This is a genomic window from Streptomyces sp. NPDC013187, assembly GCF_042899705.1.
Classification (GTDB): Bacteria; Actinomycetota; Actinomycetes; order Streptomycetales; family Streptomycetaceae; genus Streptomyces; species Streptomyces hawaiiensis_A.
The window spans coordinates 167,235-222,795 of sequence record NZ_JBIBAF010000005.1; the positions used below are offsets into that span (position 1 = coordinate 167,235).

A 55,561-nucleotide genomic window follows, 5' to 3' on the forward strand; every position below is an offset into this window, starting at 1 on the left:
CACCTTCGCGGCACGGGCCCCGCCACCGGCGTCGGCGGTACCACGGGTATCGGCACCCACCTTCGCGGCACGGGCCCCGCCACCGGCGTCGGCGGTACCACGGGTATCGGCACCCACCTTCGCGGCACGGGCCCCGCCACCGGCGTCGGCGGTGGCCCGCCCCTCCGCCACGGCCCCCGCGGCACGCGCGTCGGCGTCATCCGTCGTTGCGCCGGAACGTGCCGGCCCGGGTGGCGGCACGGCCGGAGTCCTACGGGGGCCCAGGCGCCCGGCGCCGGCTTCGGCCGGGGCGCCCCGGCCGGGATGCGTCGAGCCTCGGGCGGCATCCATGCCCGAGTCGGCCGCCGTGGCCGACGCACGGCCTTCCGCGAGAGCTCCGCGTACCCGCGCCGCACCCGCCGCCGCGTCACCGGGCGGGCCGGAGGGCGCGACGGCCTCAGCGCGGCCAGTGCCCTCGGCCGCCGCGTCCAGCTCCGCTGCCGAGTCGGCCTGCGACCACCGCTCGCCCCTGGCCCCCGCGTCCATCGCCTCGTTCGCCAGCCGGTCGGCGTGCTTGTTCTCGGCCCTCGGCATCCACTCGTACGTGACCCGCCCGGGCGGGAAGACCCGGGCCGCCTGCGCGGCCAGGGGCTTCATGTCGGGGTGCTTGATCTTCCAGCGGCCCGACATCTGCTCGATGACGAGCTTGGAGTCCATGCGGACGTGGACCGTCGCGTCCGGGTCCAGCGCGTGGGCGGCGCGCAGGCCGGCGAGGAGGCCGCGGTACTCGGCGACGTTGTTCGTGGCGACGCCGATGTACTCGGCGGTCTCCCGCAGGGTCTCCCCGCTCGCCGCGTCGCTGACCACGGCCCCGTAGCCGGCCGGTCCCGGGTTGCCCCGCGACCCGCCGTCGGCCTCGACGATGAACTCCCGCACCGGAAGGGCTCCCTGAAGGCCTAGAGGCCGGACTCGGACGTGCGCACCAGGATGCGGCGGCAGTTCTCGCAGCGGACGACCGTGTCGGGCGCCGCCTTGCGGATCTCGGCCAGCTCGGTGATGGCGAGCTCCTGCCGGCAGCCCTGGCAGCTGCGCGCGTACAGCTTCGCCGCGCCGATGCCGCCCTGCTGCCCGCGCAGCTTGTCGTAGAGCTTGAGCAGATCGGCCGGGATGGACCCGGCGATGACCTCGCGCTCCTTGGTGACCGTGGCGACCTCGCCGTCGATCTCCTCGAAGGCCGCGTCGCGGCGCGCGGTCGCGTCGTCGATCTTCGACTGGACGGAGGAGACGCGCTCGGTCAGCTCGGCGACCCGCTCCTGCGCGGACTCCCGGCGCTCCATGACCTCCAGCACCACGTCCTCCAGATCGCCCTGCCGCTTGGCGAGGGAGGCGATCTCGCGCTGGAGGTTCTCCAGGTCCTTGGGGGAGGTGACGGCGCCCGAGTCGAGGCGCTGCTGGTCGCGGGTGGCGCGCTGGCGCACCTGGTCCACGTCCTGCTCGGCCTTGGTCTGCTCGCGGGCGGTGTCGCTCTCCTCGGTCTGCGCGGCCACGAGCAGGTCGCGCAGCTGGGTGTGGTCCTTGGTCAGCGACTCGATCTCGGCGTGCTCGGGGAGCGACTTGCGCTTGTGCGCGAGCTGCTGGAGGCGGACGTCGAGGTCCTGGACGTCGAGGAGACGGATCTGGTCGGCGGGCGCGGCGTTCAGTTCGGGGCTCCAAGGGGATCAGAAGGGGGCGAGGCCGCGTGCGCGGTCCAGGGGTCGGTGACCGTCTTCGAGACGTGGACGCGCAGGTCCCATCCGTGGCGGTCGGAGATCTCGTCGAGCTGACTCGCGGCCAGCTCGCACCAGGGCCACTCGGTGGCCCAGTGCGCCGCGTCGAGCAGCGCGAGGGGGCTGTGGGCGCGGGCCTCGGAGACGGGGTGGTGGCGCAGGTCCGCGGTGAGGAAGGCGTCGACACCGGCCGCGCGTACGTGGTCGAAGAGGCTGTCGCCGGAGCCGCCGCTGACGGCGACCGTGCGCACGAGCGCCTCGGGGTCGCCGGCGACGCGGATGCCCTGCGCGGTGGCGGGCAGCCGCTCGGCCGCTCGGGCGGCGAACTCGCGCACGGTCACCGGGTGGTCCAGCGCGCAGAGGCGGCCCAGGCCGCGGCGGCCCTCGGGGTCGGTGGGGTCGGGCACGAGCGGCCCGGTGATCCGCAGGTCCAGCGCGCCGGCGAGGGCGTCGGAGACGCCCGGGTCGGCGGTGTCGGCGTTGGTGTGGGCGACGTGCAGCGCGATGTCGTTCTTGATGAGGGTGTGCACGACACGGCCCTTGAAGTGCGTCGCCGCGACCGTCGTGGTGCCGCGCAGGTAGAGCGGGTGGTGGGTGACGAGCAGGCCGGCGCCCAGTTTCACCGCCTCGTCGACGATCTCCTGGACCGGGTCGACGGCGAACAGGACCCGTGTGATCTCCTGGTCCGGGTCGCCCGCGACGGTGCCGACCGCGTCCCAGGACTCGGCCCGCTCGGCGGGCCACAGGGTCTCCAGCGCGGCGATGACTTCAGACAGACGGGGCACGGGAGCAAGGCTACCCGCCTGATCTGTGGCGTTGCACCGCCGCCGCCCGCTCCCGGCACCCATCGCCCCGCTCAGCACAATCGCCCCCTTTTCCTCAGGCGAATCGTTCCTGGAACACCCTTATGTGTGAAGCCCGCTGCCGCGGAATTCCACGCTCCTGCTGGCGAACTACCTTCGTCACTGGAGGTGACCGATCGATGACGGTCTGTGCTGTCGAGCCTTCGGCGGGATTCGAGAACGGTGACGAGAACGGTGACGAGTACGGCGGCGGGGGTGTCAGCGGGGACGGGCCCGCGCCGGCCGGCTGCACGTTCACCGCGGACGGCGCCTATGGCGCGCGTCTCGCGTCGGCCGGCGGCTCCTGGTTCCCGGAGCGCTGGACCCTGGACGGTCCTGAGCCGTACGCGGTGCCCCTGCCGCGCAACCAGCCGGAGGAGCCCGGCACCGAGGTGCAGCCGATGGCCGACGGGCGGGTGCTCATCCACCGGGTGGTGGGCGGGCGGCACGCCTTCTCGCTGCTGTACCCGACCGGCCCGGGCACCGGAGAGCTGCCGCTGGGTGCGGTCGGCTGCCCGGACCGGTCCGCCCGGCTGCGGCTGCTGCCACCCGCCCCGGACGGCGAACGGGCCTACGCCCTCGCCGTCGGTCCGCGTACGACGTCGGTGTGGCTGGTGGCGGGCGGCGCCTTCGGGCCCGAGCGGCTGGCGGAGCTGCCCGGCCGCTGCTCGGGCGGGGTCTGGCTGGACCGGTCGGGACGGCTGCTGGCACTGGACCGGGAGACCGACGGTCGCACCAAGGCCGTCGTGGTGGACCTGGAGTGCGGCGGTGAGGTGTCGCCGCTGCTGCAGATCGCCGCCGACAGCGACGACCGGGTGCTGCTCGCCGACCACGACAGCGGGCTGCTGATCGTCCGCTCGGACGCGCCCTCGCCGGGGCAGGGCCGGCTGGGCTGGGGGGTCCTCGGCAGCACGCTCCCGGTGCGCTTCCCGAAGTGCCTGCGGGTGCCGGACTGCTCCGTCACACCGTTCGCCATCCAGCCGGGCCAGGTGCTGACGCCCGAGAGTTGCGCGGTGGCGTTGCGGGTGGACGGGCCGACGGGCAGCTGGGTCGGTGTCTGGCGTCCCGCCGAGCGACGGGTGCACCATCTCCGAGCGCCCGAGGGGTGGTTGACGGGTGCGGGCCTGTGGACGCCGGAGGGGGTGCTGCGGCTGCCGTACGCGACGCAGGCCGTGCCGTGCGGGGTGGCGCAGGTGAGCGCGCCGCCCGCCGCCGCGCCGGAGACCGGGGCCGCGCCGGGCCCGCGGCCGGAACAGGAGCCGCAACAGGAGCGGCCGTCGCGACCGCAGCCGGCGGCCCCGCCGCCGGGACACCCAGGACGGCTCACAGCACCGGGCGAGCCTCGCCCGCCGGCCCCGTCCGCCCGGCCTCCGGCGCCCTCGGCAGCACGTCCTGTGCCGCTTCGGGAAGCGCCGTTGGGACGCCTTGTAACGAACTAGTGCCGGTTGGCGTGGCCGCCTGGATCCGAGGTCAGGGGTGCCGGTTAGACTCACCCGGCTGTAAAAAAGATCATGTTACGGGGTGAATTCCATCCGATGAGCGACGCCAGCACGAACCAGCCGAGCCATGCCGACGTCCGGCAGCCCTCCTCCGGCCCCGGCCGGCACCGTGGTGAAGTCTCCGCCCAGGACGGCGAGACGGCTCCGCGCGGACGTCACCGCAAGCCGGTGGCGGAGACCGAGCAGGCCGTGACCGCGGCCTGACGGCACGCCGGTCACCAGACGGAGAGCGGCCCTTCCCGCCACAAGCGGGGAGGGCCGCTCCGCGTCTGTCGCCGTGTGTCACCGTCTGTGACCCGCTTTCACCCGCGTTTCAGACCCAGGACCTCCGCCGCGGCGAACGTCTCCCCCGCCGGCCGGTCGGCGTAGTACGGGCCGAGGACGGCCTCCAGTTCGTCGTAGGTGAAGGTGTCCTGCTTGCTGTCGAATCTGGCGGCGACCCGCGGCCGTTCGACGACGGCGACCATCCCGCCGTGCACCACGAGGAGCTGCCCGTTGACGTGGGCGGCGGCGGGTGAGGCCAGATAGCCGACGAGCGGGGCGACGTGCTCGGGGGCGAGCGGGTCGAGGCCGTTGCCGGAGGGCTGCTCGACGCCCGCGAAGACGTCCTCGGTCATCCGGGTGCGGGCACGGGGGCAGATGGCGTTGGCCGTGACGCCGTACCGGGCGAGGGCGAGGGCGGTGGAGGTGGTGAGGCCGACGATCCCACCCTTGGCGGCCGCGTAGTTGGGCTGGCCGGCGGAACCGGCGAGGAACGCCTCCGAGGAGGTGTTCACGATCCGCCCGAACACCGGCTCCCCGGCCCGCTTGGACCGCTCCCGCCAGTGCGCGGCGGCGAACCGGGTGGTGTTGAAGTGACCCTTGAGGTGCACACGGACGACGGAGTCCCACTCCTCCTCGGCCATCGAGAAGACCATGCGGTCGCGCAGGATGCCCGCGTTGTTGACGAGGATGTCGAGCTTGCCGTACGCGGTGACGGCCGACTCGACGAGCGCGCGGGCCTGCGCGAAGTCGGAGACGTCGCCGGTGTGCGCGAGGGCGCTTCCGCCCGCCGCGCGGATCTCGGCGGCGACCTCTTCGGCGGGCCCGGCGGACGCCTCGCCCGAACCGTCGCGGCCGGGCTGCCCGTAGTCGTTGACGACCACGGCGGCACCGAGCCGGGCGAGCTCCAGCGCCTCGGCCCGGCCGAGCCCGCGACCCGCGCCCGTAACGACGGCGGACAGCCCTTGAAGTGGCAGTGACATCGGTGGAGTCCTCAGATCTCTATGCACGTACGCAGGGCGGTCCCGGTGCGCATCTGGTCCAGCGCCTCGTTGATGTCGGCGAGCGGCACCCGGTGGGTGATCAGGCCCGCCAGGTCGATGCGGCCCGCGCGCCACAGGGCGATGGTGCGTTCGTAGGAGGTCAGCACGTCACCGCCGCCGTACATGGACGGCAGGATCCGCTTCTCGTCGAAGAACAGCTCGAACATGTTGAGCTGGAGGAAGTCGTCCATGGCGCCCGCGCCGACGATGACGAGGGTGCCGCCGCGCCGGGTGTTCTCGTAGGCGGTGCGGGCGGTGGCGGACCTGCCGACGACCTCGAAGACGTAGTCGAAGCCCTCGCCGCCGGTCACCTGCTGTTTGGCGTCGGGCAGTTCCTCCGGGGAGACGGCGCGCGACGCGCCGAACTTCAGTGCCGACTCGCGGCGTGAGGCCACCGGGTCGACGGCGACGATCTCGGCGGCGCCCTTCAGCCGGGCCCCCTGGATCGCGGAGATGCCGACGCCCCCGCAGCCGATGACGGCGACCGACGAACCGGCCTCCACATCGGCCGTGTTGAGCGCGGCGCCGAGGCCGGTGGTCACCCCGCAGCCGATGAGGGCGGCGATGTCGAAGGGCACGTCGTCGGGTATCGGCACCGCGCAGCCGGCGTCGACGACGACCTCCTCGGTGAAGGTTCCGGTCCCGGCGAAGCCGAAGACGTCCCCGCCGGGGCGCTTGAAGTTGGGGGTGCCGGCGTTCATGAACCCGGCCAGGCACAGCTGGGTCTGTCCGCGTTTGCAGGCGGGGCAGGCGCCGCAGGCGGGCAGCCAGCACACCACGACCCGGTCGCCGGTCTTCAGCCGGCCGACGCCCTCGCCGACTTCGAGGATCTCTCCCGCCCCTTCGTGGCCGGGTACGAAGGGCCCGGGCTGCGGGAGCACCCCGCTCATCGCGGACAGGTCCGAGTGGCACAGCCCCGTGGCGCGCACCCGGATCCTGACCTTGCCGGGCCCGAAGCCCACCGCCTCGACGTCGTCGAGGACCTCCAGCTTGTCCTGGCCGATCTCGTGCAGTACGGCTGCGCGCATGGTGCGGGCTCCCCTCGTACGGCGTGGTGGTTCAGGTGTGTTCGACGACGGTGTCGGCGAGGACGGGAGCGTCCTCACGCTCGACGGCACCGACGGTGACCCGGGTGGAGCCGGGCATGTGCCACATGCGGATCCGCAGGGTCTCCCCCGGGTACACGACCCCGGCGAAACGGGTGGCGTAGGACCGCACCCGGGTCACGTCCCCGCCGAGCAGGGTGTCGACGACCGCCTTGAGCGTGATGCCGTAGGTGCACAGGCCGTGCAGGATGGGCCGCTCGAATCCGGCGACCTTGGCGAACTCCGGGTCGGCGTGCAGCGGGTTGAAGTCGCCGGAGAGGCGGTAGAGCAGGGCCTGGTCGTCGCGGGTCGGCCGTTCCAGGGTCCGGTCGGGTTCCCCGGCGGGGGGTTCGAGGCGGGCGGAGGGGCCGCGGTCGCCGCCCCAGCCGCCCTCGCCGCGAATGAAGATCTGGGCGTCGTTGGTCCACAACGGACCATCGGTGCCGGCGACTTGGGTGCGCAGCACGAGGACGGCCGCGGTGCCCTTGTCGTACACGGCGGCGATCCGGTTGGTCGCGGTGGCGGTGCCCGTCGCCGGGATGGGCCGGTGGATGGCGAGGCTCTGGCCGCCGTGCAGGACGCGGGCCAGGTCGACGTCGATGCCGGGCATGGACAGCCCGCCGGTGACGCCGGGCTTTCCGCCGCCGGCGACGGTGGCGAAGCTCGGCAGGACGTGCAGCCGGGTCTCCAGGGTGTAGCGCAGTTCGTCGGGGTCGGTGGCGGGGCTGCCCGCGCCGATGCCCAGGTGGTAGAGCTGCACGTCCTTGGCGTCCCAGGAGAGTTCACCGGTCCGGGGTGCGGCGGCGAGCGCCTTGGCTGCGTCGATGGGCATGGGGCTCCTGATCGCCGGAGGAAGGACCTCGGTACGGCCGTCCGCACCGTCGGCCGCACCGAGGCCGTCTGGGACCGGACCGGGACGCGAACTGAAACGCGTTCCAGTGCCGCGCCCTCTGTATAGCTGAGGCCCCATCAGTTGTGAAGGCTCCTGACGTCGTGTCAGATCGGCGTGGTGATGACATTTGTCCTGCCGCGGTCCGTACAAGCGCACCTGCCGCGCGGCGCGGCGGGTCCGTAACGTCGTCGCCGTGACACGCGGGCCCGGCGGTCGTGCCGTTCGCCGGCGCGGTCGGGACGAAGGAGGGGGAGATGTCCTGGAGGGACAAGGTCAGGTGCCGGTTCGAGGCGATGCGGTCGGATGTCCGCGAGGCCCGGGAGCACCAGCGCTACTACCGGGCGAACAAGGACCGGCTCAAGGCCGAGTGGCGGGCGGCCCGGGAGGCGGGCGGGCCCGACGCGGCCGCCGCCGGCCCGCCGCCCACCGGCTTCACCCTGCTGCCGTGGCTGCTGATGGGGATGGGCGCGTTCTCCAACCTCTTCCAGGGCCGCGCCGCGGATCCGTGGATCGGTGGCCTGGGCCTGCTGACCTTCAACAGCCTGTACATCTACGTGGCGTTCCGCTCGTTCGACAAGCGGAAGCGCGAAGCCCCGTCCACCCGGGTCGCACTCGCCCTGCTGGCGGCCGTGACCTGCGCGCTCGCCGCCGGTTACGGCGGCAACTGGCTGCCGTTCTTCCCCCTGCTCGGCCTGGCGACTGGCGCGGCCCTGCGGCTGAGGCACCTGCGGCCCGCCGGTACGGTCCTGGCGGTGCTGGCGGGTGCGGTGGCCTGGTTCCACGACGGCTGGGGCGGCCTCGACATCGCGTACGCCACCTGGATCTCCACGATGGTGACGGCCGCGATCATGCGACTCTCCGAGGCGGTGCGCGAACTGCGCGCCGCCCGTGAGGAGCTGGCCCGCCGGGCGGTCGAGAAGGAACGGCTGCGCTTCTCCCGCGACCTGCACGACCTGCTCGGGCACACGATGTCGGTGATCGTCGTGAAGTCGGAGGCGGCCCGGCGGCTGGCCGGCCGGGACCTGGACGCGGCACTGGCCCAGATCACGGACATCGAGGCCGTGGGCCGGCAGGCCCTGACGGAGATCCGCGAGGCCGTGAGCGGCTACCGGCGGGGCAGCCTGGCCGCGGAGCTCGACCGGGCGCACTCGGCCCTGACGGCGGCGGGCGTCACGCTCGTGGTGAGCCGCTCCGGCCCGCCTCTCGGGCCGCAGACGGAGGCACTGCTGGGCTGGGTGGTCCGGGAGGCGGTCACCAACGTCGTCCGGCACAGCGGTGCGGGCCGCTGCGAGATCACCCTGGCGGGAAGTGGGGAGCGGGTGCGGCTGACGGTGTCGGACGACGGGGGCGGGGCCGCCGCCGGGGACACGGTGTCCTCCTGCGGCGCGGCACTCACGGACTCCGGCGGCAGGGCGGACTCCGACGGCACGGGGCTCACCGGTTCCGCCCGCACAGGGGGCGACTCCGCCCGCACAGGGGCCGGTTCCGCCCGCACAGGGGTCGGCTCCGCCGGAACAGGGCTGACCGGCCTGACGGAACGGCTCGCGGCGGCGGGTGGTTCGCTGACCGCGGGGCCGCGGACCAGGGGCGGCTTCGCGGTGGCGGCGGAGCTTCCGGCGGACGCCGCGGAGGAGCGGCCGGAAGGGCGGCCGGAGGGGCGGCCGGAGGGGCCGGGGGCGGCGGGCTTCCGCGGCGACCCGGACGTGTACGTTGGCCGGTGGTCCGCGCGGCCACACGTCGAGGCCGCCGGCAACGGGTAAGGACTCCAGGGGAACGGGAGCACATGGGACGCGTCGCCGTCATCACCGCGCCGAACATCGGGTACCGCAACACGGGCATGCTGACCGTGGACTTGGCGTTCGAGTCCCTGCGGCGGCGGATGGACACCGCGTTCGACGCCACCTGGTACACGCTGCACACGCCGGAGACCGTGCCGCTGCGCGAGGGTGCGCGCGGCACCGCCTTCCCGTTCCGCTTCCATCCGCTGGCCGAGCACCTCGGCGCACTCCGCGACCATGACGCCGTCGTCTTCTGGGGCGACTTCCTGCACACCCGGCACTACCTGGCGCAGGACGCGACGAACCGCCTGCTCGACTTCGGTTTCGCCACGGACCGGGACGACGCCCGGGCACAGCTGAACCGGGCCCTGCTCCTCGCCGACCAGCCGGACGAAATCCTCGCACGGACCCTCAGCTACGGCGGGACGATCCTGCACAACACGCAGTCCGACTACGAGGACAAGGAGTACGGCCCGCTGTTCTCCCGCCTGGTGACGCGCAGTCACCGGATGTGGGTGCGGGATCCGCTCTCGGCGGCGAAGATCGCGCATCTGCGCCGGGACCGTACGACCGACCACTTCGGTGCGGACGCGGCGCTGCTGTCCCGCCCCGGCGACCTCGGCCACCTCCCGACCTCGCAGTGGTCCCGTTCGGTGCCCGAGGGCGGTGCCATCGGCGTCTTCCTCGGTGCCCGTACGCCGATCCCCGACTGGCTGCCCGCCTTCTGCCAGGGCCTGTCCGACCGTCTGGGCGCCCCGCTGGAGTGGCTGCCCTGGTTCGACCGGGACGTCCCCGCCGCGGTGAGCCACATCGCGGCCCGACCGGGGAGCCCCACCGTCGGCGATCTGGTCGGGGTGCTGCCCCGCTACCGGCTGGTCATCACGGACACGTACCACCTGGCCGTCAACGCCTGGGGCGCCGGTACCCCTGCGGTGTGCGTCGGCGCGCCCGAGCCGACCCCCAAGACGCACGACGACTACCTGACGCTGAGCGATGTGAAGAAGCACGTCTTCCACATGGCGTACGACGCGACGGACTTCTACCTGACCACCCAGGAGGGGCACGGGCAGGACCTGGACCGGATCGCCGGCCTCCTGGAGGGCGGCGGCGCCGATACGGTCGCGGCGCGCATCCGCGACCACGCGGACCACTCCGCGGCGTCCTTCATGCGGACGCTGGCCTCACTGCTGGACACGGCCCGTCCCACCCCGGGCCCATGACCGCCCGGCCCATCCGCGTGCTGCTCGCGGAGGACCAGGGCATGATGCGCGGTGCGCTCGCGCTGCTGCTGGGGATGGAGGACGACATCGAGGTCGTCGCTCAGGTGGCGACAGGAGACGCGATCCTGGACGCGGCCCTCGCCCACCGTCCGGACGTCGCCCTCCTCGACATCGAACTCCCGGGCAGGAGCGGTCTGGACGCCGCAGCGGACCTGCGCGCCCGGGTCCCCGACTGCCGCGTGCTGATCCTCACGACCTTCGGCCGCCCCGGTTACCTGCGCCGCGCCATGGAGGCGGGAGCGGCCGGCTTCCTGGTCAAGGACGGCCCCGTGGAGGAACTCGCCGCCGCCGTCCGCCGGGTCCTGGCGGGCGAGACGGTCGTCGACCCCGCCCTGGCCACCGCCGCCCTCAGCGCGGGCCCCAACCCCCTCACGGCCCGCGAGAGCGACGCGCTCAAGGCCTCCGCGGACGGCGCGACGGTCGCCGACATCGCCGCCAGGCTCCACCTCTCGGAGTCCACCGTCCGCAACTACCTCTCCTCCGCGATCGGCAAGACGGCCACCCGCAACCGCATGGAAGCCCTCCGCGAGGCCCGCCGCCAGGGCTGGCTGTAGCCCCGAGCCGCTCACGGCGCCTGGGCCGCCCGACGTGGCAGCCACACCCACATCAGCACCACCCCCGCCGTCAGGACCCCGGCCCCCACCCGGAACGCGAGTGCATAGCCCTCGGTGAGGGCCTGAGGAGTCGTGCTGCCCGCCGACTCGGCCGCCGCCAGGGTGGACAGGACCGCCAGGCCCAGGGAACCGCCCATCGTGCGGGACGTGTTGACGAGGCCGGAGACCAGGCCCGCCTCCTCGGGGGCGGCGCCGGACGTGGCCAGGGAGGCGAGGGGGGTCGCCGCCAGGCCCGCGCCGAGCATCATCAGGACGCCGGGGACGAGGATCGCCGTGGCGTAGGAGCCGTCGGAGGTCATCGTGGACTGCCAGGCGAATCCGGCCACGGCGACGAGGGTTCCCAGCGCGGCGACGTTGCGCGGGCCGACCGGACGCATCAGGCGCGGTGCGAGCTTGGAGCCGAGGATGACGGCGAGGGAGCTCGGGACCAGGGCGAGGCCGGCCTCGATCGGGGTGTAGCCGAGGACGTTCTGCGCGTAGAGGGTCATGAAGAACCACATGCAGAACATCGCCGAACCGCATAGGAACATCGAGGTGTTGGCCGAGGAGACCGAGCGCACGCGCAGCAGGCCGAGCGGCATCAGCGGGCTCGCCGTGCGGGCCTCGACCGCCAGGAACGCCCCGAGCAGGGCAAGTCCGGTGAGCAGCGGCAGCAGGGTGGCCGGTGCCGTCCAGCCCGCCGCCTCCGTCTGGGAGATGCCGTAGGCCAGCGTGCCGAGACCGGCCGTGACGAGCAGCGCGCCCGGCAGGTCGAGCCGGCGGCCGTCCCCGGCGCGGCCCTCGGTGAGGAACCAGGCGGCGGCGCACAGCACCACGGCCCCGACGGGCACGTTGATCAGCAGCACCCAGCGCCAGGAGAACGTCTCCACCAGCAGCCCGCCGACCAGGCCGCCCGCCGCGCCGCCGCCGGCCCCGACGGCCGTCCAGGTCCCGATGGCCCGGGCCCTCGCGGCGCCCTCCGGCACCGACGCCGTGAGGATCGTCAGCGTAGAGGGCGCCAGCACCGCCGCGCCGAGCCCCTGCACGGCCCGCGCCGTCAGCAGCTGCCAGTCGTCCTGGGCGAGCCCGCCGGCCGCCGAGGCCAGGGTGAACAGGCCGAGCCCGATGAGGAACATCCGCTTGCGGCCGTAGAGGTCGCCGGCGCGTCCGCCGAGCAGCATGAATCCGGCGAAGGCGATGGCGTAGGCGTTCACCACCCACTGCAGGCCCTGCTCGCTGAGCCCCAGTCCGGTCCGCATCGACGGCAGCGCCACGTTGACGACGGACACGTCCAGCACGACGAGGAACTGCCCGGCGCACGTGAGCGCCACCACGAGCCACATCGGCGGCGCTCCGCGCGGACGCAGCCGGGACAGTCGGGGGAGCCGGGGTATGCGGGGGCGTCGGACGGTGGCGGCATCGGCGGATTCGAGCATGGGTGTCATGCTCTCAACCCGCTTGCACCCCTTGCATCGGGATTTCGCAGGGCCCGGTTCCCCGTCCCGGGACCTAGACCTGCGGACAAACCCCCGCGGAAGCCCCCGCAATCCCCCACCAGGACCAAGGAAAGGTCAAGTTTTCGTTAGGGTGCCAAAGCAACGGAATAGTTGCCTGGACATACAAGGTTCAGATTCCACGTAACCCGACGCTCCCCGGCCTGGAGGCCCTCCTCAATGACGCAGACGACGACAGACCGCCCCGCCGGCAGAGCGAGCGGGGCCGTGGTCCCGGTGCTCGCCTTCGCGGGCATCGTTGTCGCGGTGATGCAGACCCTGCTCGTCCCGGTGATCAAGGATCTGCCGCAACTGCTGGACACCGCCCCCAGCAACGCCACCTGGGTCCTCACCTCGACCCTCCTCTCGGGCGCGGTGGCCACCCCGATCATGGGCCGCCTCGGCGACCTCTTCGGCAAGCGCCGCATGCTGATCCTGAGCCTGGCCGTGATGGTCGTCGGCGCCCTGGTCAGCGCGCTCACCAGCGATCTGCTGCTCATGATCGCCGGCCGTACGCTGCAGGGCTTCGCGATGGGCGCCATCCCGCTCGGCATCGGCCTGATGCGCGACATGCTGCCCCGGGAGAAACTCGGCTCGGCGATGGCGCTGATGAGCTCCTCGATAGGCGTCGGCGGCGGCCTCGCCCTGCCCGCCGCCGCCCTGGTCGCCCAGCACAGCGACTGGCACGCCCTCTACTACGGCGCCGCCGGCCTCGGCCTGATCGCGATCGCCCTCACCCTCCTCGTCGTACCGGAGTCCCCGATGCGCGCCGAGGGCTCCTTCGACCTGCCGGGCGCGCTCGGCCTGTCCGCCGGGCTCGTGCTGTTCCTGCTGCCGATCACCAAGGGCAGCGACTGGGGCTGGACCTCCGGCACCACCCTCGGCCTGTTCGGCGCCTCGGCGGTCGTGCTCGTGCTGTGGGGCGTGATGGAGCTGCGCCTGAAGGCCCCGCTGGTCGACCTGCGCACCACGGCCCGCCCGGCGGTGCTCTTCACCAACCTCGCCTCGATCATGGTCGGCGTCTCGTTCTACGTCGTCTCCCTGGTCCTGCCGCAGCTGCTCCAGCTGCCGGAGTCCACCGGCTACGGCCTCGGCCAGTCGATGGTCGTCGCGGGTCTGCTCGTGGCGCCGCTCGGCCTGACGATGATGTTCACGGCGCCCGTCTACGCCCGGCTGTCCGCGAAGTACGGCCCCAAGTTCACCCTGATCCTCGGCCTGCTGATCATCGCGATCGGCTACGGCGCCGGCCTCGGCCTGATGAGCGCCGCCTGGCAGAGCCTGGTCATCTCGGTCCTGCTGGGCGCGGGCATCGGCCTCGCCTACTCCTCGCTGCCCGCGCTGATCGTGGGCGCCGTCCCGGCCTCGGAGACGGGTGCGGCCAACGGCCTCAACACCCTGATGCGCTCCATCGGCACGTCGGTGTCGAGCGCCGTGATCGGCATGGTGCTGGCCGACACCGCGAACAACGTCGGCGGCGTCGAGATCCCGACCATGCACGGCTTCCGGGTCTCCTTCCTGATCGCGACGGGCGCGGTGGCCGTGGGCCTGCTCCTGGCGCTGTTCCTGCCGGGCCGGCGTCCGTCGAACAAGCCGCAGCTGCGCGCGAGCAGCGAGGAGGACGCGGCGCTGGAGCGTGCCGAGCAGGTGCTGCGCGGCTTCCGCGGCCGGGTGCTGGGCGCCGACGGCTCCCCCGTCGCCCGCGCCAAGGTCACGCTGATCGACCGCCGCGGCCGTCAGGCCGGCGCGACGCTCTCCGCCGAGGACGGCAGCTACGCGCTCACCGTCCCCGACCGGGGCTCCTACGTCGTGGCCGCCCGCGCCACGGGCCACGGTCCGCTCGCCTCGTCCGCGACCCACGCGGGCGACGAGCGCCCGGTCGACCTGGACCTGTCGCTGCCGGGCGAGACGGTCTCCGCCTGACCCGCCCCCGCCCCGACTACTCACCGGTACCCCCTGTCGTCCCCTCGGCAGGGGGTACGGCACGATGGCGCCCTGACCGTCGTACGACCGAGAGGAACCCCATGCCCGCGGCGCCGAAGCCCGAGATCCTGGCCGCGTTCGAGGCGGCGAAGGGGTTCATGCCCGCCGGTGAGGGCCTGGCGCTGTACGCGGCGGCCGTGGAGGCCGGGCGGCTCGGGCTGCCGCTGCTGGAGGTCGGCACCTACTGCGGCCGGTCCACGATCCTGCTCGCCGACGCGGCCCGCGCGGCCGGGGTCAGCGCGCTCACGGTCGACCACCACCGCGGCAGCGAGGAGCAGCAGCCGGGCTGGGACTACCACGACCCCGAGACGGTCGACCCCGAGATCGGCCTGATGGACACGCTGCCCACGTTCCGCCGCACGCTCCACCGGGCGGGCCTGGAGGAGCACGTGGTGGCGCTGGTCGGGCGTTCCCCGCAGATCGCCGCGTTCTGGCGGACGCCGCTGGGGTTCGTCTTCATCGACGGCGGCCACACCGACGAGCACGCCGGCGCCGACTACGAGGGCTGGGCGCCGCACGTGGCGGAGGGCGGTCTGCTGCTCATCCACGACGTCTTCCCCGACCCTCAGGACGAGTTCACCGGCCAGGCCCCCTACCGCGTCTACCTCCGCGCCCTCGCCTCCGGCGCGTTCACCGAGGTCTCGGCGACGGACTCGCTGCGGGTGCTGCGGCGCACGGGCCCGGGCATCTGACGCACGGCGCTTCCTCCGGCGGCTGGGCGGGTGAACTGCGCCCTCCGCACCCCCGCCCGGTCGGCCCACCGGCGGCGTGGCGCGTCGGCGGGTGACCGTCGCTGCCCAAGGATCCGGGCGCGTGGCACACACCTTCGAAGAGCTCGTGGAGAAGCAGCGCGCGGCGGACGAGGCGTACGCCCGCGTGCGTCACCTCCAGGACGCGTACGGGCCGCCCACCCAGACCAAGTGGAGCGACCAGCAGACCACCACCTGGGAGACGGCCTGGCGTGCCTGGCGCGATCTCGCCCGGGACGTCCAGGCGGCGGTGACCGGGTACGCGAAGCAGGAGGGCACACCGCGTCAGGAGGTGGAAGCACGGGTGAAGGAGGCGGTACGGCACGGGGACGACGGCGGGAACGGGGCGTAGCACCACCCGGCGGGCCCTCCTCGGCCCGCCGCCCCCACCGCCGGCCGCTAGGGTGGCAGGCGTGTCGTACGTAGGCCCGGACTTCGAACCTCCCCAGCCCCGCCGCCCCCGCCGCGGCCCCCTGACCGTCGCGCTCGCCGCGCTGGTGCCGGGGGCGCTGCTCGGCTGGCTGGTGTACGAGACGGTGGGCGGCTCCGGGGACGACGGGGGTTCGGGGCGGGCGAGCGTGCGGTCCTCCTCGCCGGCCGCGTCGAGCGCGCCCTCCGACGACGCCAAGGAGCCGAGCGCCTCACCGGAGGCCACCGCCACGCCCTCGGCCTCCGCACCCGCCGCCTCCGGCCCGCTCAAGGGCAAGGTCGTCGTGATCGACCCGGGCCACAACCCGGGCAACTTCCAGCACGCGTCCGAGATCAACCGCAAGGTGGACATCGGGACGAACTCGAAGGAGTGCGACACCACGGGCACGTCCACCAACGACGGTTACACCGAGGCGAAGTTCACGCTGGACGTGGCGCACCGGATGCGCACGCTGCTGGAGAAGCAGGGCGCCACGGTGAAGCTGACGCAGGACGGCGACCGGCCGTTCGGGCCGTGCGTGGACGAGCGGGCCCGGATCGGCAACCAGGCGAAGGCCGACGCCGTCGTCTCGATCCACGCGGACGGCTCGGGCGCCGGCAACCGCGGCTTCCATGTGATCCTGCCCGGCGCGGTCCACGCGGGCGCCGCGGACACCCGGGCGATCGTCGGCCCGTCCCGCGATCTCGGCGAGCGCGTCGCGGGCCGCTTCGTGGCGGTCACCGGCAGCGCGCCCTCCAACTACGTCGGCGACGGCGGCGGTCTCGTCACGCGTAAGGACCTGGGCGGTCTCAATCTGTCAACGGTTCCCAAGGTGTTCATCGAGTGCGGCAACATGCGCGATAGCAAGGACGCGGCGTTGCTCACCAGCGGCGCGTGGCGACAGAAGGCGGCGCAAGGGATCTCCGAGGGAATCGTGAGTTTTCTGCGCGGGTAGTCCCGGACCGGCAGATCCCGGCGGACACCCTGACCTGGCGGACGATAGGGTCCTCCTTACGATGAGGGGCCACCCCCACGCTTCACACCGAGTCCGGACGGCGGCATGGTGACAGCGACGCCTCTACCGACGATGAGACGACCTACGAAGGACCTGAAGTGAATATCCGCTCCCTCACTCGGGGCGACGGCGTGGTGATCGGAGCAGCGGTATTGCTGTTGATCGCGTCGTTCCTCGACCTCTACTCGTTCGACAATGTCCCGGACAGCGTCGACCTCCCCAGCCTGTGGGGAAGCGGTCCGGTCGTGTTCGGCGTCGTACTGGCGGGGATCATCGGCGCCGCACTCGTCGTCGTCTCCCACGGCCTGCCGCAGGCCCCGAAGGTCGCGGGGATCGAGCTCGGCCAGTTCGGCGCCGCCTTCACGGTGTTCGCCGCGTGGAGCGCGCTCGGCAACATCTTCGACGTGACCGGCGGCTACGACAACATCGAGGGGACCAACAGCGACTTCCTCCCGAGCCCCGGCATCGGCATGATCCTCGCCCTCGTGGCGACGCTGCTGATGGCCGCCGCCGCCCTCGCCACCCCCCTCGTCCCGGCTCTCAAGGGTGCCCTGGTCCCGGCCCCCCGCCCGGCCGCCCCGCAGCCCTACGGCGCCCAGCCCCCCGGTGGTTACGGCTACCCGGGCGCACAGCAGCCCGGTGGCTACGGCCAGCCGCAGCCGGGTCAGCCGTACGGCGGCCAGCCCCAGCCCCAGCAGGCCCAGGCGCCGCAGCCGCCGGCCGGGGACTTCTCCCCGTTCTGGTTCGCGGTGCCGGTGCCGCGGCCGCTGTTCGCGGAGGACGGCTCGCCCACGCCGATCGCCGAACTCGCCCCGGGCACCTGGTACCTGGCCGTCGAGCAGCGCGGCGCGGCCCTGGTCGCCCAGACGCAGGACGGCCGCCGCGGTGTCCTGCAGGACACGTCGGGCATCCAGCGCGGCTGAGCCCGCAGCGCCTCTCGGCCCCTCGCCCTTCCGGGCGGGGGGCCGTTGTCGTACAGTCGGCGTCCCCGTCAGCTGACGTACCGTCAGGAGGCAGGCATGCGGCTCGGTCTCGCGCTCGGCTACTGGGGCCGCGGCCCCTCTTTTGACCACGTGCGCCTCGCTCAGGAGGCCGAGCGGCTCGGCTACGACTCGGTCTGGACGGCGGAGTCCTGGGGCTCGGACGCGTTCACCCCGCTCACCTGGATCGCGGCCCACACCTCCCGCATCCGCCTCGGCACGGCGGTCGCGCAGATGGCGGCCCGCTCGCCCACCACGACCGCGATGCACGCCCTCACCCTGGACCACCTGTCCGGCGGCCGGATGATGCTGGGCCTCGGTCTCTCCGGCCCGCAGGTCGTCGAGGGCTGGTACGGCCGCCCGTTCCCCGCCTCGCCGCTCACCGCCACCCGCGAGTACGTCGACGTCCTGCGGCAGGTGCTGCGCCGCGAGGCCCCCGTCGAACTGGCGGGCCGCTTCCACTCCCACCCCTACCGGGGCCCGGACGCCACGGGCCTCGGCAAGCCCCTGAAACCGATCACGCATCCGCTGCGCCCGGACCTGCCGATCCTGCTCGGCGCGGAGGGTCCGAAGAACGTCGCCCAGACGACCCGGATCGCCGACGGCTGGCTGCCGCTGTACTGGGCGCCGACCCGGCCGGAGGTCTACGGCCCGGCCCTGGCGGAGCTGCCGGAAGGTTTCCTGGTCGCGCCCATGGCCCGGGCCCGGGTCTGCGACGACGTCGCCGAGGGCCTGCTGCCCGTCAAGGCGATGCTCGGCTTCTACATCGGCGGCATGGGCCACGCGGCCCGCAACTTCCACGCCGATCTGATGGCCCGCATGGGCTACGAGGCCGAGGCCCGCCGCATCCAGGAGCTGTTCCTCTCCGGCCGCCGGGAGGAGGCCGTGCTGGCGGTCCCCGACGCCTTCGCCGACGAGATCTCCCTGGTCGGCCCGCGCGAACGGATCGCCGAGCGGCTGGAGTCGTGGCGCAAGGGCCCGGTGACGGACCTCCTCGTGCTCAGTCCGGACCCGCACACGCTGCGGGTCCTCGCCGAGTTGAACTCCTGAGCGAATCCCCGGGTTTCATCCAGAGTTCAAGGGCAATCCGGAAGGTATGTCCCCTCGATATCGCAACGGTGCGACTCAAGCCGGCACGATCGTGGCGGTCGTGGCCGACATCATGGCCCTCATCCTGGGTCTCTGGATCCTCATGTACCTGCTGGACGCCAACCCCGGCAACTCGTTCGTCCAGTTCATCCACGACGCGGCCCGCTGGCTCGCCGGCTGGTCGCACGACCTGTTCACGTTCGACGAGGCATGGGCCCGAGTGGTCTGCGGCTACGGCCTGGCAGCGGTGGTGTACCTGCTCATCGGCCACGCCATCGCCAACCGCGTTTCACATCGGCACTGAGAACGCCTTCAGGGGCTCGCCTCAGGGGCGCGGGGAACTGCGCGAGCAACCACACACAACCCGCACCCGCGAAACCAGGCGAGCCCCCGGGCCCTCAGGCGCAGCAGTCCGACTCGAGCCCGACAGGCAAGTCCGCACCACCGAAGACCTGACACGTCGCCTCGTGCCCGCCCAGCGCGGCCACCGCCAGCAACACCGACCCCGCGGTCCACGTCGTCAACTCCCGCGGCCAGATCGCGTCGTCGTCGAAGACGTACCCGGTCCAGTAGAGCCCGCTCTCCGGATCACGCAGGTGCTGGATCGACTGCAGGATCTCCAACGCCCGGTCGGACTCCCCCATCGCCCACAGCGCGAGCGCGAGTTCGGCCGACTCCCCACCCGTCACCCACGGGTTGGGCACCACGCACCGCACGCCCAGCCCGGGGACGACGAACCGGTCCCAGTCCTCCTCGATGCGGGCCTTGGCCTCCGCGCCGGTCAGCGCACCGCCGAGCACCGGGTAGTACCAGTCCATCGAGTACCGGTTCTTGTCGAGGAACCGCTCGGGGTGATGGCGTATGGCGTGCCGCAGCGCGCCCGCCGCCAACTCCCAGTCCGGTTGGGCCTCTTCCCGCTGCTCGGCGATGGCGAGAGCGCAGCGCAGCGCGTGGTGGACGGAGGAGCTTCCCGTCAGCAGGGCGTCCGCCGTCCCCGTGCCGTCGTCGTCGCGCCGCCAGCCGATCTCCCCGCCGGGCTGCTGCAGGCGCAGCACGAACTCCACCGCCGCGTACACCGCCGGCCACATCCGGTCCAGGAACGCGTCGTCCCCGGTGGAGAGGTAGTGGTGCCAGACGCCGACGGCTATGTAGGCGACGAAGTTGGTCTCCCGGCCCCGGTCGGTGACCGCGTCGAACTCGCCGTCGGTGTAGGCCGCGTACCAGGAGCCGTCCTCGTTCTGGTGCCGGGCCAGCCACAGGTAGGCCCGCTCGGCGGCCTCGTGCTCGCCGGCGGTGTCCAGGGCCATGGCCGCCTCGACGTGGTCCCACGGGTCGAGGTGGTGCCCCCGGAACCACGGGATCGCACCGTCCTCGCGCTGCACGGCGAGGATGCCGGCGACGGTCGCGGCGGCCTCCTCCGCGGTGAGGACCCCGGGCAGGACCAGATGTTCCGTCCGGGGAGTGGTCACGTGGCGTCCGCCCCGGTGTCGGCCAGACGCGGCAGGTGCGGCTTGGTCGCGTACGCCACGAAGCTCTTGCCGATCAGCGGGTTCAGCGCCTGCTCGGCGACCCGGGTGGCCAGCGGCTTCTTCATGATGTCCCAGACGAGCAGCTTGTGGTACGCCCGCACCGGCAGCGCCTTGTCGTTGTCGACGCCGAACGCGCACTTGAGCCACCAGTAGGGCGAGTGCAGGGCGTGGGCGTGGTGCGTGCCGTAGGGCTCCAGGCCGGCCTCGCGGATCTTCTCCAGCAGTTCGTCCGCCTTGTAGATGCGGATGTGGCCGCCCTCGACCTCGTGGTAGGCGTCGGAGAGGCTCCAGCAGACCTTCTCGGGACCGTAGCGCGGGACGGTGACGGCGATGCGCCCTCCGGGCTTGAGCACCCGCACCATCTCCGCGAGGACGCCCTTGTCGTCCGGGATGTGCTCCATCACCTCGGAGATGATCACGACGTCGAAGGACTCGTCGGGGAAGGGCAGCGCGAGGGCGTCGCCCTCCATCGCCGTGGCGGTGGCGCCCTCGGGGGCCTCACCGGCCTCCTTCATCGCCGCGAACCACTTCGCGACCTCGCGGATCTCCTCCGCGTTCTGGTCCAGCGCCACGACCTGCGCGCCGCGCCGGTAACACTCGAACGCGTGCCGCCCGGCCCCGCAGCCGAGGTCCAGGACCCGGTCCCCCGGGGCGAGCGGGAACCGGGAGAAGTCGACGGTCAGCACGTGGCCCTGCTTTCGGAGTTGACGCCTTCTACATCTGCCGGGGCTGCGGAGACAGCACCTGCCGTGACTGCGGGGGCTGCGGAGACAGCACCCGCCGTGTCTGCGGGGGCTGTGGGGACAGCACTTGTCGTGGGGCCTGAACGGCCGGAAACCCGCTGCACGTCGTGGACCCCGGCCCGGTCGATCGCCTCGCGGTAGCGGGCCACCGTGCCCTCCGCCGCCCTGGCCCAGGTGAAGTGCCGGAGCACGCGCTCGCGTCCGGCCGTGCCGAGGCGGGCGCGCAGGTCCGCGTCGGACAGCAGGCGGACCAGGCCTGCGGCCAGGGCGTCCGCGTCGCCCGGCGGTACCGCCAGGCATGTCTCCCCGTCGCGGCCGGCGACCTCGGGTATGGCACCGCCGGTCGTGGCGAGCAGGGGCGTGCCGGTCGCCATGGCCTCGGCGGCCGGGAGCGAGAAACCCTCGTAGAGCGACGGGACGCAGGCGACCTGGGCCGAGCGCACGAGGTCGACGAGTTCCGCGTCGGAGATGCCCTTGACGAACTCGACGGCACCGGCGAGGCCGTACCGCTCCATCGCCTGGGCGACCGGTCCTTCGGTGGGCCGCTTGCCTACGACGACGAGATGGGCGCCGGGGTGCTCGGTGCGTACCTTGGCCAGCGCCTCGACCAGATGCACCAGGCCCTTCAGCGGCACGTCCGCGCTGGACGTCGTCACGATGCGGCCCGGCACGACGGGCACCGAGGGATCCGGCGAGAACAGGTCGGTGTCGGCGCCGATGTGGACCACGTGGATGCGGTCCCGCCGGACTCCGAGGTGGTCGACGATCTCCTGCTGCGACGTGCCGGACACGGTGAGCACGGAGGGCAGGCGGCGCGCGACGCGCTTCTGCATGCGCGTGAAGGCGTACCAGCGCCGCACCGACAGGCGCCGCTTCCGTCCGTCCGCCGCGTCCAGCTCCAACTGCCGGTCGACGGTGATGGGGTGGTGGATGGTCGTCACCAGGGGGGCGCCGACATCGCCCAGCAGGCCGTAGCCGAGGGTCTGGTTGTCGTGCACGACGTCGAACTCACCGCGGCGGGCGCGCAGATGGCGGCGGGCGCGCAGCGAGAACGTCAGCGGTTCCGGGAAGCCACCCGTCCACATCGTCGCGACTTCCAGCGCGTCGATCCAGTCGCGGTACTCGCCGCGTCCGGGCGTGCGGAAAGGATCCGGCTGGCGGTACAGGTCGAGGCTGGGCAGCTCGGTGAGGCTCAGCCCGTCGTGGCCCTCGTCGAGGACGGGGTACGGCTGGGCGCCGATGACCTCGACCCGATGGCCGAGGCGGGCCAGCTCGCGCGAGAGGTGCCGGACGTAGACGCCCTGGCCGCCGCAGAACGGGTTCCCTTTATAGGTGAGGAGCGCGATGTTGAGCGGTCGCAAGCCGTCGGCAGCGGGGGCCTGTGGAGCCCCGGCCTCCCTGGCCTCAGCGGTCACTCTGGGCCCCCTTCTCCCTGCACTGTCCCGCGAGATTACGCCGGGACGCTAATCTAGAACAAGTTTCAGACTTGATCGTTCGGAGGCTCTGAATCTACCGGCAGGTAAGGGTGCTGTGAGCAGTGGATCAGGTGATTCACGCCACGGCCGGCACCGTGCCATGCTGTGTGATCACTCGTCCTCACGGACGGTCACGGAACGGGACCGACACATGCCCGCAGAAGCCAAGGTGAGCGCCAAGGTGAACAAGCCGGCCAAGGTGGAAGCCAGAGCGGCAGCCCCCGCCTCCCCGCCCCTCACGGAGCGGCAGGAGGCCCGCCGTCGCCGCATCCTGCACGCGAGTGCGCAGCTGGCCAGCCGGGGCGGCTTCGACGCCGTGCAGATGCGGGAGGTCGCGGAGTCCTCCCAGGTGGCACTCGGCACGCTGTACCGCTACTTCCCTTCCAAGATCCACCTGCTGGTCGCCACCATGCAGGACCAGTTGGAGCACATGCACGGCACGCTGCGGAAGAAGCCGCCGCAGGGCGAGACGGCGGCCGAGCGGGTCGCGGAGACGCTGATGCGGGCCTTTCGGGCGTTGCAGCGCGAGCCGCATCTGGCCGATGCGATGGTCCGCGCGCTGACGTTCGCCGACCGCAGCGTGAGCCCTGAGGTCGACCAGGTCTCCCGTCAGACGACGGCGATCATCCTGGACGCGATGGGCCAGGAGAACCCCACTCCCGAGCAGCTCTCGGCGGTCCGGGTCATCGAGCACACCTGGCACTCGGCACTGATCACCTGGCTGTCCGGCCGGGCCTCGATCGCCCAGGTGAAGATCGACATCGAGACGGTGTGCCGCCTGATCGACCTGACGGCGCCGACCGCCCCGTAGGGACGCCGCGGGCCCCGGACGCGCGAAGGACCTACGAGACGGGTTCCCTTCGCCGGCATGGTCCGGATCAGGTGATGGGGGTCGCCTTCCGGTCGCCCGGCCTTTCGGCCCTGCGCCCTTCCGGCCTCTCAGCCCTACCGTCGCAGTCGGCACCCGCGGAAGCCGGAACTTCACTTCCCGCCGACGTCGGCTACTCCGGTCGGACTCCCTCACTCGCCTCGTAGGCCGATTTCCAGGATAGAACGCCCACGGAGGAAAGAAACCCCCTCAACCATGATTTTCCGGGCACGTTTCTCCTTGCGCCCGGGCCCTACTCCTCCGGCGGGAACACCGCCTCCCCGCTGTCCCTCAGGGTGATCACGATCGCCTCCGCCGGGCAGCACTCCGCCGCCTCCAGCACCCGCTCGTTCGCGTCCATGTCCGGGGCCGCCGGACGGGACTGGCGGGCGGCGTCGAGGCGGAAGCCGTCCGGCGCGTGGTGGAGGCACTGCGCGGAGCCGATGCACAGGGAGCGGTCGACCTCGACGCGCCAGCGGTCGCCCATCGCTACCCCTGTGCCGGGAGGTGGATCATCTTGTGCTCCAGGTACTCGCCGTACCCCTCGGGCCCGAACTCCCGCCCCAGGCCCGAGTTCTTGTAGCCGCCGAAGGGGCCCAGCATGTCCAGGCTGAAGGTGTTGACGGAGTACGTGCCCGTGCGGACCTGCCGGGCGATGTCGATGCCGTGCTCGACGTCCGCCGTCCACACGCTGCCGCTCAGCCCGTAGTCGGAGTCGTTGGCGATCTTCACGGCGTCGGACTCGTCGTCGTAGGGCAGCAGGCAGATCACCGGGCCGAAGATCTCCTCGCGGGCGATGCGCATGGAGTTGTCGACGTCGCCGAAGAGGGTCGGCTCGACGTACCAGCCGCGGTCCAGGCCGGCCGGGCGTCCGCCGCCGGTGAGGATCTTGGCGCCCTCCTCCTGGCCGATGCGGATGTAGTCGAGGTTGCGCTGCTGCTGCCGCCGGGCCACCAACGGGCCCACCTGGGTCGCCGGGTCCAGCGGGTCGCCGACCGTCAGGGCGCCCGCCGCGGCGGCGAGGGCGTCGGCGAACTCGTCGTAGCGGGAGCGCGGCAGGAGGATGCGGGTCTGGGCCACACAGGCCTGGCCGTTGTTCATCCAGGCCGCCGGGGCGATGCCCGCCACGGCCGTCCCGACGTCCGCGTCGGGCAGCACGACGGCGGCGGACTTGCCGCCCAGTTCGAGTGTCACGCGGGTGAGGTTGCGCGCGGCGACCTCCATCACGCGCTTGCCGGCCGCGACCGACCCGGTGAAGGACACCTTGTCGACGCCGGGGTGCCCGACCAGGTACTCGCTGACGTCCCGGTCGGCGGGCAGGATCGACAGCACGCCCTCCGGCAGCCCGGCCTCGCGGGCGATCTCGCCGAGCAGGTAGGCGTCGAGCGGCGACTCGGGCGAGGGCTTGAGGACTACCGTGCAGCCGGTGAGCAGGGCGGGGGCGAGCTTGGCGGCGGCGACGAACTGCGGGACGTTCCAGGGGACCACGGCGGCCACGACCCCGACGGGCTCGCGACGTACGAGGATCCTGCCCAGGACGCCGTCGCGCCGCTCCTCGTGGGTGAAGTTCCGGGCGACGGTGATCGCCGAGTCCCAGACCATCACCGCGCCGAGGGCCTGGGCGAGGACGCTCCAGGAGTACGGCGAGCCGTTCTGGGCGGAGATCAGGCGGGCGATCTCGTCGTGCCGGACGGCGATGGCGTCCTTGATCCGGCCGACGACCTCGATGCGCTCGTCGAGGCTCATGCGTGGCCAGGGCCCCTCGTCGAACGCCCGCCGGGCCGCCGCCACGGCCCGGTCCACATCCGCCGTCGAGGCGTGCGGGACGCGTCCGATGACCTCCTCGGTGTGCGGCGAGATCACCTCGATGACGTCCTGGCCCAAGGGGTCGGTCAACTCCCCGCCGATGAACAGCTGTCCGTGTTCCACGAGCTCGGTCATGGCCGACTGCCTCCCCGGGAGCATTCTCTGACGGTGCATCAGATATGCCCACTGATACCAGCCCCGCCCCGAGGAGTCCACGGACCGCGCAGCACCGGGGACCCCCCATTGGAACCCGTTCTAGTTATAGTGACGGGGAGCCGGCGACGGGGGAGCCCATGACACAGGTGACCGATCACGGCGGAGGCGTCCGGTCCCTGAGGGTCCCGATCCCGGACAACCCGCTCGGCCACACGCTGGTGTACGTCGTCGACACCGACCGCGGCCCGGTGCTGATCGACACCGGCTGGGACGACCCGGAGTCCTGGGACACCCTCGCGGAGGGCCTCACGGCCTGCGGCACCTCGGTCGCCGAGATCCACGGCGTGGTCGTCACCCACCACCACCCGGACCACCACGGCTTGTCCGGCCGGGTCCGTCAGGCGTCGGGCGCCTGGATCGCGATGCACGCGGCGGACACCGCGGTCGTACGGCGGACCCGGGCGGCCCGTCCCGAGCACTGGTTCACGTACATGGCGGCCAAGCTCGCCGCGGCCGGCGCTCCCGAGGAGCACATCGCCCCGCTGCGGGCGCCCCGGCCCCGCGCCCTGCCCGGCCTCTCCCCCGCGCTGCCCGACCGCGACATCGTCCCCGGCGAACTCCTGGCGCTGCCCGGCCGCCGGCTGCGCGCGATCTGGACCCCGGGGCACACGCCCGGCCATGTCTGCCTCCACCTCGAAGAGGCCCACCCCTCACAACTCCCCGGCCGCGGACGCCTGTTCTCCGGCGACCACCTGCTCCCCGGGATCAGCCCGCACATCGGCCTCTACGAGGATCCCGAGGACAGTGGGGGTCCCCCCTGCTCGAGCGAAGCCGAGAGCTCGGGGGACGTCACCGACCCCCTGGGCGACTACCTCGACTCCCTGGAACGCGTCGGCCGTCTGGCCCCCGCCGAGATCCTCCCGGCCCACCAGCACCCCTTCTCCGACGCCGCGACCCGGGTACGGGAGCTGCTGACCCACCACGAGTCCCGCCTCACCGACCTGCTGACCCTGCTCGCCGGGCCCCTCACCCCCTGGCAGCTCGCCGAACGCATGGAGTGGAACCGCCCCTGGGCCGAGATCCCGTACGGCTCACGCACCATCGCGGTGTCCGAGGCCGAGGCGCACCTGCGGCGACTGGTGAAGCTGGGGCGGGCGGAGGCGGTGCCGGGGAGCGAACCGGTGATGTACGTGGCGGTGTGAGGACGGGGTCTCAGAGCGCGGTCCGCGAGGCGCTTGCGTCGCCGGACGGCCCGCCCGGGTGCTACGAAACCCTCATGTGACCCCACAGCCCCGCTGGACCCCATGGAACGCCTGGGAACGCTTGCTCGCCGAACGCGTTCCACCGGGCCGGCGACGGGGCCTGGCTGCTCGCCTCAGGACCCTCCACCTTCCCTTCCGCGGACCCACACCACGCCCGAATGTGCCCGCGTCACAAGGCCCTTGACGTTGTCGGGCACCCCCTAGGATGGTCGGAAGCAACGCTCGCACCGGGAGAGACGCCCATGGGCACCGACGAAGCCGCACGCACGACGACCGGCAGCGGGGTCCTGGACGGCGGGTGCGCCGGGCCCATGGTGCCGCGGCTGGCCCTGGGCGCCCGGCTGCGCGGGCTGCGGGAGGAGCGGGGTATCGGCCGGGCGGACGCGGGGCATGTCATCCGCGCCTCCTCCTCCAAGATCAGCCGGATGGAGGCGGGCCGCCACGGCTTCAAACTGCGCGACGTCGCCGATCTGCTGACCCTCTACGGCGTCACGGACGAGGCCGAGCGCGCCACCCTGCTGGCGCTGGCCGAGCAGGCCAACACCCCCGCCTGGTGGCGGTCGTACAGCGATGTCGTGCCCGTCTGGACGCAGACCTACCTCGGAGCCGAACAGGCGGCGAGTGTCATCCGCTGCTTCCGGGTCCAGCGCGTCCCCGGCCTGCTGCAGACCGCCGACTACGCGCGGGCCGCCGTCCGGCTCACGCACCCCGGCGCCGGCGCGGCGGAGACCGACCGCCGGGTCGCCCTGCGGATGGCCCGCCAGCGGATCCTGCACCGGGAGCCGGCGACCCGGCTGTGGGCCGTGATCGACGAGGCGGCGCTGCGTCGCCCCGTGGGCGGAGTCCGCGTGATGCGGGAGCAGCTCAGGTATCTCATCGAGAGCTGCCGGCTGCCGCACGTCACGGTGCAGATCCTGCCGTTCACCACCGGCGCGCACGCCGCGGAGGGCGGTCCTGTCACCATCCTGCGGCTGCCCGGGGGGCAGTTGCCCGACGTGGTCTACCTGGAGCAGCTCACCGGCGCCCTCTACCCCGACCGGCCGGCCGAGATCGAGTGCTACTGGGACGCGATGAACCGGCTGGTGGTCGAAGCCGAGTCACCCGACGAGACTCCGACCATCCTGCACCGCATCCTTCAGGAGACCTGACAGCTCAGTCCTGACGGCTCAGACCTTGACGGCTCACACCTGACGGCTCAGTCCTGACGGCTCAGCCCTGACGGCTCAGTTCTTGCGGGCGACGCCGCCGTACTGGTGCACCTCGGCCGGCAGGCCCAGGGCCGCCGCGTCGGGACGCCAGCGCGAGCAGGACGCCACCCCCGGATCGAGCAGCTCCAGACCCTCGAAGTAACGCGCGATCTGCTCGGGGCTGCGCAGGATGTACGGAATCGAACCGCCGTCGTTGTAGGTCTGGATGGCCCGGACGTAGTCCTCGCTGGTGTCGGTGGAGTCGTACTGCACCAGGTAGCTGCCGTGGGGCAGGGCGTCCACCAGCCGCCGGACGATCGAGCGGGCCTCCTCGTGGTCCTCGATGTGGCCCAGGATGCCCATCAGCATGAGGGCGACGGGCTGGTCGAAGTCGAGTGTCTTCGCGGCTTCCCGGACGATGGTGTCGGGCTCACGCAGGTCGGCGTCCACGTAGTTGGTGACGCCTTCCGGGGTGCTGGTGAGCAGGGCGCGGGCGTGGGCCAGCACCAGCGGGTCGTTGTCGACGTAGACGATGCGGCTCTCCGGCGCCACCCGCTGGGCGATCTGGTGGGTGTTGTCCACGTTGGGCAGGCCGGTGCCGATGTCCAGGAACTGGCGGATGCCCTCTTCGGCGGCCAGGTGGCGCACGGCGCGGGCGAGGAAGTAACGGGCGGCACGGGCACCGGTCTCGATCCCGGGGAACACCTCGCGGAACGCGTCACCGGCGACCCGGTCGACTTCGTAGTTGTCCTTGCCGCCCAGCCAGTAGTTCCAGATCCGGGCCGAGTGCGGCACCGAGGTGTCGATCTTGGGGAACGGCTCCTGCTCGGAGTTCTCCACCGGGTCGGTCATGGACGCTCCTGCCTGTGGTCGGGGAGCCCACGTTAGCCGGTCTGCCCCCGAAGGAGGAGCAACTCCCTGTCGGCTCCCGGCAGTTCGCCTCCGCCCCACTCGCGATCGGGCTCGCGCCCTGACGACGTGAGGCCTCGGTCAATGCCGGGCGGGTGAGCGGGGAGGGGCCGGCGTGCAGGTTGCGCAGCAGCCGGGCGAGGCCCGGGCCCGCCTCCGCCTCGTCCGGGGCGCCCCCGCGGCACCCTCTCGGCCCGTTTCCTACGTGCGGGTACAGTAAGCGGGTCGTCATCACACCGTACGGGGGGAAGCCGGTGCAATTCCGGCGCTGAGCCTTCCCCAAGCTCTCGACTTCGCTCGAGCGGGGGAGGCCCCTATCGTGACCGCCGTGGCAGGCGGAAGCCGGATCGCTTCGTACGGTTCGTGACCGGCTCGCGTGCCCGGCAGCCCGCCGGTGCGCGGCACCGTCGAGGTATACGGAGCCGAGCCGCCCGGGGGTGTCCCGCGCTGCCCGGCTCCCCCACAGGGAGAGGCACCCGCCGATCATGAACGTCCGCCGCAGCGCAGCGGTCCTGGCCGCCGTCGCCGTGATCGGCGCCGCCACACCGGCCGCCGCCGCCCCGTCCCCGTCGCCCTCCCAGGCGTTCCCCTCAGCCCTGTACGGCGACAGCGACCCGAAGTACGACGGGGTCTGGCGGCAGTCCCTCGCGCTGCTCGCGCAGGACACGGTGGGGGTGAAGCCGGCGGCGAAGTCCGTGCAGTGGCTGGCACGTCAGCAGTGCGCGGACGGCTCCTTCGCCTCGTACCGCCCCGACCCGGCCACCGCGTGCGACGCCAAGACCATGCGGGACACCAACGCCACGTCCGCCGCCGTCCAGGCCCTGACCGCGCTCGGCGGGCACGACGACGTCACCGGCAAGGCCGTCGACTGGCTGAAGTCCGTCCAGAACAAGGACGGCGGCTGGGGCTACTCGCCCGGCGGTGCCAGTGACACCAACTCGACGTCGATCGTCATAGGCGCGCTCGCCGCCACGGGAGAGAAGCCCGGTCAGGTCGAGAAGGACGGCAAGTCGCCCTACGACGCGCTGCTGAAGCTCGCCCTGCCCTGCGGCGGGGACGACGGCGGCGCCTTCGCGTTCCAGCCGGACAAGAAGGGCGAGCTCGCCGCCAACGCGGACGCCACGGCCGCCGGTGTGCTGGGCGCGCTGGGCAAGGGCATGGTGGTCAGGCCCGCCGAGACGGCCGGTGAGAAGTCCGGCGGGACGTCCGGCGCGAGCTGCGCGAAGGCGGGGACGCCGGAGCAGGCCGCGGCCAACGGGGCCGCCTACCTCACCACCGCTCTCGCCAAGGGCGACGGGCATCTCATGTCCGCCCTGGCCGGTGCCGAGCCCCAGCCCGACTACGGCAACACCGCCGACACGGTCGTCGCGCTCGCCGCGCTGGGTGAGACCGCGCAGGCCGAGAAGTCGGTGCGCCGATTGGAGAAGACCTCCGCGTCCTGGGCCGCCCGGAGCGGTCCGGCCGCCTACGCCCAGCTGATCCTCGCGGCCCACGCGACGGGCACGAACCCGCGCGAATTCGGCGGCGCGGACCTCGTGAAGCAGCTCAACGCCACGGGCCCGGCCCCGCAGTCCGCCGGGAAGACCGCCGCGAAGACCACGGCCTCGGACGAGAAGGAGGGGTCCGGCCCGGACTTCTTCGGGGTCTGGTGGTACGTCGGCGTCTGCCTGGTCGCCGGCATCGGCATCGGCTTCCTCTTCACCGGCCGCAAGAAGCAGCAGCAGCTGTGATCCGCCGGGCCCTTCTCCTCCTCCTGGTCCCGCTCCTGCTGTGCGCGGGCGCGGGCCAGGCCCAAGCCGCCGGTTACCGGTACTGGTCGTTCTGGGAGCGCGACGCGGGCCACTGGGTGTACGCCACCCAGGGCCCGTCCCTGGCCCGCCCCTCGGACGGCGACGTCCAGGGCTTCCGCTTCGCGGTGAGCGAGGACTCCGCGGACGCGGCCCGGCCGCGCGGCAAGGCCGACTTCGCGACGATCTGCGCGAAGACGCCCGCGCGGGACGGCGGCAAGCGAGTGGCCCTGGTCCTCGACTTCGGCACACCCTCGGACGCCCCGGCGGGCGAAACCCCGCCCGCCACCCGCACGGCCTGCGCCCGGGTCTCCCCCGACGCGACCACGGCCGAGGCCCTGGCATCGGTCGCCAAGCCACTGCGCTACGACACCGACGCCCTGCTGTGCGCGATCTCGGGCTACCCGGAGAAGGGCTGCGGCGAACAGGTCTCCAAGGAGCAGCAGGAGCGGCCTGCTGCGGAGAAGAACTCCCCTTCGGACGGCGGGCCGTCGCTCGGACTGCTCGCGGGTATCGCCGTGGTCGTGGTCCTGGGCGGCGCGGCGGTCTGGCAGGTACGACGGCGTGGCTAGCCGTCCCGCCCGGCCTGCGGGCCGTCGTGCCGGCACTCCGGAGCGCCGGGTCGCGCAGCCGCCCCGGCCGGGGGGGCAACGCCGGGCACAACTGCACCCGGGAGCCTGGTGGCTCTGGTCCCTCTCCCTCGGCACCGCCGCCACCCGCACCACCAACCCCCTGCTCCTCTCGCTCCTCATCTCGGTCTCCGCCTACGTCGTGGCGACCCGCCGCCCCGACACCCCCTGGTCCCGCTCCTACGGCGCCTTCGTCAAACTCGCCCTCGCGGTGATCCTGATCCGCCTCGTCTTCGCGATCGTCCTCGGCTCCCCCGTCCCGGGCACGCACACCCTCCTCACGCTGCCCGAACTTCCCCTCCCCTCCTGGGCCCAGGGCATCCGCCTCGGCGGCGATGTGACCGCGGAGGCCCTCACCTTCGCCCTCTACGACGGGCTGAGACTGGCCACGCTCCTCATCTGCGTCGGCGCCGCGAACGCCCTCGCCAACCCCTCCCGCCTCCTGAAGTCCCTGCCGGGCGCCCTGTACGAGATGGGCGTCGCGGTCGTCGTCGCCCTCACCTTCGCCCCGAACCTCATCGCCGACGTCCAGCGCCTGCGCGCCGCCCGCCGTCTGCGCGGCCGCCCGGACAGCGGCATCAGGGGCCTGCTGCAGGTGGGGCTCCCGGTCCTGGAGGGCGCGCTGGAGCGCTCGGTCTCCCTCGCCGCCGCGATGGACGCCCGCGGCTACGGCCGTACCGCCCAGGTGCCGCCCGCCGTACGCCGTACCACCGCCGCCCTCACCCTCGGCGGTCTGCTGGGCGTCTGCGCGGGAACGTACGGCCTGCTCACGGCCGAAGGCGCCGGATACGGCTTCCCCGTGCTCCTCGCGGGTCTCACCGCCGCCCTCGCGGGCCTCAAACTCGGCGGCCGCCGGTCCCTCCGCACCCGCTACCGCCCGGACCGCTGGGACGTGCGCGCCTGGCTGGTCGTCGGCTCCGGCGTCGCGGTCGCGGCCCTGCTCGCCCTCGCCGCGGCCCGCGACCCCGCGGCCCTGCACCCGGGCGTGGTCCCGCTGGTCGCCCCCACCCTCCCCCTCTGGCCGGCCGCGGCCGTACTCCTCGGCCTGCTGCCCGCGTTCGTCGCCCCCGACCCCCAGGAGCCGTCGTGATCCGCTTCGAGGATGTCTCCGTGACCTACGACGGGGCCACCGGACCCACCGTGCGGGGCATCGACTTCGAGGTCCCGGAAGGCGAACTCGTCCTGCTGGCCGGCCCGTCCGGCGTGGGCAAGTCCACGGTCCTGGGCGCGGTCAGCGGACTCGTCCCGCACTTCACCGGCGGCACCCTGCGCGGCCGGGTCACGGTCGCCGGCCGTGACACCCGCACCCACAAGCCGCGCGAACTGGCCGACATCGTAGGCACGGTGGGCCAGGACCCGCTCTCGCACTTCGTCACCGACACCGTCGAGGACGAACTCGCCTACGGCATGGAGTCGCTGGGTCTCGCCCCGGACGTGATGCGCCGCCGGGTCGAGGAGACGCTCGACCTGCTCGGCCTCGCCGACCTGCGTGATCGCCCGATCGCCACCCTCTCCGGCGGCCAGCAGCAGCGCGTCGCGATCGGCTCGGTCCTCACCCCGCACCCGAGCGTCCTGGTCCTGGACGAGCCGACCTCCGCGCTCGACCCGGCAGCCGCCGAGGAGGTGCTGGCCGTCCTCCAGCGGCTCGTCCACGACCTCGGCACGACGGTCCTCATGGCCGAGCACCGCCTGGAACGCGTCATCCAGTACGCCGACCAGGTCGTCCTCCTGCCCGGCCCGGGCGCCGCCCCGGTCCTCGGCCCCCCGGCCGAGGTGATGGCCGTGTCCCCGGTGTACCCACCGGTGGTGGCCCTGGGCCGCCTGGCGGACTGGACCCCCCTCCCCCTGACGGTCCGCGACGCCCGCCGCCGGGCAGGAGATCTGAAGCAACAGTTGGAAAACGCCGCCCCCAAGGGGCGCGGGGAACTGCGCGATCAGCCACGAACGACCCGCACCCGCCAACACTCCGCACACCCCACACCCGTAGGCGACGTACGGGCCCTCTCGGTGACCCGCGGCCGCGTCCAAGCCCTCAGCCACATCGACCTCACCGTCACCCCCGGCGAGACCATCGCCCTCATGGGCCGCAACGGCGCCGGGAAATCCACCCTCCTCAACGCCCTGGTCGGCCTCGTCAAGCCCAGCTCCGGAACCGTCCGCCTCGGCGAAGCCACACCCCACCGCACCACCCCGAAGGACCTCGTCCGCAAGGTCGGCCTGGTCCCCCAGGAGCCCCGCGACCTGCTCTGCGCCGACACGGTCGCCGCCGAGTGCGCGGCCGCCGACAGGGACGCGGGCGCAGCCCCCGGCACCTGCCGGGCCCTGGTCACCGAGCTGCTGCCCGGCGTCACCGACGGCACCCACCCCCGGGACCTGTCGGAGGGGCAGCGGCTCGCACTGGCCCTGGCCGTGGTGCTGACCGCCCGGCCGCCACTGCTCCTGCTGGACGAGCCGACCCGGGGCCTGGACTACGCGGCGAAGGCCCGGCTGGTGGCGGTGCTGCGCGCGCTGGCCGCCGAGGGGCACGCCATCGTCCTGGCCACGCACGATGTTGAACTCGCGGCCGAGATCGCCCACCGGGTGGTGCTGCTCGCCGAGGGCGAGGTGATCGCGGACGGCCCGACGGCCGACATCGTGGTGTCCTCGCCGTCCTTCGCACCGCAGGTCACCAAGATCCTGGCGCCCCAGCACTGGCTCACGGTCAGCCAGGTCCGCGCGGCCCTGCACCCCGAGGCCGGCTGATGGACACCCCGACGAAGCCCCAGCGACAGGCCCGGGCCGTCCGCCTCGGCCCTCGCTCCCTCGCCGCCCTGGCCCTGGTCAGCGCGGTAGGCGTGGCCGGTTTCGGCTGGCCCTTCCTCACCCCGCCCACCTCGCGGATCAGCGCGCACGCGCAGGACGCGCCCTGGCTCTTCGCCGGCCTGCTGGTGCTGCTCGTGGCGGTGGTGGCCGCGGCGATCTCGGAGTCCGGTCTCGGTCCGAAGGCGGTCGCGATGCTCGGCGTGCTGGCCGCGACGGGGGCGGCCCTGCGGCCGATCGGCGCCGGTACCGCCGGGATCGAGCCGATGTTCTTCCTGATGGTGCTGAGCGGTCGGGTCCTCGGCCCGGGCTTCGGATTCGTCCTCGGCTCGGTGACGATGTTCGCGTCCGCGCTGCTCACGGGCGGTGTGGGCCCGTGGCTGCCGTTCCAGATGCTGGCGATGGGCTGGTTCGCGATGGGCGCGGGCCTGCTCCCGGGCCCGGACCGGCTGCGCGGCCGGGCGGAGCTCGTGCTGCTCGCGTCCTACGGCTTCCTCGCCGCCTTCGCCTACGGCACGGTGATGAACTTGGCCGGCTGGCCCTTCATGAGCGCCCTCGCCTCGAACGTCGCCTTCGACCCGCACGCGGCGGTCGCCGCCAACCTGGCCCGATTCCTCACGTACTGCCTGGCCACCTCGCTGGGCTGGGACCTGGGCCGGGCTGTCGTCACGGTCGTCCTGACTCTCACCCTCGGCCCCGCGGTCCTGCGGGCGCTGCGCCGCGCCACCCGCCGGGCGGCCTTCGAGACGCCGGTCACGTTCGACGCGCCACGGACGTGAAGCCCCCCACATGACCCCCGTCACCTACGAAGCGGGGCCGTAGGGACAATCCCCGGTCACAGGACAGGCCTTCCGCGCACATGCGGCCACCCCTAGTAATCGGGTTCCTTGCGGGCATCCGGCGCGCCTGTTTGTCTGGCCAGGCCCCCAGACCCGAGCCCACCCCCCATGGACCGAAGGCGGCGGCCCCCTGATCCCCGGGGCCGTCGCCTTCGCCTCTGCCTTCCGCCTTCGTCTACTTGCTCTGGAGCTTCCCCAGCGGCTCGGGGTCCTCCTCCAGCGCGACGGCCGCCGCCTTCCAGCTGGTGTCCCCGGGGTAGAGGGCGCTGCGCAGGTACGCGGTGGTGAGGCGCTGGAGCAGCGCGACGCGTGCGGGGCTCTCGTCGGTCGTCTCAGCCACCTCGTGGCCGGGGATGCCCCCGAGCGAGTGTTCCGCCCCGAACAGCGTGAGCAGGCTCTTGTCTCCCGGACTGTAGGTGTAGGGGTCGGTGAACCAGTCCGGTCCGCGCGTGGACAGCGCGGAGTCGTCGCGGTCCCCGGCGACGACGAGCGCCGGCGTGGCCATGGTGTCGAAGGACGGCCTCATGAAGGGGAGGTGCTCGACGGCGAACGGGGTCAGGTCGTCGCCCAGGCCGGCCATGGCGAGCAGCACGCCCGCCTTGACGCGGGGGTCGGACATGTCCTCACCGGGAACGCCGTCGGAGTCGAGGACGCGCGCGCCCAGCAGCGTGCCCGCCGTCTGGGCTCCCCAGGAGTGGCCCGCCACGGCGATGCGGTCGCGGTCGAGGCGCCCGGCGAGGCCCGGCACGGAGGCCTCCAGAACGTCGAGTCCGTCCAGCACGCGCTTGAGGTCCTCGATACGGAAGCGCCAGATCCGGGGCGTCCTGGGGTCCTCCGCAGGCAGGCCCAGCATCCTGGAGTCCAGGTGGGTGGGCTGCACCACCGCGAAGCCCTGGGCGGCCCAGAAGTCCGCCAGCGGGGCGTAGCCGTTCATCGACCAGCCGAAGCCGTGCGAGAAGACGATGACGGGCAGATCGCCGCCGGTCGCGGGGGCGGACACCCGGACCTGGAGGTCCTCACCGCGGTCGGGGGCGGGCAGGACCACCGGCTTCGCGGAGATCACCATGGTCGAGTCGGGCAGGGGAGTGCCGGGCATGGGAGTGCCTTCCGTTCGGGTCTGCCATCATGAATGAAGCGGAACCTCGTTCCGATTACGATACGGAACAGCGTTCCGCTTCACAACCGACGGACCGACGGAAGACCGACGGAAGGAAGACGCGGTGCACGACAGCGGCCAGAGCGCCGGAAGCTCAGCCCGGTCCAAGCGCAAGGACGCCCGGCGCAACCAGCAGGCCCTGCTGGACGCGGCCGCCGAGGTCTTCATCAGCTCGGGCGTGGACGCGCCGGTACGTGACATCGCGGCCAGGGCGGGCGTCGGAACGGGCACGATCTACCGCCACTTCCCCACCCGGGCGGACCTCGTCATCGCCGTCTACCGGCATCAGGTCGACGCCTGCGCCGAAGCCGGCCCGGCCTTGCTGGCGGCCGGCCCGACGCCCCATGCCGCCCTGGTGCGGTGGATCGATATCTTCGTCGACTTCCTGGTCACCAAGCACGGCCTCGCCACCGCGATGCAGGGGGACAGCACCTGCTTCGGGCCGCTGCACGCCTACTTCCTCGACCGCCTCCTGCCGGTGTGCGCCCAACTGCTCGACGCCGCCGCCGAGTCCGGCGAGATCCGCTCCGACCTCGACGCCTACCAGTTCATGCGCGGCATCGGGAACCTCTGCGTCGGCGCGGACACCGACCCCCGCTACGACGCCCGCCGACTGGTGGCGCTCCTCGTCGCGGGACTACGCCGACCGCAGTGACCTACTGGGACCGAACCCGGAGTTCCTTCACCCCGTTGATCCACGCCGACCTCAACCGGCGCGGTTCCTGGACCAGTCGAAGACCCGGCATGGCGTCGGCGATCGCGTTGAAGATGAGGTTGATCTCCAGCACGGCGAGGGACTTGCCCAGGCAGTAGTGGGGGCCGCCGCCGCCGAAACCGAGGTGCGGGTTGGGATCGCGGGTGACGTCGAAGGTGTCGGGGTCGTCGAAGACCTCGGGGTCGTGATTGGCGGAGGCGTAGAACAGCCCCAGTCGGTCGCCCTCGCGGATGCGCTTGCCGCCGAGTTCGGTGTCCTGGGTGGCCGTGCGCTGGAAGGCGGCGACCGGGGTCGCCCAGCGCACGATCTCCTCCGCCGCCGTCTCCGGGCGGTCGCTCTTGTACAGCTCCCACTGTTCCGGATGGGTGAGGAAGGCGTGCATACCGTGGGTGATGGCGTTGCGGGTGGTCTCGTTGCCCGCGACGGCCAGCATCAGGACGAAGAAGCCGAACTCGTCGGAGCTGAGGTTGCCCTCGTCCTCCGCCGCGACGAGCTGCGTGACGATGTCGTGGGCCGGGCACTGCTTGCGGTCGGCGGCCATGTTCATCGCATAGGCGATGATCTCCGTGGCCGATTCGGCGCCGACCTCCTCGGTGATGGCGTACTCGGGATCGTCGTAGGCGATCATCTTGTTGGACCAGTCGAAGATCTTGTCCCGGTCCTCCTGGGGGACGCCCATCAGCTCGGCGATCGCCTGGAGGGGCAGTTCGCAGGCGACCTGGGTGACGAAGTCGAACGGCCCGGTGTGCGCGCGGGCGGAGGCGACGATGGAGTGGGCCCGGTTGCGCAGTCGCTCCTCCAGCGCCCGGATCGCCCGGGGCGTGAACCCGCGCTGCACGATCTGCCGGACCCGGGTGTGCTCCGGGGGGTCCATGTTCAGCAGGATGAGCCGCTGCGCGTCGATGGTGTCGCGCTCGATGTGCTCGTTGAAGCGGATGATCGCCGTGTTGAGGGACGACGAGAACAGCTCCGGGTGTGTGGAGACGTACTTGACGTCGGCGTGCCGGGTGACGGCCCAGTAGCCCTCGTCCTGGAAGCCGGCGAGACCGGCCGGCTGCGGCACCCAGCAGACCGGTTCGGCCCGGCGCAGCTCGGCGAACTCCGGCAGGGGCACGCGGTGGTGCAGCAGGTCGGGGTCGGTGAAGTCGAACCCGTCGGGCAGCGCGGGACAGGGCATGGGCGGCTCCCACCACTCGTTCCGACTCATCGGTCTGACGGCCCATCAGCTGTGCGGAGTTGCGGTGACGGTAGTAACGGGTTCTACAAGTGGCAAGAGGCACGGGCCCGCCAATTGCCCGCACGACTATTGCGGTCACCGAGCGGCCCTCAGCACACTGCTTGCAGAACTAGAACGCGTACTAGTTCCGCTGAGCCTCCCGGAGAGGACCCGCACCCATGGCTGCCGAACCCGTGATCGTCGAAGCCGTACGCACCCCCGTCGGCAAGCGCGGCGGCGCGCTCGCCCACCTGCACCCCGCCTACCTCCTGGGCGAGACCTACCGCGAACTCCTCGGCCGCACCGGCATTCCCGCGGACTGCGTCGAGCAGATCGTCGGCGGTACGGTCACCCACGCCGGCGAGCAGTCCATGAACCCCGCGCGCACGGCCTGGCTGACCATGGGGCTCCCGTACGAGACGGCCGCGACGACCGTCGACGCGCAGTGCGGGTCCTCCCAGCAGGCCTCGCACATGGTGGCCAACATGGTCGCGGCGGGCGTGATCGACGTCGGCATCTCCTGCGGGGTGGAGTCGATGTCCCGGGTGCCGCTGGGGTCGGGCTCCAAGCACGGGCCGGGCAAGCCGTTCCCCGACGAGTGGAACGTGGACCTCCCCAACCAGTTCGAGGCGGCCGAGCGGATCGCCCGCCACCGGGGCCTGACCCGTGAGGACGTCGACGCGCTGGGCCTCGCCTCGCAGGAACGGGCCGCCCACGCCTGGGCGGAGGAGCGTTTCAAACGAGAGACGTTCGCGGTCCAGGTCCCCACGACCGAGGAGGAGCAGCACGCCGGACAGGGCATGTGGCGCCTGGTCGACAGGGACGAGGGTCTGCGTGACACCACGGCGGAGGCGCTGGCCGCCCTGAAGCCGATCATGCCGACGGCGGTGCATACGGCGGGCAACTCGTCCCAGATCTCCGACGGGGCGGCGGCGATCATGTGGGCGTCGAAGAGGATGGCCCGGGCGTTGAAGCTGAGGCCCCGGGCCCGGATCGTGGCCCAGGCGCTGGTCGGTTCCGACCCGCACTTCCACCTCGACGGCCCCATCGACGCGACGAACGCCGTGCTGGGCAAGGCCGGGATGTCGTTGAAGGACATCGACCTCGTGGAGATCAACGAGGCGTTCGCGTCGGTGGTGCTGAGCTGGGCGCGGGTCTTCGACCAGGACCTGTCGAAGGTGAACGTCAACGGCGGCGCGATCGCGCTCGGGCACCCGGTGGGAGCGACCGGGGCCCGGCTCATCACGACGGCACTTCACGAACTGGAGCGCGCGGACAAGGAGTTCGCGCTGATCACCATGTGTGCGGGGGGCGGCTTGGCCACCGGCACGATCATTCAGCGGTTGTAGACGTCCAGTCGACGAAGGTGGTGAACGCGGCGGGGTCGAGGGTGAGGATCGGTCCCGCCGGGTTCTTGCTGTCGCGTACCGCGATGGTGGCCTCCGGGCTTTCGGCGACTTCGAGGCACTGGCCGCCCTGGTCACTGCTGTAGGACGACTTACGCCACTGCATCTCCATAGCGTTCCTCCATCGCGCGCCGGATGAGCCTTGCCGAGTCCTTGAGGGAGAGCGCGGCGGCTCGGAGATGATCGTAACGGAGCGAGCAGTTCTTCACGGTGTCCGGATTGGCCGTCGTGAGCCCGCTTCCGTAGCTCTCCGTGTAGACGATGGTGGGGTCGCTCGCAAAGTGGTAGACGTCGAATGAGCCTGTCAGGCCCGCGTGCGCCCCTACCGACAGCGGTAGCACCTGAATGTTGATCCGAGGGTTGCCCTGGAACGACAACAAGTGCGCGAGTTGCTCCCGCATCACCTCCGGACCGCCGATCTCCAGGTGCAGAGCAGCTTCACTGAGGACAGCCCAGAAGACCGGCGGCTGTGCCCGCTCGAAAACCCGCTGGCGAGCCAGACGTACTGCCGTACGGTCGTCGAGGTCCGTCTGGTCCAGCGCACCGAGCACAGCCCGCGCGTACCCCGGGGTCTGGAGGAGCCCGAGGACCATGTGCGTCTGGAAGGAGCAGACCTCCGTGGCCCGCATCTCCAGCTCGGCCACCTGCTGGAACCACGCCGGAAGCCGGCTCCGCAGCACCAGTGCCACGAGCCGGGAGAACATTCCGTCCGTCCCCAGCGCCGCGTCCGCCCGTTCGCTGAACTCCGGCGTCGGGATCTTGCGGGCCGTCTCGATCTGGCCCACCAGAGAGCCGGTGTAGTTGAGGATGTCCCCCAACTGCCGCTGCGTCAGCCCGGCCGCCTCCCTGTGCCGCCGCAGCTCATAGCCGTAGTAGTCGAGCGGGGACGCACCCGGGTCAAGGGCGTTGATGTTGGTCACGCAGAGCCCCTCTCACGCAACCCCGTCCACCACGGGACGGGTTGTATCCGTTCCGTTGCCGAGAGTAGTCACCACACGTCAGCCTCGTCTCGTGAACGAATACTTTCCCGCCCAGTACTCGATGCGCCTCACCGTCGGTGAACACGCCCCCCGGCATATCCGCCGCATCGTCCGCTCCTTCCTCGAGGAGTGGCGCATGCCCGAGCTGTCGGACGCCGTGGAGCTGGGTGTGACCGAGCTGCTCGCCAACGTCGTACGGCACGTCCCGGACCGGCGCTGCGCGCTGCTGTTGCTGCGGCAGCGTACGGGCGTACGGGTGGAGGTCACGGACGGCAGCGATGAACTGCCCCGCACCCCGGAGGCGTTGGACGCACAGGCCGAGAACGGCCGTGGGCTCCTCCTGCTCGACGCGATGACCGACAAGTGGGGCGTGTCGCTGTGGTCCGGGGGCGGGAAGACCGTGTGGTTCGAATGCGGGGCCCGCTAGCAGAACGGGGCGCCCGGCGCGTTGGCCCAGAAGGAGAGGAACGACCAGGTCTGCGCTCCGATGCGACCGTCCACGACGATGCCGGCGCACTGCTGGAAGGCCCTGGTCGCGGACTGCGTGATCTGGCCGAAGTCCCCGTCCTGGTCGAGGCGCGCATCGATCGCCTGGTTCAGGTAGCACTGGGCTTGCTGGACCGCCGCCCCGGACGATCCGAGACGAAGGCTCGGGCGGTTGTCGGTGAAGTCGCAGACGTCGTCCGGCCCCTGGGCCACGAGGATTGTTGGACCGTTCAACTTGTCTGCGGCGGGGGCCTGTTCCACCACGGCGGTCGAAGAGGTTCCCTGTGATGCCGCTACCGCCGGTGCTCCCGCGAGGGAGACCGGGAGAGCCAGCGCCGCTACGGCGATGAGCACACGTCGCATGCCGTTCACCTCCAGAGAGGGTGCTCTTCCTCTCATCGTGCGCGGCCCTCACCGGGGTTGCATCTCGGGCGTCAACTCGTCACCCGCGTACCGGCTTTCGGGCCGGTGTGCGTTCGTGCCCGGCCGCCGCGGCGGTGGCGGCCCGGGGGCCGGACAGCAGGTACGTGAGTCCGAACCCCGCCGCCACCACCACCGCTCCCCCGGCCGCGTCCAGCACCCAGTGGTTGCCGGTCGCCACGATCGAGACTCCGGTGAGCAGCGGATGCAGCAGGCCCAGCGCCTTCATCCACCACCGTGACGCCAGCACGGCGATGATGACACCGCACCACAGCGACCAGCCGAAGTGCAGGGAGGGCATGGCCGCGTACTGGTTGGTCAGGTGCGTGAGCGTGCCGTAGTCGGGCCGGGAGAAATCCTGAGTGCCGTGCACGGTGTCGATGAAGCCGAGCGTCGGCATCAGACGGGGCGGGGCGAGGGGGTAGAGCCAGAAGCCCGCCAGTGCGAGCAGCGTGGCGAAACCGAGGGCGGAGCGGGCCCAGCGGTAGTCGCCGGGGCGGCGCGAGTAGAGGACCGCGAGGACGGCCAGGGGGACCACGAAGTGGAGCGACGTGTAGTAGAAGTCGAGGAAGTCCCGCAGCCAGCCGATCGCGACGACGGTGTGGTTGAGCCAGTGCTCGACGTCGAGGCGCAGGGTGCGCTCGAGGTCGTAGATCTGCATGCCGTGTTCCTCGGCATCGGCGCGCCCGGCCGAGTTGCTGCCGCCGGTGGCGGCGAGACGCACCTGGGAGTAGGCGGCGTAGGTGACGCGCAGGAGGAGCAGTTCGAGCAGGAGGTTGGGCCGGCTGAGGACCCGGCGCAGGAACGGCGTCAGCGGCACGTGCCGGAAGCGGGCCGGGGTGGTGGGCGCGTAGGCGGGCGGTGCCGGTGACCGGTAGGCGGGCGAGGAGCGGGACAGGAACGGCACGGCGGTGGCGGCGGCCAGGGCGGCCAGCAGAACGACGTTGTCACGCAGCGGCCGCAGGAGCGCCATGTCCGGCAGCAGCATCCGTGCCGGCAGGGTCATGACCAGGACGACGGTGACCGGCCAGACGTAGCGGTCCGAGGCGCGGGTGCCGACCCGGCCGACGATCGCGAGCAGCACCCACAGCAGCTGGTGCTGCCAGGCCGTGGGCGAGACGACGATCGCGGCACAGCCGGTGATGGCGACGGCGAGCAGCAGTCGGCCGTCCCGGAAGCAGCGCACGGCCCGGCGCAGGGCGAGGACGGTGACGGCCGCGCCGAGCGTCAGGAAGAGCGCGATCTCCACGGGGCCGTCCAGGCCGAGCCGGAGCAGGGCGCCGTGCAGGGACTGGTTGGCGAGGTCGTCGGCCCGGCCGCCGAGACCGGCGCCCGCCAGGTGGTGGACCCAGTACCGGGAGGAGTCGTGCGGCATCGCCGCCCAGGCGAGCCCGGTGCAGGCGGCGAAGGTGCCGCCGGTGGCGAGCGCGGCGCGTCTGCGGCCGGTGCACCACAGCAGGGGCGTGAACAGCAGCAGCGTGGGCTGGAGCGCCGCCGCGACGCCGATCAGCAGGCCGCTGGTTCGCTGGCCGTGGACGGTGAAGCAGCCCAGCAGGACGAGCAGGACCGGGATGATGCTGGTCTGTCCGAGCGACAGGGTGTCGCGGACGGGCAGGGACAGCATCAGCAGGCTGACGGCGACCGGCGCGGCCAGCAGAGCCGTGCGGCGGCTGACCGGCGGGGGCAGGGCGCGGGCGGCGATCAGGCCGAGGGCGACCACGAGCAGCAGCGTGCCGAAGGTCCAGCCCCAGCCGAGGGCCTGTTCGGCCGAACGGGTGAGGGGTTTGAGGGCGAGGCCCCCGAAGGGCGTGCCCGTGAAGCGGGTGGAGTCGTAGAGCGAGCCGTTCACATGGAGCACGCCGTTCGGGCCCACCCAGGTCTCCAGGTCCGTCAGCCGCTCACCGCGCGGGGTGGCGAGGACCGCGGCCACCTGCCGGGCCGCGAGGACGGCGGCGATCAGCCACAGGCCGAGGCGGGCGGCGCGCAGACGTGTGCGGACCCCGCCGACGGCCGTCGCTCCGAAGCCCTCCGCCGGTCGTCCGCCGTGATCCGCCTTCGCCACGCCTCATCGGCCTTCCGCAGCAGTTCATCCCACATGTCCAGAATGCGGGGAATCTCCTGCGAACCCTATGGGGATCGCGCGACCCCGGGAAAGAAGGCGCGGGCAACCACGCACTAGTTGGCGATTGCACACCGGGAAGCGAGAAGGATCACATGAAGATCATGCGGGAACCGCTCCGGAGGGGGCAGAAGCACCTGTACAGCGACGGTTTACGTGCAGCGTGCAACGACTTCCGTACGACCCGTGAGCAGAGCAAATCCGCCTATCGTCGCTCATTCGGCCCGTACGACAGCGCCGCCGCGCGGGACCGCGTCCCTGTCCCCGTCGAAAGGTAGGCGAGCGAGCCTTGTCGACTGCCTCAGTCGTCGCCCCCGCTTCTCTCGTGAAGAACCGCAAAGCGAAGACCCCCGACCCCACCGTCACCGACCCCGCGCTCGTGAAGCGCGCCGTGAAGGCGGCCGCTCTGGGCAACGCGATGGAGTGGTTCGACTTCGGCGTCTACAGCTACATCGCCGTCACGCTGGGCAAGGTCTTCTTCCCCTCCGGCAACCCCACCGCACAGCTGCTCTCCACGTTCGGCGCCTTCGCCGCGGCCTTCCTGGTCCGCCCCCTCGGCGGCATGGTCTTCGGCCCGCTCGGCGACCGCGTGGGCCGCCAGAAGGTCCTCGCCCTCACCATGATCATGATGGCGGCGGGCACCTTCGCGATCGGTCTGATCCCGTCGTACGCGACGATCGGTGTCGGCGCGCCGATCCTGCTCCTGGTCGCCCGCCTCGTGCAGGGCTTCTCCACCGGCGGTGAGTACGCGGGCGCCTCCACGTTCATCGCCGAATACGCCCCCGACAAGCGGCGCGGCTTCCTCGGCAGCTGGCTGGAGTTCGGCACGCTCGCCGGCTACATCGGCGGCGCCGGTCTGGTCACGATCATGACCGCCCTGCTCTCCGCCGACGACCTGACTTCCTGGGGCTGGCGCATCCCGTTCCTGATCGCGGGCCCGATGGGCATCATCGGCCTGTACCTGCGGCTGCGCCTGGAGGAGACCCCGGCCTTCGCGGCCGAGGCGGAGAAGGCCGAGAACAACCGCCCGAAGACCCCTCTGCGCGAGATGGTCACCGGCCAGTGGCGCGCGCTGCTGCTCTGCATCGGCCTGGTGCTGGTCTTCAACGTCACCGACTACATGCTGCTGTCCTACATGCCGAGCTACCTGACCGGTCAGCTCCACTACGACGAGACGCACGGTCTGCTGGTCGTCCTCGGTGTGATGGCCGTGATGATGATCGTCCAGCCGTTCGCCGGCGCCCTGACCGACCGCGTCGGCCGCCGCCCGGTGATCGCCACCGGCTGTGCGGGCTTCCTGCTGCTGTCCGTCCCGGCCCTGCTGCTGATCCGCCAGGGCAGCCTGCTCGCGGTCGCGCTCGGCATGGGCGCCCTCGGCCTGCTGCTGGTCTGCTTCACGGCGTCGATGCCCTCCGCGCTGCCGGCGCTGTTCCCGACGAAGGTCCGCTACGGCTCGCTGTCGATCGGCTTCAACGTCTCGGTGTCCCTGTTCGGCGGCACGACCCCGCTCGTGGTCACGGCCCTGATCGGCGCGACCGGGAACATGATGATGCCCGCGTACTACATGATGGCCGCGGCCGTGATCGGCGGTTTCGCGGTGTGGCGCATGGCGGAGTCGGCGGGGCGTCCGCTGCCCGGCTCGGCGCCCTCGGTGGCGGGCCGACACGCCGAGTGAAATCCCGCTGACAGCGACCCGCGTACGAACTATCTTCGTCAGCGCCAGTAGTTAGGAATGCTAACTATGCTGACGAAAGGTAGAGGTGCATGAGCGAGTCGCACGTCTGGGACGAGGTCGACGCCTACTTCACCGCCCACCTCGCCCCGGACGACGAAGCCCTGGCGGCCGCCCTGCGCGACAGCGACGCCGCCGGGCTTCCGCACATCAACGTCGCCGCGAACCAGGGCAAGCTCCTCCAGCTCCTCGCCCAGATCCAGGGCGCCCGGCACATCCTGGAGATCGGCACGCTCGGCGGCTACAGCACCATCTGGCTGGGCCGAGCCCTGCCCGCCGACGGGCGGCTGGTCTCCCTGGAGTACGACCCCCGGCACGCCGAGGTCGCCGTCCGCAACATCGCCCGCGCGGGCCTGGAAAAAGTCGTCGAGGTACGGGTGGGCCCGGCCCTGGAGTCGCTGCCCAAGCTGGCCGACGAGAACCCGCCCCCGTTCGACCTGGTCTTCATCGACGCCGACAAGGCCAACAACCCGCACTACGTGGAGTGGGCGGTCAGACTCACCAGCACGGGCAGCCTGATCGTCCTCGACAACGTCGTGAGGGGCGGCCGGGTCATCGACGCGGACAGCACCGCCCCGGACGTGACGGGCACCCGCACGGCGATCGAGCTGATCGCCGGCCACCCGCGGCTGAGCGGCACCGCGATCCAGACGGTGGGGATGAAAGGCTACGACGGGTTCGCGCTGGCCCGCGTGCTGGCGTGAGGCCGCGCCCTCACACGGCGTGCGGGCCCGCCGTCAGACCTCGTGGTAGAAGCCCACGTTGACGCTGCGCGGGGCGGTGCGGTCCTGGACGATGAGCTCGCCGCTGCCGCCCCGGGGCAGTGGGACGGTGCCGCCGTAGGTCAGGGGCTGGGCGTACTCCCCCATCATCAGCCGTACCTCGGAGGACGGGTCGGGCTGGGAGCCTCGCAGCCAGGTGACCTGCCAGGTGCCCTCCGGCCCGCACAGGAACTCCAGGTGGACACGGGAGACGAACAGCCAGTCGTCCGGCGTGCTCAGCCGGCACACGGACTTGTCGCGGCCCACCCGCAGCACCGCGCCCGGCTCGCTCGGCGCTTCGGCCATGAGCATGCCGGCCGTGGCGCCCGCCTCGGCCTCCGCGACGGTGGCCATGGTGAGTTCGAGCACGTGCGCTCCTCCTGAGACGTCCTGGTGGGTCGACCAGGTTCTTGACCCGCCGCATGATAAAATGCCCGGCCACGCGGTGTCCGGCACAATGGACTCATGACCGAGCGAAAGCCACCGGGCGTCGATTTCGAGTCCTGGGTCGACAAGCAGATCCGTGACGCGGAGACGCGCGGGGAGTTCGACCGGCTGCCGGGCGCGGGCGAACCGCTCCCCCGCGAGATCGAGAGCACCTACGACGAACTGTGGTGGGTCAAGCGGAAGATGGCCCGCGAGGGCTTCTCCGTCCTGCCGCCGGCGCTGGCCCTGCGCAAGGAGGCGGAGGACGCGCTGGAGGCCGCGCTCGCGGCCCCCTCGGAGCGGATCGTGCGGAAGATCGTCGACGAGGTCAACGTCAAGATCCGCGACATGATGTTCAAGCCGCCGCCCGGCCCCCCGCTGGGAAAGAAGCCGTACGACGTCGAGGACGTCGTACGGCAGTGGCGGGAGCGCCGGGCGGACCGGTGAGGTGACCTGGGGGATCTCCCCCGGCTCACACGTGCAGCAGCCTCTCGGCCAGTTCGCGGTAGTCCTTCAGGGCCAGCCGGAGCTGCTCGGTGTCGGCCGACGAGACGGACCTGCTCTCGCCGCCCTCGACGGTCTGCCAGGAGTGGCGCAGGGTGCGGCGGCGCTGCGTCACGGCCTCGGTGAAGCGGGCCGCGATCTCCTCCAGCACGTGGTCGGCCTCCTCGACGGCGGCCCTGGGCCCGTCGACGAACCCGGCGACGGCGTGCTGCAGCTGCGAGCCGAGCTTGTCGCACTCCTCGTGGGCGAGGAGATGGGCCCGGTTCTTGGCGGAGCCGACCTTGTCGGGGCCGGTGCCGTGGTCGCCGCGGGCGTCGGTGCCGTGCGGGTCGGTGCCGGTCCGGTCGAGGCCGTTCCGGTCGGTGCCGTGCGGGTCGGTGCCGGTCCGGTCGAGGCCGTTCCGGTCGGTGCCGTGCGGGTCGGTGCCGGGCAGGTCCGTGCCGTGTGCCGCGGCGCGGTCCGCGTCGGTGCCGTGCGTGGCGCCGCGGTCCGTTTCTAGGTCACGGCCCGCGCCGCGGTCCGGTTCCAGGTCCCGGGCCGTCTCGCGGCGGTCCGTGCCCGGTGCGGTCGGGCGGTGGCCGGTGCCCAGGGCGCTCTCGCCGCGGGCGTCCGGGGCGGTCGGCGTCTGGTCGCCGGGCGGTCGGGTCATGTCGGTCATTGCCTCAACTCTCCTTCGCCTGACGTCGGTTCATCGCCCACGGCAGGTGCCCGCCGCGGGCCGGGGCCTTGCGGCCACCGTTCAGAGCGGCGCGCTCGCGGCCGCTGTCGTGCCGTCCGCCGGTGTGGCCGCCGCCGTCGTGGCGGGCCGGCTTCACCAGCTCCTCGAACAGGGCGCGGGCCGCCACAAAGGCCTCACGCATGTCTTCCGTACCCTGGCCGCCGTCACGGGCGTCCTCCGCGCGCAGGTGCGCGGCGCGGTGCACGCGCCGGTAACCGTCCACGTGGTGGGCGTGGTGCACGGACAGCGCGGCCAGCTGTTCCTCGTACTGCCCGCCGTCCGGGAAACCGCGGGCACCGGCGAGCTCGGCGAGCAGCCGGTCCGCCTCGGCGACGGCCTCGCGCGGCGAGTCGACGAACCGCTCCTGGGCGGCCGTCCAGCGCGCCTCGTACCGCTCGCGCTGTACCGGCTCCAGCGACCGCTCGCGCAGATCGCCGTGGCGCTGCACGCGCTCGGTCAGTTCGCGCTCGGCCGCTTTGGCGTCACCGTCGTGCCGGGCGACGGCCCGGTCGTACTCGGGTCCGAAGCGCCGCTTCAGGCTCGGGCCCCGCCGAGGGCCGCGGGCACGCAGGGTCATGACGGCCGCGATGATGACGACCGCCGCGATCACGATCAGAGCAATGATCAGGCCAGTGGACATGAATGCCTTCCGGGTTCTCGGCCCAACCGGCTCTCCTCGCGAGCCGGTTCGCCCGTCGGGTAGCCCCAAAGCCCGTCTCCAAACGGCGCCCGGCCGCACCCGGGTGCGAACAGGTGGCCGGAACTATTCGGTTGCGTGTCCGGTGGGCCGGCTGCGGAGAATGCGGTTCGTGATGTGGACCGTGACGCCGGAACCGTACGACTCACCCGTCGCCGCCGCTCTGTGGCGGGCGTACTACACCGAGGTCAGCGATCGCTGGTACCTGCTGCACGAGGGGCGCCGGACCGACCCGGCCGAGCTGGAGCGGGAGATCGCCGCCCAGCCGGGTGCCGATCTCGCCCCGCCGGGCGGGCGGTTGCTCGTCGCCCGGTACGGCGGTGAGCCGGCCGGCAGCGCGGGCGTACGGCTGGTGGACGGCACGACCGCCGAGCTCACGAGGGTGTTCCTGTACGAGGTGATGCGCGGTCGGGGCGGCGCGCCGCTCCTGGTCAGGGCCGCCGAGGACGCCGCACGCGCGCTCGGCGCCACCCGGATGATCCTCGACACCCGCGGCGACCTCGTCGAGGCCCGCGGCCTCTACGCCCGCCTCGGCTACACGGAGACCGAACCGCACAACGACGAGCGGTACGCGGAGCACTGGTTCAGCAAGGAACTGGCACGGCCTCAGGACGGCTCCCGCGCGGAGCGCACCCGGTAGGGCCGCTCGCGGCGCGAGCCGCACAGTTCGCCGGTCAGCTCCCGCACGAGCCGCTCCAGGTCGGTCGGCCGGTCCGGCCCCCACCAGTCGCCGAGCAGCTCGGCGAGGGACTCCTCACGGGCCTCTGCCAGCCGGCCGGCGACCTCGCGTCCCTCGTCGGTCAGGACCATGTCCAGGCCCCGCCGCACGGCGAGGCGGCGCTCCTCGGCCTGGCGGGCGGCCTCCATGACCACGGTCAGCGGCACGGGCATCGTGTCGGCGAGCACGCCCGGCTCCACGGAGCCGTGGCGCCGTATCCGCAGCAGCAGCCAACTCGTGGCGGGCAGCAGGTCGTAGCCCGCCCGGGCGGTGATCTTCCGGTAGACCTCGCGCCGCCCCGCGCGGGTGCCGAGTACCGACAGCGCCCGGCACACCTCGTCGTACGAGGACCGCTCGACCGGGTTGCTGGCGAGGGTCTCGGTGGCGTCCGGTGCGGTGACCGAGCCGCGCAGCCGGTCTTCTTTGAGGAACCAGGCCAGGACGAAGCCGAGGAGCGCGACGGGGGCGGCGTACAGGAAGACGTCCGTGATGGAGACGGCGTAGGCGTGCAGGGCCGGCGGGCGCAGTCCGGGCGGCAGGGCGGCGATGCCCCGCGGGTCGGCCTCCAGGGCGTCCACGGAGATGCCGGGCGGGAGCCGGACGCCCCGGAAGGCGTCCGTGAGCTGGTCGCCGAGCCGGCCCGCGAAGACCGTGCCGAAGACGGCGACGCCGAACGAGGCGCCGATGGAGCGGAAGAAGGTCGCGCCGGAGGTGGCCACGCCCAGGTCCTCGTAGGGGACGGCGTTCTGCACGATGAGCACGAGGACCTGCATGACCAGGCCGAGTCCGAACCCGAAGACGAAGAAGAAGCCGCTCAGCTCTGCGGTGGAGCTGTGCTCGTCGAGCTGGTGGAGCAGGAGCAGCCCGAGGGTGGTGATGCCGGTGCCGGCGATCGGGAACACCTTCCAGCGGCCGGTGCGGCTGACGATCTGCCCGGAGGCCGTGGAGGCCAGCAGCAGGCCGAGCACCATCGGCAGCATGTGCACGCCGGACATGGTCGGGCTGATGCCCTGCACGAGCTGGAGGAAGGTCGGCAGATACGTCATGGCGCCGAACATGGCGAACCCGACGACGAAACTGATCAGAGCGGCGAGCGTGAAGGTGCGTACGCGGAACAGCTTGAGCGGCAGAACGGGTTCGGCGGCCCGCCGTTCGACGGCCACGAAGGCGACGGCGAGGACGACACCCAGGACCGCGAGGCCGACGATCCGCCAGGATCCCCACGCCCAGGTCGTCCCGCCGAGCGAGGCGACCAGCACCAGGCAGGTCGCGACGGCGGCGATGAGGAACGTGCCGAGGTAGTCGATGACGTGCCGTCGCGCCGTTCGCGGGATGTGCAGGACGGCGGCGATCACGGCGAGCGCGACCACACCGACGGGCAGGTTGACGTAGAACACCCAGCGCCAGCTCAGATGCTGGGTGAACAGCCCGCCGAGCAGCGGTCCGAGCACGCTGGTCGCGCCGAAGACTGCACCGAACAGCCCCTGGTAGCGGCCGCGTTCGCGAGGGGGCACCAGGTCGCCGACGATCGCCATCGACAGCACGATCAGCCCGCCGCCGCCGAGCCCCTGCAGGGCCCGGAACGCGATCAGCTGGCCCATGTCCTGCGCGGCCCCGCACAGCGCGGACCCGACCAGGAAGATCACGATCGCCGTCTGGAAGAGCCTCTTGCGCCCGTACTGGTCGCCGAGCTTGCCCCACAGGGGGGTGGCGGCGGTCGCGGCCAGCAGATACGCGGTGACCACCCAGGACAGGTGGTCCAGCCCGCCGAGATCGCTGACGATCGTGGGCAGCGCGGTCGCCACGATGGTCTGGTCGAGGGCGGCGAGCAGCAGGCCGAGGAGCAGCGCGCCGATGGAGACCAGGACGTTCCCGGGCACCTGCTCCCGCGGGGCCGCGCCCCGGGGCGTCAGCGTGGTGGCGTTCCCGTCCTCGGCCATCCGACCTCCCGCGTCTGCTGTGACATTTTCCATCGTGACCGCTGTGACCTGTTATGGCCTGCCGGGCCCTTTTGGAAGCCGCGCTTCCGGGGGCTCCTCGACCGCACTGTGGAGAAGATCTGGATAATCTCTGGAGTTCGCGAGGGGAGGGAGGAACGCGTGGAACCGCCGAACGGCCACCCGTGCCCGGAGTGCGGCGCGCCCAGACAGCGGGACAACACCCCCGCCTGCGCCTGCACGGACCGAGCCGCCGAGGCCCTGCGCGACACCCGCACGGCCCAGGCGGCGGCAGCGGAGGACTTCGACCCGCTGCGGATTCGCCCGTACGTGGAGATCGACCCCACCACGACGACGTCACCAGCCCTGCCCCCGGCCGGGCCGGTCGAGGACAGCCCGATCGCCGCCGACGCGGACGGCACTGCCGGGCCCCGCCCCGCCCAGGCATCGCCGCCTGTCCAGGGCCACGGACCGACGGCCGAGGCAGTCGCACCCCGGCACACGGAGACGGGCACCACTGCCTCGCCCACAAACACGGCGACGGACACCACCGCCCCGTCCCCTCACACCGCGGCGGGCATCACCGCCTCGCCGCGGCACGCGGAGTCGGGGCCCGTCGGGAGTGCCGCCCCGCCGCCCTCCCCCGCCGACGCCACGATGCCCTTGCGCCCGGTCGGCCCCGACGCGACCGCCGTGCTTCCGGCCGCCACCGTCTCGATGGGTTCGACGCCCCCGGCGCCCGCCGCGACCGAGCCGAGCGTCACCGACCTGCGCCTGTTCGACGGCGCGGCGCGGGCGGGCCGCGGCGCGCCGGACGTGGGCGGGAGCGGCGCGCGGAGGTCCGGGCGACGGCGGCGCACCCTGCTGCTCGCCACCGCCGGCGCCTGTGTCGCCGTCGTCGCGGCGGCCGGGTACGCGAGTGGGCTGTTCTCCTACGAGAGCCCCTCCCGGGACACCGCGCTGCCGGACGACATCCGCGCGAGTGTGCCGGACGTCCCGTCGAGCAGCGCGGCGTCCGTGCCCCCGGAGGGCAGCGCCCCGGCGGCTCCCCCGGCCCCGGCTGCACCACGGCCGTCGCCGTCCCGCACCGGGAGCCCGTCCGCCTCGCCGTCGCCGTCCGCGCCGAGCGCCTCGGCGAGCCCGTCGCAGTCGCCGTCACCGTCGGCGTCCCAGCCGTCGGCATCGGCGACCGGCCCCGGGCAGTCACCTCCGGCCAACTCCCGCCAGAACAAGGGCCCAGCCGTCCTGCGCCTCGGTGACAGCGGCCCGGAGGTCACCGAACTCCAGCTCCGCCTGCGCCAGTTGTACCTCTACGACGAAGACACCGACGGCACCTTCGACGACCGCCTCCAGGAAGCGGTCCGCACCTACCAGTGGTCACGCGGCATCCAGAGCGACGACCTCGGCGTCTACGACCGGGAGACCCGGACCAAGCTGGAGTCGGAAACCCGGGAGCCGTGACCGGCCCGGCCGTCCTACCGTGACGCGGTGACTACTCAGGTGATCGTCCTCAACGGCGGTTCGAGCTCGGGCAAGTCCGGGATCGTCCGGTGCCTGCAACAGGTCCTGCCCGATCCGTGGCTGGCCTTCGGCGTCGACTCGTTCGTCGACGCGCTGCCCGCGAGGCTGCGGGACTCGGACGGCGGGATCACATTCGCGGCGGACGGCGGCGTGAGCGTGGGCGCGGAGTTCCGGGCCCTGGACGCGGCCTGGATCGAGGGCATCGCCGCCATGGCCCGCGCCGGCGCGCAGATCGTCGTCGACGACGTCTTCCTCGGCGGCCCGGCGTCCAGGCAGCGCTGGGAGAAGGTCCTGTCCGGTCTCACCGTGCTGTGGGTGGGCGTCCGGTGTGACAGCGCGGTCGCCGCGGGCCGCGAGATCGCCCGGGGAGACCGGGTGCGGGGCATGGCCGCGTCACAGGCCCGCGTGGTGCACGAGGGCATGAACTACGACGTGGAGGTGGACACGACACACACCGAGTCCCTGGAGTGTGCGCGCGTGATCGCTGCCCATGTGACGCGCTCCCCTTCTTACTCCGGGTGAGCCGGGCGGTGACACGGGCAGCAGGAGCTCACCCGATGCGCAAGCGGATCGTCCCGTCGCCTACCGGCTCCACACGCACCGTCGTGAGGTCCTCCACCACGACGTCCGGCTCGTGCGCCGAAGCCCGGGGCCCGACCCCGACCACCGTCATCCCGGCGGCGCGCCCGGCCGCTATCCCCGCTCCGGAGTCCTCGAACACCACACAGTCGGCGGGAGCGATCCCCAGCTCGGCGGCACCCTTCAGGAAACCCTCCGGGTCGGGCTTGCTCGCCCCGACGGACTCCGCCGTCACCCGCACCCCGGGCAGTTCCAGACCGGCGGCGGCCATCCGCGCCGTGGAGAGCGGAACGTCGGCCGAGGTGACCAACGCGTGCGGCAGCCCCCGCAACGAGGCCAGGAACTCCGGCGCCCCGGGGATCGCGACGACACCGTCCGTGTCGGCCGTCTCCTCGGCGAGCATCCGGGCGTTGTCGGCGTGGTTCTGCTCCATCGGCCGCTCGGGCAGCAGCAGCGCCATGGAGGCGTAGCCCTGCCGGCCGTGCACGACCTTCATGACCTCGTCCCCGTCCAGCCCGTGACGCTCGGCCCAGCGCCGCCAGACGCGCTCGACCGAGGCGTCGGAGTTGACAAGGGTGCCGTCCATGTCCAGCAGGAGGGCGCGGGCGGTGAGCACGGCGGTGGCCGTCATCGGCAGCTCCAAGGCTCGGGGCGCGTTCCAGCGCGGGAGGGGGCTGACGACGGATCGCGACCGGCACGCCCCGGGGGAGACAAGGCGGCCCCGCCCGCCGGTCAGGGAAAACGGGCGGAGGCCACTTTGTTCCCCCACGGTACAAAACAAGGGCGCCTTCGCGCCAGGGGGCCCCGCGGTCGTTCACCCAGTGTTCAGCCCGCCCGCCTCAGCCGGTCACGGCCTCCCACAGGCTCCACAGCCCGAGCGCCAGCATCACCAGCGCCGCGATCTGCGTGATCAGCCGCAGCGGCACCTTCTTCATCAGGGCCTTTCCGCCGACGATGCCGATCCCGGCCACCGCCCACAGTGCGAGCACCGCGCCCAGGCCGACGGAGAGCGGGTCGTCGTAGCGGGCGGCCAGGTTCGCCGTCATGATCTGGGTCAGGTCCCCGAACTCGGCGACCAGGATGAGCATGAACCCGGCACCCGAGACCTTCCAGAAGGACTGGTTCTCCGGCTTGCGGACCTCCTCCTCGTCCTCACCCTTCCTCAGCAGCAGCACCGCGGCCCCGCCCAGGAAGAGCACACCCGTGAGGGCCTGCACGATCTGCTGCGGCAGCAGCGTCAGCACACTGCCGGCGGCGACGGCGAGCGCGACGTGCAGCGCGAAGGCGGCGGCGACACCGGCGAAGACGTAGGAAGCGCGGTAGCGGGTGCCGAGGACGAGGCCCGCGAGGGCGGTCTTGTCCGGCAGTTCTGCGAGGAAGACGACGCCGAAGACGACGGCCGTCACTGTCAGGCTGATCAAGGGTTCCTCAATCGGTCGGGGCTGCCCCACCGAGAGTGCTGGACCTTCGCACGCGACACCTCGGCACGGCAGCACATCGGTACCCGTGCCGGGAGCACGGGCGTGCACTGCTTTGCCGAAGGTCTCGCTGGCAGGTCCGGGAAAGGACCGGCCTCCGGGCGCCGGCTCAGACGGGCTGAGCAGTATGTCGACGGTCCGGCGAAGAGCTACTCCCCTTCTGCGCCGTCCATGGTACGGGACGCGTCTGGAGTGAAAAGTTCCGCCTTGAATCTTGTCATGTCATGGCCGCGTCACTAACTTCTCACCGGACGCACATCTGTGCGTCACACGGCAGCGCGAGCATTCCCTCGCTCGCAAGCCAACACCCCCCTCTCCCCAGGGAGTTCGCATGCCCAGGTTCTACGCGCGTCGACGGCTGAGCATCGCCGCGGCGGCCACCGCGCTCATATCCTCCGTGGCCCTCTTCAACGCCCCCACGGCCTCCGCCGCCCTCCCCACCCCCGTGAGCGCCGCCACCGCCCGCACCTACCTCGCCTCGCTCACCGTGGCGCCCGAGGACCGCACCGGCTACGACCGCGACCTCTTCCCGCACTGGATCACCCAGTCCGGCGCCTGCAACACCCGCGAGGTCGTCCTCAAGCGCGACGGCACCAACGTCCAGCAGGACTCCTCGTGCGCCGCCACCAGCGGCAGCTGGTACTCCGTCTACGACGGCGCCACCTGGACCGCCGCCTCCGACCTGGACATCGACCACCTGGTCCCGCTGGCCGAGGCCTGGGACTCCGGCGCCGACTCCTGGACGACGTCACGCCGCCAGTCGTTCGCCAACGACCTCACCCGCCCGCAGCTCATCGCGGTCACCGACAACGTCAACCAGGCCAAGGGCGACCAGGACCCGGCCACCTGGATGCCCTCCCGGACGGCGTACCGCTGCACCTACGTCCGCGCCTGGGTGCAGGTGAAGTACTACTACGGCCTCTCGGTCGACTCGGCCGAGAAGTCCGCGCTGACGAACCACCTCGCGAGCTGCTGACACGCTGATCGGTGCCGGGACCTCCCCGCCGGCCTCCATCGCTGCGTACCGTACGGGGCGACGGAGAGGGGAACGACATGAGCGCACTGCGCCTCGGACCGCTGCTGAGGTACACCGACGGCTCGTCCGCCACCGTGTGGGTCGAGACGAGCCGTCCGTGCACCGCCGAGGTGCGCTGCGCCGACGGCGCCGGCGGCACGGCCCGCAGCTTCCAGATCGCGGGCCACCACTACGCTCTGATCCCGGTGACCGGCCTGACGGCGGGTACGACCACGACGTACGAGGTGCTGCTCG

The 55,561-nt window shown here is 72.3% G+C and carries 56 protein-coding genes (1 of these 56 running past the window's edge); 31 read left to right on the forward strand and 25 right to left on the reverse strand.

Translation table 11 applies throughout. The features are described 5' to 3' along the window. The 3 genes from ACFY5B_RS11980 to ACFY5B_RS11990 form a co-directional block, all read right to left on the reverse strand. The coding region (locus ACFY5B_RS11980; protein WP_389967992.1) for a reverse transcriptase-like protein at positions 1-915 on the reverse strand (915 nt) is incomplete at its 3' end. A 20-nt stretch (positions 916-935) separates the two neighbouring features. Beyond that, positions 936-1,679: a zinc ribbon domain-containing protein gene (locus ACFY5B_RS11985; protein WP_389968495.1), complete on the reverse strand. Its 744-nt coding sequence runs from the start codon at positions 1,677-1,679 to the stop codon at positions 936-938. After that, positions 1,676-2,530, reverse strand: coding sequence for a Nif3-like dinuclear metal center hexameric protein (locus ACFY5B_RS11990; protein WP_389967994.1), 855 nt, complete (start codon positions 2,528-2,530; stop codon positions 1,676-1,678). The genes ACFY5B_RS11985 and ACFY5B_RS11990 overlap by 4 nt, the downstream gene beginning before the upstream one ends. Positions 2,531-2,727: 197 nt before the next feature. Here ACFY5B_RS11990 and ACFY5B_RS11995 point away from each other — a divergent pair, with 197 nt between their 5' ends. Both ACFY5B_RS11995 and ACFY5B_RS12000 read left to right on the forward strand, forming a co-directional pair. Beyond that, positions 2,728-4,026, forward strand: a complete 1,299-nt coding sequence (locus ACFY5B_RS11995) for a hypothetical protein (RefSeq protein WP_389967996.1) — start codon at positions 2,728-2,730, stop codon at positions 4,024-4,026. Positions 4,027-4,122: 96 nt separating this feature from the next. Beyond that, a complete protein-coding gene (locus tag ACFY5B_RS12000; protein ID WP_389967998.1) occupies positions 4,123-4,290 on the forward strand; it encodes a hypothetical protein in 168 nt (55 codons plus the stop codon). A gap of 98 nt (positions 4,291-4,388) precedes the next feature. Here ACFY5B_RS12000 and ACFY5B_RS12005 read toward each other — a convergent pair whose 3' ends face one another. The 3 genes from ACFY5B_RS12005 to ACFY5B_RS12015 are packed head-to-tail and all read right to left on the reverse strand — an operon-like array spanning position 4,389 to position 7,307. Further along, positions 4,389-5,330, reverse strand: coding sequence for a 3-oxoacyl-ACP reductase (locus tag ACFY5B_RS12005; RefSeq protein WP_389968000.1), 942 nt, complete (start codon positions 5,328-5,330; stop codon positions 4,389-4,391). A gap of 11 nt (positions 5,331-5,341) precedes the next feature. After that, entirely contained in the window at positions 5,342-6,418 is a 1,077-nt protein-coding gene (locus ACFY5B_RS12010) for a Zn-dependent alcohol dehydrogenase (protein ID WP_389968002.1), read from the reverse strand. Between the two features lie 31 nt (positions 6,419-6,449). Further along, complete coding sequence (locus ACFY5B_RS12015; protein WP_389968004.1) at positions 6,450-7,307, reverse strand: MaoC/PaaZ C-terminal domain-containing protein; 858 nt, start codon at positions 7,305-7,307, stop codon at positions 6,450-6,452. 314 nt (positions 7,308-7,621) lie between these two features. Here ACFY5B_RS12015 and ACFY5B_RS12020 point away from each other — a divergent pair, with 314 nt between their 5' ends. The 3 genes from ACFY5B_RS12020 to ACFY5B_RS12030 are packed head-to-tail and all read left to right on the forward strand — an operon-like array spanning position 7,622 to position 10,979. Beyond that, complete coding sequence (locus ACFY5B_RS12020; RefSeq protein WP_389968006.1) at positions 7,622-9,127, forward strand: sensor histidine kinase; 1,506 nt, start codon at positions 7,622-7,624, stop codon at positions 9,125-9,127. A 23-nt stretch (positions 9,128-9,150) separates the two neighbouring features. Then, the gene (locus ACFY5B_RS12025; RefSeq protein WP_389968008.1) at positions 9,151-10,365 is read left to right on the forward strand and encodes a polysaccharide pyruvyl transferase family protein; all 1,215 of its coding nucleotides are present in this window, start codon (positions 9,151-9,153) and stop codon (positions 10,363-10,365) included. After that, positions 10,362-10,979, forward strand: coding sequence for a response regulator (locus ACFY5B_RS12030; RefSeq protein WP_389968010.1), 618 nt, complete (start codon positions 10,362-10,364; stop codon positions 10,977-10,979). Before ACFY5B_RS12025 ends, ACFY5B_RS12030 begins: the two co-directional genes overlap by 4 nt. An 11-nt stretch (positions 10,980-10,990) precedes the next feature. Here the strand turns inward: ACFY5B_RS12030 and ACFY5B_RS12035 are convergent, their stop codons facing one another. Beyond that, entirely contained in the window at positions 10,991-12,463 is a 1,473-nt protein-coding gene (locus ACFY5B_RS12035; protein ID WP_389968012.1) for an MFS transporter, read from the reverse strand. Between the two features lie 228 nt (positions 12,464-12,691). Between ACFY5B_RS12035 and ACFY5B_RS12040 the strand changes: the two genes are divergently transcribed. The 7 genes from ACFY5B_RS12040 to ACFY5B_RS12070 all read left to right on the forward strand — a co-directional run bounded on the left by ACFY5B_RS12040 (position 12,692) and on the right by ACFY5B_RS12070 (position 19,037). Beyond that, the gene (locus ACFY5B_RS12040; protein WP_389968014.1) at positions 12,692-14,431 is read left to right on the forward strand and encodes an MFS transporter; all 1,740 of its coding nucleotides are present in this window, start codon (positions 12,692-12,694) and stop codon (positions 14,429-14,431) included. 101 nt (positions 14,432-14,532) lie between these two features. After that, on the forward strand, positions 14,533-15,183 hold the full coding sequence (locus ACFY5B_RS12045; RefSeq protein WP_389968016.1) for a class I SAM-dependent methyltransferase: 651 nt from the start codon (positions 14,533-14,535) through the stop codon (positions 15,181-15,183). Positions 15,184-15,304: 121 nt separating this feature from the next. Next, a complete protein-coding gene (locus ACFY5B_RS12050; protein ID WP_344457569.1) occupies positions 15,305-15,592 on the forward strand; it encodes a hypothetical protein in 288 nt (95 codons plus the stop codon). Between the two features lie 61 nt (positions 15,593-15,653). After that, positions 15,654-16,604: an N-acetylmuramoyl-L-alanine amidase gene (locus tag ACFY5B_RS12055; protein WP_389968018.1), complete on the forward strand. Its 951-nt coding sequence runs from the start codon at positions 15,654-15,656 to the stop codon at positions 16,602-16,604. A 158-nt stretch (positions 16,605-16,762) separates the two neighbouring features. Further along, positions 16,763-17,587: a hypothetical protein gene (locus tag ACFY5B_RS12060; protein ID WP_389968020.1), complete on the forward strand. Its 825-nt coding sequence runs from the start codon at positions 16,763-16,765 to the stop codon at positions 17,585-17,587. A 96-nt stretch (positions 17,588-17,683) separates the two neighbouring features. Further along, positions 17,684-18,694 (forward strand): LLM class F420-dependent oxidoreductase, encoded by a 1,011-nt coding sequence (locus ACFY5B_RS12065; protein ID WP_389968022.1) that lies wholly within the window; start codon positions 17,684-17,686, stop codon positions 18,692-18,694. Positions 18,695-18,740: 46 nt separating this feature from the next. Next, complete coding sequence (locus tag ACFY5B_RS12070) at positions 18,741-19,037, forward strand: hypothetical protein (protein WP_104786724.1); 297 nt, start codon at positions 18,741-18,743, stop codon at positions 19,035-19,037. Between the two features lie 94 nt (positions 19,038-19,131). Here ACFY5B_RS12070 and ACFY5B_RS12075 read toward each other — a convergent pair whose 3' ends face one another. Genes ACFY5B_RS12075 through ACFY5B_RS12085 form a run of 3 tightly spaced genes read right to left on the reverse strand, consistent with a single transcriptional unit; the run spans position 19,132 to position 22,420 of the window. Continuing rightward, a complete protein-coding gene (locus ACFY5B_RS12075) occupies positions 19,132-20,202 on the reverse strand; it encodes a prenyltransferase/squalene oxidase repeat-containing protein (protein WP_389968024.1) in 1,071 nt (356 codons plus the stop codon). Then, positions 20,199-20,948: a class I SAM-dependent methyltransferase gene (locus ACFY5B_RS12080; RefSeq protein WP_053672097.1), complete on the reverse strand. Its 750-nt coding sequence runs from the start codon at positions 20,946-20,948 to the stop codon at positions 20,199-20,201. The genes ACFY5B_RS12075 and ACFY5B_RS12080 overlap by 4 nt, the downstream gene beginning before the upstream one ends. After that, entirely contained in the window at positions 20,942-22,420 is a 1,479-nt protein-coding gene (locus ACFY5B_RS12085) for a glycosyltransferase family 4 protein (protein ID WP_389968026.1), read from the reverse strand. The genes ACFY5B_RS12080 and ACFY5B_RS12085 overlap by 7 nt, the downstream gene beginning before the upstream one ends. Before the next feature lie 211 nt (positions 22,421-22,631). Here ACFY5B_RS12085 and ACFY5B_RS12090 point away from each other — a divergent pair, with 211 nt between their 5' ends. After that, positions 22,632-23,291 (forward strand): TetR family transcriptional regulator, encoded by a 660-nt coding sequence (locus ACFY5B_RS12090; protein ID WP_351627915.1) that lies wholly within the window; start codon positions 22,632-22,634, stop codon positions 23,289-23,291. Positions 23,292-23,601: 310 nt separating this feature from the next. On the opposite strand, the gene ACFY5B_RS12095 is transcribed toward ACFY5B_RS12090, so the two are convergent. After that, the gene (locus ACFY5B_RS12095) at positions 23,602-23,835 is read right to left on the reverse strand and encodes a ferredoxin (protein ID WP_104786736.1); all 234 of its coding nucleotides are present in this window, start codon (positions 23,833-23,835) and stop codon (positions 23,602-23,604) included. Positions 23,836-23,837: 2 nt separating this feature from the next. Continuing rightward, positions 23,838-25,289 carry an aldehyde dehydrogenase gene (locus ACFY5B_RS12100; protein WP_389968029.1) on the reverse strand — a complete coding sequence of 484 codons (1,452 nt, stop codon included), beginning with the start codon at positions 25,287-25,289 and terminating at the stop codon, positions 23,838-23,840. 158 nt (positions 25,290-25,447) lie between these two features. On the opposite strand from ACFY5B_RS12100, the gene ACFY5B_RS12105 reads away from it, so the two are divergent. Then, on the forward strand, positions 25,448-26,512 hold the full coding sequence (locus tag ACFY5B_RS12105; RefSeq protein WP_389968031.1) for an MBL fold metallo-hydrolase: 1,065 nt from the start codon (positions 25,448-25,450) through the stop codon (positions 26,510-26,512). A gap of 302 nt (positions 26,513-26,814) precedes the next feature. Continuing rightward, positions 26,815-27,720, forward strand: a complete 906-nt coding sequence (locus ACFY5B_RS12110; protein WP_389968033.1) for a helix-turn-helix domain-containing protein — start codon at positions 26,815-26,817, stop codon at positions 27,718-27,720. Positions 27,721-27,795: 75 nt separating this feature from the next. Here the strand turns inward: ACFY5B_RS12110 and ACFY5B_RS12115 are convergent, their stop codons facing one another. Beyond that, positions 27,796-28,611, reverse strand: a complete 816-nt coding sequence (locus tag ACFY5B_RS12115) for an SAM-dependent methyltransferase (RefSeq protein ID WP_389968035.1) — start codon at positions 28,609-28,611, stop codon at positions 27,796-27,798. Between the two features lie 542 nt (positions 28,612-29,153). Between ACFY5B_RS12115 and ACFY5B_RS12120 the strand changes: the two genes are divergently transcribed. The 5 genes from ACFY5B_RS12120 to ACFY5B_RS12140 are packed head-to-tail and all read left to right on the forward strand — an operon-like array spanning position 29,154 to position 34,662. Then, the gene (locus ACFY5B_RS12120; protein WP_389968037.1) at positions 29,154-30,398 is read left to right on the forward strand and encodes a prenyltransferase/squalene oxidase repeat-containing protein; all 1,245 of its coding nucleotides are present in this window, start codon (positions 29,154-29,156) and stop codon (positions 30,396-30,398) included. Continuing rightward, a complete protein-coding gene (locus tag ACFY5B_RS12125) occupies positions 30,395-31,027 on the forward strand; it encodes an SCO2322 family protein (RefSeq protein ID WP_389968039.1) in 633 nt (210 codons plus the stop codon). Before ACFY5B_RS12120 ends, ACFY5B_RS12125 begins: the two co-directional genes overlap by 4 nt. Next, entirely contained in the window at positions 31,020-32,174 is a 1,155-nt protein-coding gene (locus ACFY5B_RS12130) for an energy-coupling factor transporter transmembrane component T (RefSeq protein ID WP_389968041.1), read from the forward strand. The genes ACFY5B_RS12125 and ACFY5B_RS12130 overlap by 8 nt, the downstream gene beginning before the upstream one ends. Then, positions 32,171-33,826, forward strand: coding sequence for an ABC transporter ATP-binding protein (locus ACFY5B_RS12135; protein ID WP_389968043.1), 1,656 nt, complete (start codon positions 32,171-32,173; stop codon positions 33,824-33,826). Before ACFY5B_RS12130 ends, ACFY5B_RS12135 begins: the two co-directional genes overlap by 4 nt. Next, a complete protein-coding gene (locus tag ACFY5B_RS12140) occupies positions 33,826-34,662 on the forward strand; it encodes an ECF transporter S component (RefSeq protein WP_389968045.1) in 837 nt (278 codons plus the stop codon). The genes ACFY5B_RS12135 and ACFY5B_RS12140 overlap by 1 nt, the downstream gene beginning before the upstream one ends. 235 nt (positions 34,663-34,897) lie before the next feature. Here the strand turns inward: ACFY5B_RS12140 and ACFY5B_RS12145 are convergent, their stop codons facing one another. Further along, a complete protein-coding gene (locus ACFY5B_RS12145) occupies positions 34,898-35,818 on the reverse strand; it encodes an alpha/beta hydrolase family protein (RefSeq protein WP_389968047.1) in 921 nt (306 codons plus the stop codon). A gap of 124 nt (positions 35,819-35,942) precedes the next feature. On the opposite strand from ACFY5B_RS12145, the gene ACFY5B_RS12150 reads away from it, so the two are divergent. Further along, a complete protein-coding gene (locus ACFY5B_RS12150) occupies positions 35,943-36,533 on the forward strand; it encodes a TetR/AcrR family transcriptional regulator (protein ID WP_389968049.1) in 591 nt (196 codons plus the stop codon). A gap of 1 nt (position 36,534) precedes the next feature. Here ACFY5B_RS12150 and ACFY5B_RS12155 read toward each other — a convergent pair whose 3' ends face one another. Next, positions 36,535-37,770, reverse strand: coding sequence for a cytochrome P450 (locus ACFY5B_RS12155; protein ID WP_389968051.1), 1,236 nt, complete (start codon positions 37,768-37,770; stop codon positions 36,535-36,537). Between the two features lie 218 nt (positions 37,771-37,988). Here ACFY5B_RS12155 and ACFY5B_RS12160 point away from each other — a divergent pair, with 218 nt between their 5' ends. Further along, positions 37,989-39,158: a steroid 3-ketoacyl-CoA thiolase gene (locus ACFY5B_RS12160; protein WP_389968053.1), complete on the forward strand. Its 1,170-nt coding sequence runs from the start codon at positions 37,989-37,991 to the stop codon at positions 39,156-39,158. On the opposite strand, the gene ACFY5B_RS12165 is transcribed toward ACFY5B_RS12160, so the two are convergent. Both ACFY5B_RS12165 and ACFY5B_RS12170 read right to left on the reverse strand, forming a co-directional pair. Continuing rightward, entirely contained in the window at positions 39,142-39,327 is a 186-nt protein-coding gene (locus tag ACFY5B_RS12165) for a DUF397 domain-containing protein (RefSeq protein ID WP_389968055.1), read from the reverse strand. The genes ACFY5B_RS12160 and ACFY5B_RS12165 overlap by 17 nt on opposite strands. Then, positions 39,308-40,135, reverse strand: coding sequence for a helix-turn-helix domain-containing protein (locus tag ACFY5B_RS12170; RefSeq protein ID WP_389968057.1), 828 nt, complete (start codon positions 40,133-40,135; stop codon positions 39,308-39,310). Before ACFY5B_RS12170 ends, ACFY5B_RS12165 begins: the two co-directional genes overlap by 20 nt. 91 nt (positions 40,136-40,226) lie before the next feature. On the opposite strand from ACFY5B_RS12170, the gene ACFY5B_RS12175 reads away from it, so the two are divergent. Further along, a complete protein-coding gene (locus ACFY5B_RS12175) occupies positions 40,227-40,622 on the forward strand; it encodes an ATP-binding protein (RefSeq protein WP_389968058.1) in 396 nt (131 codons plus the stop codon). Here the strand turns inward: ACFY5B_RS12175 and ACFY5B_RS12180 are convergent. Together ACFY5B_RS12180 and ACFY5B_RS12185 are read right to left on the reverse strand one after the other, a co-directional pair. Then, on the reverse strand, positions 40,619-41,044 hold the full coding sequence (locus ACFY5B_RS12180) for a peptidoglycan-binding protein (RefSeq protein ID WP_389968060.1): 426 nt from the start codon (positions 41,042-41,044) through the stop codon (positions 40,619-40,621). The two genes, ACFY5B_RS12175 and ACFY5B_RS12180, sit on opposite strands and share 4 nt — an antisense overlap. A gap of 79 nt (positions 41,045-41,123) precedes the next feature. Continuing rightward, positions 41,124-43,163: a phosphatase PAP2 family protein gene (locus ACFY5B_RS12185; protein ID WP_389968062.1), complete on the reverse strand. Its 2,040-nt coding sequence runs from the start codon at positions 43,161-43,163 to the stop codon at positions 41,124-41,126. Between the two features lie 346 nt (positions 43,164-43,509). On the opposite strand from ACFY5B_RS12185, the gene proP reads away from it, so the two are divergent. Both proP and ACFY5B_RS12195 read left to right on the forward strand, forming a co-directional pair. Next, positions 43,510-44,895 (forward strand): glycine betaine/L-proline transporter ProP, encoded by a 1,386-nt coding sequence (gene proP, locus ACFY5B_RS12190; RefSeq protein ID WP_389968064.1) that lies wholly within the window; start codon positions 43,510-43,512, stop codon positions 44,893-44,895. Between the two features lie 89 nt (positions 44,896-44,984). Beyond that, positions 44,985-45,656, forward strand: coding sequence for an O-methyltransferase (locus tag ACFY5B_RS12195; RefSeq protein WP_389968066.1), 672 nt, complete (start codon positions 44,985-44,987; stop codon positions 45,654-45,656). Positions 45,657-45,689: 33 nt separating this feature from the next. Here ACFY5B_RS12195 and ACFY5B_RS12200 read toward each other — a convergent pair whose 3' ends face one another. Continuing rightward, entirely contained in the window at positions 45,690-46,082 is a 393-nt protein-coding gene (locus tag ACFY5B_RS12200; RefSeq protein ID WP_389968068.1) for a hypothetical protein, read from the reverse strand. A 96-nt stretch (positions 46,083-46,178) separates the two neighbouring features. On the opposite strand from ACFY5B_RS12200, the gene ACFY5B_RS12205 reads away from it, so the two are divergent. Further along, positions 46,179-46,586, forward strand: coding sequence for a DUF1992 domain-containing protein (locus ACFY5B_RS12205; RefSeq protein ID WP_389968070.1), 408 nt, complete (start codon positions 46,179-46,181; stop codon positions 46,584-46,586). 25 nt (positions 46,587-46,611) lie between these two features. Here ACFY5B_RS12205 and ACFY5B_RS12210 read toward each other — a convergent pair whose 3' ends face one another. Continuing rightward, a complete protein-coding gene (locus ACFY5B_RS12210; RefSeq protein WP_389968072.1) occupies positions 46,612-47,301 on the reverse strand; it encodes a hypothetical protein in 690 nt (229 codons plus the stop codon). 4 nt (positions 47,302-47,305) lie between these two features. Continuing rightward, on the reverse strand, positions 47,306-48,001 hold the full coding sequence (locus ACFY5B_RS12215; RefSeq protein WP_389968074.1) for a hypothetical protein: 696 nt from the start codon (positions 47,999-48,001) through the stop codon (positions 47,306-47,308). A gap of 169 nt (positions 48,002-48,170) precedes the next feature. Between ACFY5B_RS12215 and ACFY5B_RS12220 the strand changes: the two genes are divergently transcribed. Continuing rightward, positions 48,171-48,698, forward strand: a complete 528-nt coding sequence (locus ACFY5B_RS12220; RefSeq protein WP_389968076.1) for a GNAT family N-acetyltransferase — start codon at positions 48,171-48,173, stop codon at positions 48,696-48,698. Here ACFY5B_RS12220 and ACFY5B_RS12225 read toward each other — a convergent pair. After that, on the reverse strand, positions 48,665-50,716 hold the full coding sequence (locus ACFY5B_RS12225; RefSeq protein WP_389968078.1) for a DHA2 family efflux MFS transporter permease subunit: 2,052 nt from the start codon (positions 50,714-50,716) through the stop codon (positions 48,665-48,667). The genes ACFY5B_RS12220 and ACFY5B_RS12225 overlap by 34 nt on opposite strands. 159 nt (positions 50,717-50,875) lie before the next feature. Between ACFY5B_RS12225 and ACFY5B_RS12230 the strand changes: the two genes are divergently transcribed. Together ACFY5B_RS12230 and cpt are read left to right on the forward strand one after the other, a co-directional pair. Next, a complete protein-coding gene (locus tag ACFY5B_RS12230; protein WP_389968080.1) occupies positions 50,876-52,174 on the forward strand; it encodes a peptidoglycan-binding protein in 1,299 nt (432 codons plus the stop codon). Positions 52,175-52,201: 27 nt separating this feature from the next. Next, positions 52,202-52,756, forward strand: a complete 555-nt coding sequence (gene cpt / locus ACFY5B_RS12235) for a chloramphenicol phosphotransferase CPT (protein WP_389968082.1) — start codon at positions 52,202-52,204, stop codon at positions 52,754-52,756. A gap of 28 nt (positions 52,757-52,784) precedes the next feature. Here cpt and ACFY5B_RS12240 read toward each other — a convergent pair whose 3' ends face one another. Then, a complete protein-coding gene (locus tag ACFY5B_RS12240) occupies positions 52,785-53,444 on the reverse strand; it encodes an HAD-IA family hydrolase (RefSeq protein ID WP_389968084.1) in 660 nt (219 codons plus the stop codon). A gap of 208 nt (positions 53,445-53,652) precedes the next feature. Next, on the reverse strand, positions 53,653-54,234 hold the full coding sequence (locus ACFY5B_RS12245; protein WP_389968086.1) for a TMEM165/GDT1 family protein: 582 nt from the start codon (positions 54,232-54,234) through the stop codon (positions 53,653-53,655). Between the two features lie 388 nt (positions 54,235-54,622). Between ACFY5B_RS12245 and ACFY5B_RS12250 the strand changes: the two genes are divergently transcribed. Beyond that, positions 54,623-55,267: an HNH endonuclease family protein gene (locus tag ACFY5B_RS12250; RefSeq protein WP_389968088.1), complete on the forward strand. Its 645-nt coding sequence runs from the start codon at positions 54,623-54,625 to the stop codon at positions 55,265-55,267. Positions 55,268-55,344: 77 nt separating this feature from the next. Then, positions 55,345-55,561, forward strand: partial view of an alkaline phosphatase D family protein gene (locus ACFY5B_RS12255; RefSeq protein WP_389968090.1) — the 5' portion only. 1,415 nt of this gene lie beyond the right edge of the window; only the first 217 of its 1,632 coding nucleotides appear in the window; it begins with the start codon at positions 55,345-55,347; the stop codon falls past the right edge of the window.

Excerpts from the sequence above, each read along its gene's own strand:
- ACFY5B_RS11995 (WP_389967996.1), top strand. The coding sequence starts at position 2,728 with ATGACGGTCTGTGCTGTCGAGCCTTCGGCGGGATTCGAGAACGGTGAC.
- ACFY5B_RS12000 (WP_389967998.1), top strand. The coding sequence starts at position 4,123 with ATGAGCGACGCCAGCACGAACCAGCCGAGCCATGCCGACGTCCGGCAG.
- ACFY5B_RS12005 (WP_389968000.1), bottom strand. The coding sequence starts at position 5,330 with ATGTCACTGCCACTTCAAGGGCTGTCCGCCGTCGTTACGGGCGCGGGT.
- ACFY5B_RS12010 (WP_389968002.1), bottom strand. The coding sequence starts at position 6,418 with ATGCGCGCAGCCGTACTGCACGAGATCGGCCAGGACAAGCTGGAGGTC.
- ACFY5B_RS12015 (WP_389968004.1), bottom strand. The coding sequence starts at position 7,307 with ATGCCCATCGACGCAGCCAAGGCGCTCGCCGCCGCACCCCGGACCGGT.
- ACFY5B_RS12020 (WP_389968006.1), top strand. The coding sequence starts at position 7,622 with ATGTCCTGGAGGGACAAGGTCAGGTGCCGGTTCGAGGCGATGCGGTCG.
- ACFY5B_RS12025 (WP_389968008.1), top strand. The coding sequence starts at position 9,151 with ATGGGACGCGTCGCCGTCATCACCGCGCCGAACATCGGGTACCGCAAC.
- ACFY5B_RS12030 (WP_389968010.1), top strand. The coding sequence starts at position 10,362 with ATGACCGCCCGGCCCATCCGCGTGCTGCTCGCGGAGGACCAGGGCATG.
- ACFY5B_RS12035 (WP_389968012.1), bottom strand. The coding sequence starts at position 12,463 with ATGACACCCATGCTCGAATCCGCCGATGCCGCCACCGTCCGACGCCCC.
- ACFY5B_RS12040 (WP_389968014.1), top strand. The coding sequence starts at position 12,692 with ATGACGCAGACGACGACAGACCGCCCCGCCGGCAGAGCGAGCGGGGCC.
- ACFY5B_RS12045 (WP_389968016.1), top strand. The coding sequence starts at position 14,533 with ATGCCCGCGGCGCCGAAGCCCGAGATCCTGGCCGCGTTCGAGGCGGCG.
- ACFY5B_RS12065 (WP_389968022.1), top strand. The coding sequence starts at position 17,684 with ATGCGGCTCGGTCTCGCGCTCGGCTACTGGGGCCGCGGCCCCTCTTTT.
- ACFY5B_RS12070 (WP_104786724.1), top strand. The coding sequence starts at position 18,741 with ATGTCCCCTCGATATCGCAACGGTGCGACTCAAGCCGGCACGATCGTG.
- ACFY5B_RS12090 (WP_351627915.1), top strand. The coding sequence starts at position 22,632 with ATGCCCGCAGAAGCCAAGGTGAGCGCCAAGGTGAACAAGCCGGCCAAG.
- ACFY5B_RS12095 (WP_104786736.1), bottom strand. The coding sequence starts at position 23,835 with ATGGGCGACCGCTGGCGCGTCGAGGTCGACCGCTCCCTGTGCATCGGC.
- ACFY5B_RS12100 (WP_389968029.1), bottom strand. The coding sequence starts at position 25,289 with ATGACCGAGCTCGTGGAACACGGACAGCTGTTCATCGGCGGGGAGTTG.
- ACFY5B_RS12105 (WP_389968031.1), top strand. The coding sequence starts at position 25,448 with ATGACACAGGTGACCGATCACGGCGGAGGCGTCCGGTCCCTGAGGGTC.
- ACFY5B_RS12110 (WP_389968033.1), top strand. The coding sequence starts at position 26,815 with ATGGGCACCGACGAAGCCGCACGCACGACGACCGGCAGCGGGGTCCTG.
- ACFY5B_RS12115 (WP_389968035.1), bottom strand. The coding sequence starts at position 28,611 with ATGACCGACCCGGTGGAGAACTCCGAGCAGGAGCCGTTCCCCAAGATC.
- ACFY5B_RS12120 (WP_389968037.1), top strand. The coding sequence starts at position 29,154 with ATGAACGTCCGCCGCAGCGCAGCGGTCCTGGCCGCCGTCGCCGTGATC.
- ACFY5B_RS12140 (WP_389968045.1), top strand. The coding sequence starts at position 33,826 with ATGGACACCCCGACGAAGCCCCAGCGACAGGCCCGGGCCGTCCGCCTC.
- ACFY5B_RS12145 (WP_389968047.1), bottom strand. The coding sequence starts at position 35,818 with ATGCCCGGCACTCCCCTGCCCGACTCGACCATGGTGATCTCCGCGAAG.
- ACFY5B_RS12155 (WP_389968051.1), bottom strand. The coding sequence starts at position 37,770 with ATGCCCTGTCCCGCGCTGCCCGACGGGTTCGACTTCACCGACCCCGAC.
- ACFY5B_RS12160 (WP_389968053.1), top strand. The coding sequence starts at position 37,989 with ATGGCTGCCGAACCCGTGATCGTCGAAGCCGTACGCACCCCCGTCGGC.
- ACFY5B_RS12165 (WP_389968055.1), bottom strand. The coding sequence starts at position 39,327 with ATGGAGATGCAGTGGCGTAAGTCGTCCTACAGCAGTGACCAGGGCGGC.
- ACFY5B_RS12180 (WP_389968060.1), bottom strand. The coding sequence starts at position 41,044 with ATGCGACGTGTGCTCATCGCCGTAGCGGCGCTGGCTCTCCCGGTCTCC.
- ACFY5B_RS12195 (WP_389968066.1), top strand. The coding sequence starts at position 44,985 with ATGAGCGAGTCGCACGTCTGGGACGAGGTCGACGCCTACTTCACCGCC.
- ACFY5B_RS12205 (WP_389968070.1), top strand. The coding sequence starts at position 46,179 with ATGACCGAGCGAAAGCCACCGGGCGTCGATTTCGAGTCCTGGGTCGAC.
- ACFY5B_RS12210 (WP_389968072.1), bottom strand. The coding sequence starts at position 47,301 with ATGACCGACATGACCCGACCGCCCGGCGACCAGACGCCGACCGCCCCG.
- ACFY5B_RS12215 (WP_389968074.1), bottom strand. The coding sequence starts at position 48,001 with ATGTCCACTGGCCTGATCATTGCTCTGATCGTGATCGCGGCGGTCGTC.
- ACFY5B_RS12225 (WP_389968078.1), bottom strand. The coding sequence starts at position 50,716 with ATGGCCGAGGACGGGAACGCCACCACGCTGACGCCCCGGGGCGCGGCC.
- ACFY5B_RS12240 (WP_389968084.1), bottom strand. The coding sequence starts at position 53,444 with ATGACGGCCACCGCCGTGCTCACCGCCCGCGCCCTCCTGCTGGACATG.
- ACFY5B_RS12250 (WP_389968088.1), top strand. The coding sequence starts at position 54,623 with ATGCCCAGGTTCTACGCGCGTCGACGGCTGAGCATCGCCGCGGCGGCC.